Origin of the sequence: Bartonella sp. TT119HLJHH (assembly GCF_042193385.1) — a bacterium.
Taxonomy (GTDB): domain Bacteria; phylum Pseudomonadota; class Alphaproteobacteria; order Rhizobiales; family Rhizobiaceae; genus Bartonella.
This window is the reverse complement of the sequence record NZ_JBHILS010000012.1, coordinates 1-42,208: the sequence shown is the minus strand read 5'-3', so window position 1 is coordinate 42,208 and position 42,208 is coordinate 1. Positions and strand designations below refer to the sequence as shown.

29 protein-coding genes, 1 tRNA gene and 7 pseudogenes are annotated in these 42,208 nt (G+C 35.7%); 28 read left to right on the top strand and 9 right to left on the bottom strand.

Translation table 11 applies throughout. The annotated features are described in order from the left end of the window. The 3 genes and pseudogenes from ACFIJL_RS07095 to ACFIJL_RS07085 form a co-directional block, all read left to right on the top strand. A pseudogene (locus tag ACFIJL_RS07095) lies at positions 1 to 329 on the top strand (hypothetical protein); the annotation flags it as partial. Next, entirely contained in the window at positions 326 to 733 is a 408-nt protein-coding gene (locus ACFIJL_RS07090; RefSeq protein ID WP_375623805.1) for a hypothetical protein, read from the top strand. The pseudogene ACFIJL_RS07095 and the gene ACFIJL_RS07090, both read left to right, overlap by 4 nt. A 176-nt stretch (positions 734 to 909) precedes the next feature. Next, the gene (locus ACFIJL_RS07085) at positions 910 to 1,269 is read left to right on the top strand and encodes a hypothetical protein (RefSeq protein WP_375608402.1); all 360 of its coding nucleotides are present in this window, start codon (positions 910 to 912) and stop codon (positions 1,267 to 1,269) included. Between the two features lie 99 nt (positions 1,270 to 1,368). Here the strand turns inward: ACFIJL_RS07085 and ACFIJL_RS07080 are convergent. Beyond that, positions 1,369 to 1,570: pseudogene (locus ACFIJL_RS07080) on the bottom strand (helix-turn-helix transcriptional regulator). Positions 1,571 to 1,777: 207 nt separating this feature from the next. Next, positions 1,778 to 2,945, bottom strand: a pseudogene (locus ACFIJL_RS07075) (tyrosine-type recombinase/integrase). A gap of 667 nt (positions 2,946 to 3,612) precedes the next feature. Here ACFIJL_RS07075 and ACFIJL_RS07070 point away from each other — a divergent pair. The 3 genes from ACFIJL_RS07070 to ACFIJL_RS07060 all read left to right on the top strand — a co-directional run bounded on the left by ACFIJL_RS07070 (position 3,613) and on the right by ACFIJL_RS07060 (position 9,276). Then, on the top strand, positions 3,613 to 5,448 hold the full coding sequence (locus tag ACFIJL_RS07070) for a porin (RefSeq protein ID WP_375623803.1): 1,836 nt from the start codon (positions 3,613 to 3,615) through the stop codon (positions 5,446 to 5,448). 248 nt (positions 5,449 to 5,696) lie between these two features. Then, positions 5,697 to 8,612: an isoleucine--tRNA ligase gene (gene ileS, locus ACFIJL_RS07065; protein ID WP_375623801.1), complete on the top strand. Its 2,916-nt coding sequence runs from the start codon at positions 5,697 to 5,699 to the stop codon at positions 8,610 to 8,612. A gap of 178 nt (positions 8,613 to 8,790) precedes the next feature. Further along, positions 8,791 to 9,276, top strand: a complete 486-nt coding sequence (locus ACFIJL_RS07060) for a hypothetical protein (protein WP_375623799.1) — start codon at positions 8,791 to 8,793, stop codon at positions 9,274 to 9,276. Between the two features lie 651 nt (positions 9,277 to 9,927). On the opposite strand, the gene ACFIJL_RS07055 is transcribed toward ACFIJL_RS07060, so the two are convergent. Continuing rightward, positions 9,928 to 10,374 (bottom strand): nucleoside deaminase, encoded by a 447-nt coding sequence (locus ACFIJL_RS07055; RefSeq protein WP_375623797.1) that lies wholly within the window; start codon positions 10,372 to 10,374, stop codon positions 9,928 to 9,930. Between the two features lie 266 nt (positions 10,375 to 10,640). Here ACFIJL_RS07055 and ACFIJL_RS07050 point away from each other — a divergent pair, with 266 nt between their 5' ends. The 9 genes and pseudogenes from ACFIJL_RS07050 to lpxK all read left to right on the top strand — a co-directional run bounded on the left by ACFIJL_RS07050 (position 10,641) and on the right by lpxK (position 20,639). Next, the gene (locus ACFIJL_RS07050) at positions 10,641 to 12,041 is read left to right on the top strand and encodes a pseudouridine synthase (RefSeq protein WP_375623795.1); all 1,401 of its coding nucleotides are present in this window, start codon (positions 10,641 to 10,643) and stop codon (positions 12,039 to 12,041) included. Beyond that, positions 12,022 to 12,588 carry a 16S rRNA (guanine(966)-N(2))-methyltransferase RsmD gene (gene rsmD, locus ACFIJL_RS07045; protein ID WP_375623793.1) on the top strand — a complete coding sequence of 189 codons (567 nt, stop codon included), beginning with the start codon at positions 12,022 to 12,024 and terminating at the stop codon, positions 12,586 to 12,588. The genes ACFIJL_RS07050 and rsmD overlap by 20 nt, the downstream gene beginning before the upstream one ends. A gap of 427 nt (positions 12,589 to 13,015) precedes the next feature. After that, entirely contained in the window at positions 13,016 to 13,465 is a 450-nt protein-coding gene (locus tag ACFIJL_RS07040) for a hypothetical protein (RefSeq protein WP_375623791.1), read from the top strand. 997 nt (positions 13,466 to 14,462) lie between these two features. Further along, positions 14,463 to 15,794, top strand: coding sequence for a TldD/PmbA family protein (locus ACFIJL_RS07035; protein ID WP_375623789.1), 1,332 nt, complete (start codon positions 14,463 to 14,465; stop codon positions 15,792 to 15,794). Further along, positions 15,781 to 16,587, top strand: coding sequence for a 3'(2'),5'-bisphosphate nucleotidase CysQ (locus ACFIJL_RS07030; protein WP_375623787.1), 807 nt, complete (start codon positions 15,781 to 15,783; stop codon positions 16,585 to 16,587). The genes ACFIJL_RS07035 and ACFIJL_RS07030 overlap by 14 nt, the downstream gene beginning before the upstream one ends. 46 nt (positions 16,588 to 16,633) lie before the next feature. After that, positions 16,634 to 16,879, top strand: coding sequence for a DUF4170 domain-containing protein (locus ACFIJL_RS07025; RefSeq protein ID WP_375623785.1), 246 nt, complete (start codon positions 16,634 to 16,636; stop codon positions 16,877 to 16,879). A gap of 260 nt (positions 16,880 to 17,139) precedes the next feature. Next, positions 17,140 to 17,416: pseudogene (locus ACFIJL_RS07020) on the top strand (hypothetical protein); the annotation flags it as partial. Positions 17,417 to 18,286: 870 nt separating this feature from the next. Further along, positions 18,287 to 19,609 (top strand): lipid IV(A) 3-deoxy-D-manno-octulosonic acid transferase, encoded by a 1,323-nt coding sequence (gene waaA, locus ACFIJL_RS07015; RefSeq protein ID WP_375623783.1) that lies wholly within the window; start codon positions 18,287 to 18,289, stop codon positions 19,607 to 19,609. Beyond that, positions 19,599 to 20,639 carry a tetraacyldisaccharide 4'-kinase gene (gene lpxK / locus ACFIJL_RS07010; protein ID WP_375623781.1) on the top strand — a complete coding sequence of 347 codons (1,041 nt, stop codon included), beginning with the start codon at positions 19,599 to 19,601 and terminating at the stop codon, positions 20,637 to 20,639. Before waaA ends, lpxK begins: the two co-directional genes overlap by 11 nt. 19 nt (positions 20,640 to 20,658) lie before the next feature. Here lpxK and ACFIJL_RS07005 read toward each other — a convergent pair whose 3' ends face one another. Together ACFIJL_RS07005 and mutL are read right to left on the bottom strand one after the other, a co-directional pair. After that, a complete protein-coding gene (locus tag ACFIJL_RS07005) occupies positions 20,659 to 20,895 on the bottom strand; it encodes a DUF2093 domain-containing protein (RefSeq protein ID WP_273787833.1) in 237 nt (78 codons plus the stop codon). A gap of 109 nt (positions 20,896 to 21,004) precedes the next feature. Next, positions 21,005 to 22,858, bottom strand: coding sequence for a DNA mismatch repair endonuclease MutL (gene mutL / locus ACFIJL_RS07000; RefSeq protein WP_375623779.1), 1,854 nt, complete (start codon positions 22,856 to 22,858; stop codon positions 21,005 to 21,007). Positions 22,859 to 23,106: 248 nt separating this feature from the next. Here mutL and ACFIJL_RS06995 point away from each other — a divergent pair, with 248 nt between their 5' ends. The 3 genes and pseudogenes from ACFIJL_RS06995 to ACFIJL_RS06985 all read left to right on the top strand — a co-directional run. After that, entirely contained in the window at positions 23,107 to 24,195 is a 1,089-nt protein-coding gene (locus ACFIJL_RS06995) for a 2'-deoxycytidine 5'-triphosphate deaminase (protein ID WP_375623777.1), read from the top strand. Between the two features lie 1,152 nt (positions 24,196 to 25,347). Then, positions 25,348 to 26,499 carry an FMN-dependent L-lactate dehydrogenase LldD gene (lldD, locus tag ACFIJL_RS06990; protein ID WP_375623775.1) on the top strand — a complete coding sequence of 384 codons (1,152 nt, stop codon included), beginning with the start codon at positions 25,348 to 25,350 and terminating at the stop codon, positions 26,497 to 26,499. A 2,735-nt stretch (positions 26,500 to 29,234) separates the two neighbouring features. Beyond that, positions 29,235 to 29,587 (top strand): annotated as a pseudogene (locus ACFIJL_RS06985) (integrase); the annotation flags it as partial. 862 nt (positions 29,588 to 30,449) lie between these two features. Here ACFIJL_RS06985 and ACFIJL_RS06980 read toward each other — a convergent pair. Continuing rightward, complete coding sequence (locus tag ACFIJL_RS06980; protein ID WP_375623773.1) at positions 30,450 to 31,112, bottom strand: lysozyme; 663 nt, start codon at positions 31,110 to 31,112, stop codon at positions 30,450 to 30,452. A gap of 1,052 nt (positions 31,113 to 32,164) precedes the next feature. Here ACFIJL_RS06980 and ACFIJL_RS06975 point away from each other — a divergent pair. Continuing rightward, positions 32,165 to 32,368, top strand: a pseudogene (locus ACFIJL_RS06975) (helix-turn-helix transcriptional regulator). Between the two features lie 98 nt (positions 32,369 to 32,466). Here ACFIJL_RS06975 and ACFIJL_RS06970 read toward each other — a convergent pair. Then, positions 32,467 to 32,542: transfer RNA gene (locus ACFIJL_RS06970), tRNA-Thr, on the bottom strand. A gap of 462 nt (positions 32,543 to 33,004) precedes the next feature. Here ACFIJL_RS06970 and ACFIJL_RS06965 point away from each other — a divergent pair. The 6 genes from ACFIJL_RS06965 to ACFIJL_RS06940 all read left to right on the top strand — a co-directional run bounded on the left by ACFIJL_RS06965 (position 33,005) and on the right by ACFIJL_RS06940 (position 38,390). Further along, positions 33,005 to 33,208, top strand: coding sequence for a SlyX family protein (locus ACFIJL_RS06965; RefSeq protein WP_375623771.1), 204 nt, complete (start codon positions 33,005 to 33,007; stop codon positions 33,206 to 33,208). Between the two features lie 1,002 nt (positions 33,209 to 34,210). After that, positions 34,211 to 35,638 carry an amino acid permease gene (locus tag ACFIJL_RS06960; RefSeq protein WP_375623807.1) on the top strand — a complete coding sequence of 476 codons (1,428 nt, stop codon included), beginning with the start codon at positions 34,211 to 34,213 and terminating at the stop codon, positions 35,636 to 35,638. Positions 35,639 to 35,678: 40 nt separating this feature from the next. Beyond that, positions 35,679 to 36,359 carry an energy-coupling factor ABC transporter ATP-binding protein gene (locus ACFIJL_RS06955; RefSeq protein WP_273790432.1) on the top strand — a complete coding sequence of 227 codons (681 nt, stop codon included), beginning with the start codon at positions 35,679 to 35,681 and terminating at the stop codon, positions 36,357 to 36,359. Further along, positions 36,356 to 37,012, top strand: coding sequence for an energy-coupling factor transporter transmembrane component T family protein (locus tag ACFIJL_RS06950; RefSeq protein WP_375623769.1), 657 nt, complete (start codon positions 36,356 to 36,358; stop codon positions 37,010 to 37,012). The genes ACFIJL_RS06955 and ACFIJL_RS06950 overlap by 4 nt, the downstream gene beginning before the upstream one ends. After that, the gene (locus ACFIJL_RS06945; RefSeq protein ID WP_375623767.1) at positions 37,009 to 37,566 is read left to right on the top strand and encodes a biotin transporter BioY; all 558 of its coding nucleotides are present in this window, start codon (positions 37,009 to 37,011) and stop codon (positions 37,564 to 37,566) included. Before ACFIJL_RS06950 ends, ACFIJL_RS06945 begins: the two co-directional genes overlap by 4 nt. A gap of 257 nt (positions 37,567 to 37,823) precedes the next feature. After that, positions 37,824 to 38,390: a biotin transporter BioY gene (locus ACFIJL_RS06940; RefSeq protein ID WP_375623765.1), complete on the top strand. Its 567-nt coding sequence runs from the start codon at positions 37,824 to 37,826 to the stop codon at positions 38,388 to 38,390. 21 nt (positions 38,391 to 38,411) lie between these two features. Here ACFIJL_RS06940 and ACFIJL_RS06935 read toward each other — a convergent pair. Further along, positions 38,412 to 38,590, bottom strand: a pseudogene (locus ACFIJL_RS06935) (single-stranded DNA-binding protein); the annotation flags it as partial. Positions 38,591 to 38,951: 361 nt separating this feature from the next. Here ACFIJL_RS06935 and ACFIJL_RS06930 point away from each other — a divergent pair. The 3 genes from ACFIJL_RS06930 (at position 38,952) to ACFIJL_RS06920 (ending at position 40,477) form a co-directional block, all read left to right on the top strand. Continuing rightward, on the top strand, positions 38,952 to 39,089 hold the full coding sequence (locus ACFIJL_RS06930) for a hypothetical protein (protein ID WP_375623763.1): 138 nt from the start codon (positions 38,952 to 38,954) through the stop codon (positions 39,087 to 39,089). 25 nt (positions 39,090 to 39,114) lie between these two features. Continuing rightward, positions 39,115 to 39,294: a hypothetical protein gene (locus tag ACFIJL_RS06925; RefSeq protein ID WP_273790436.1), complete on the top strand. Its 180-nt coding sequence runs from the start codon at positions 39,115 to 39,117 to the stop codon at positions 39,292 to 39,294. A 325-nt stretch (positions 39,295 to 39,619) separates the two neighbouring features. Beyond that, complete coding sequence (locus ACFIJL_RS06920; RefSeq protein WP_375623761.1) at positions 39,620 to 40,477, top strand: hypothetical protein; 858 nt, start codon at positions 39,620 to 39,622, stop codon at positions 40,475 to 40,477. Here ACFIJL_RS06920 and ACFIJL_RS06915 read toward each other — a convergent pair. Beyond that, the gene (locus tag ACFIJL_RS06915; protein WP_375623759.1) at positions 40,461 to 41,000 is read right to left on the bottom strand and encodes a hypothetical protein; all 540 of its coding nucleotides are present in this window, start codon (positions 40,998 to 41,000) and stop codon (positions 40,461 to 40,463) included. The genes ACFIJL_RS06920 and ACFIJL_RS06915 overlap by 17 nt on opposite strands. Positions 41,001 to 42,208: the final 1,208 nt, after the last annotated feature.

The window sequence follows — 42,208 nt, the reverse complement described above, 5'->3', positions numbered from 1 at the left end:
AAAATTATATCTACATACAAGGTCATATGTTAGACCCCATTAGTACAGTGATTGGTTACAATTGGCCTACGGCTTATAAGGCACCTTTAAATCTAGATTTTTCACTTTTGGAGAAAGGTATAAAAAATCCTTTTTATATGACGATATTTGCAGCAAACAGTTTATTTACTATAGCAACTAATCCAATCAGAGAGATGGGGAGAGCGGTCTTGGGCCTTAATCCGAGCCCCCATAATTGTTATGCTGATGCGAGTCGTGAGTGTCAAATTAATTATGGTTCATTTGATTTTAACAAACTTTATTCAACGAGAACAGGGAACAAAAAATGAAAATGTTGTTTAATTTATTAAGCCTGCTCATTTTGTTAACGGTTGCTGGATGTGACATTGAAAACATTGATAAACCTCCTCGAGGAGAGACGGCTGTGTGGGAGAAGCTAGGAGCAGATTCTACGGAGGTAGGAAAAGCATTGCTAGAATGTGGTTTGCCACACCTTAATTATCTTGAGGATGAAGTTCAAAAGTTAAGCAACAATGAGAATGCAACGATTGATGCTTGCATGATCCAAGCAGGATTCCATTATAAAGGGAGAGCTAGCTGGTGCTCTCCTTTTAACGGTAGAGACCTTCCCATTTGTCAGCCTGGTGCTGTCATCCCGAAGAGAAGTGTCGAAAAGCGCTTAAACAGCCCTTTTTGTAAAAGAAGTCCAGTACAACCTGAATGCAAACCTTAAGTTTTGTTTGTGATGACCGACAATCCCCCCACTCACGTTTTTACATGCCTGTGCGGGATTGTTTCCTCAAGCAACCATTTCAATATTGTTCACCGTTGTTTAAACAGCGGTGACAAAAAATATCAACAAGCTTATGAGCTGTTTATTGTAAATAAATCCATTGAAAGAGGGGAATAATGAAGAAAATCTTAAAACTATTGAGTTGTATAGCTCTGTTAAGTATCACTGGATGTGTTAATTCAATTCCCTCACTTTCTCCAGCATTATGGAGAAATAAAATACTTTTAGAATGTGGAGTACCGGACCTTAATAAGGTTGTGGCGCTAGATTTGAATCAATTTGCCAGTATTGAAATGTGTATGGCGCAATCAGGTTTTCGCCCTAGCTTTACAATACAAGATTGGTGTGAGAACCATAAATCAGACAACCTTCCCATATGTCGTCCTGGTGCTGTCATGCCTCAGCGAAGTGTTGAGAGACGCTTAAATAGCCCTTATTGTAAAAAGCATTCAGAACAACTTGAATGCAAACCTTAGGTCTTGCTTCAGCAGAGAAAGCTTTGAATTTACACCAAATAAAGCTCTAGGTTGATGAGTTTGAGAAAGCCTTGTCCGTCCTTACGTGACAAGGTTTTTTTATGCCGCGTCGTTATAACGTTGCTGTTTTGCTTGCTCGATGACATTCAAAAGATCCGATTGTAACCAACGCGATAAAAAAACCAAATTTTAAAGGTTTTGGGAGAGAGCCATTGGTAACATGACGCCGGAATGTTGAGACACTCATATGAAGCAATTTTGCACTTTCACGGTCTGTCAAAAGAATATCATTTTCTGTCATACTAAAATCCTTTCACTATAAAAATGGTAACAAATCATAACCATTTATTAACCACATTTTGGTTCATTTTTGAAGGCATTTTATTTATAGAAAACAATATTTTATCATATAATTTCTGATGTAATACGTGATGAATCTTATTGAGAAAGAATGAGAGAGAAGAGAGCTAAAGTTATCCACAGATAATGGGGTTATTCACCCCATATTTTAGGTTTGACCCGTGACATAAGCCGCCCATTTATCCATATAAACGCGGCGCTGTTCTAGATAGTCAGTACGACGATAGGAGCGCTCTACTTGCCCTCCTACTGTATGACTTAGAATGGTTTCAGCGACCTCATAAGGGGCATCGGTTGTTTCAGCAAGCCAATCGCGTAAGCTAGAGCGAAAACCATGGGGGCAGGCTTCAAGCTTATTGTCTCTCATATATTGAGCCATACACTTCTCAGCGAGGGGACCGCGACCTTTAGCAGAAAAAAAGAAATCATTACGAGAAAGCAATCGTGCTTGTTTTAAAATGTCTAATGCTTCAGTTGATAAAGGCACGCGAAATTCTTTTGTTGTATCACGCTTGCCTTTCATATTTTCAGCAGGTATGGTCCATATATCCCCATCAATTTGATCTTTATGAATATGACGTAAAGGATTGGTACGAACACCTGTCAGAATAAGCAAACGCAAAGCCAGTTGTGTTATGGTTGATGCTTCACAGAGTGTTTTATAAAAAGCCGGAACCTCTCTCCAATCCATGGCTGGTCTATTAGTGACCTTATGGCGTTGTTTTCCTAAGAGAGCGCGTGCTTTTTCTGTTTCTTGTAAATCAACATTCAATCCTAAGGCAGCCGCATGTTTGAGACAAAGATTGAGACGAATAAGAGCTCTATTAGCTGTTCCAGCTTTTGTATGCCAAATAGGGGCAAGGGTATCGCGTATCTCTGTTTGGGTAATCTCTGAAACGGGCAGACAGCCTAATTTAGGGAGAATATGGAGGCGTAAATGTAAAAACCAATTACAAGACTCACCATCATTTTTTAATTCAGCTTTACGGCTTTCAAAAGCATCTAGAGCAATATCTTTTAAATAATGGAGATTGCGCATTGCCTCACGCTTTTGTTTGTTGCGTTCTTTAATAGGGTCACGCCCCTCACGTAAAACAGAGCGCCACCCAGTTGCCAATTCACGGGCTTGTTTTAAAGAAACATCTCGCAAGGCACCCAAGCCCATTTCACAGCGCCGACCATGAATGGTATAACGATAAAGCCATTGAGCACTACCATCTTTACGCTTATGAAGAAGCAAGCCGGTACCATCACTATATTTACCAGCTCGTGGGTGTTGCGACAGCCCTTGCATTAAGACGATTCATAAGAACCATTTTTACTCCTTTCTTGTACAATTTTTATCCACACACTCATCCCGCTTGTTATGTACAAGCGAGTGGTTTTGATTGATTCAAGATAAATGGATTTGAAATGATAGAATCCTACAGTATTAGTTTTTTCATTCAATATGAAAACAATAAGTTATCATTATAAATCAAAGTGATGCATGATGAAGATGTTTATGCAAAGAATCTAAAAGTTTTTTTGCGAGAGTTTGAATAAGTCCTTTGTTTTTCTTAATTTTAGATACAAAATATTATTGCTAAAGCACAAAAGGTAGATCAGCTGGTAAATAGATGAAACTTTGATGGGGACTGGTTTTTAAAAAGGTAATATTTGATTTCACTGTTTGCGCTGACATTGATTTTGCAATAACAGATAATAGTTTATTGCATGCAGAATGCTGTTATTCAGATTTCGGTAAAAAGAAATTTATAAAGAATATTATCATTAACAGTTATGCGAAAATTTAATGAAAATGAATCCAACTTTATTTTAGTGTAATTTAGTTTACAAATTCTCATTGAATGTAGAATTAAAAGTTTAAGAAGCCTTATTTTCAAAAATTCTTTATTTTTTTGTGAGTGTGTCATTTTTGCTACAGATCTTTCAAAAAAGATACTCTATATACATTTCATTTTGGATATTTGGAGAGACTTTATGAATACAAAACGTTTAATAACGGCTTCTATTTTTTCTTTAATTTCAGCGTCTACAGCGCTAGCTGCTGATGTTATGATTCCTCATCAGCCAGCATCATCGACTTCTTCTACCATTGTCGCGCCTACTTTTTCATGGACAGGTCTTTATTTAGGTGTCCAAGTGGGTGGTTTTTCGAGCAAAGCTGATATGGCTCTTGTCGGTCAAGAAAAGAGTTTACCACTGGATAAAGAGTTCTCTCCTAAACTTTCAGGTTTTGCAGGTGGTTTTTATGCAGGTTCTAATATTGATCTCGGTGATAACTTTATTTTTGGTATCGATACGGATTTAATGATATCTGGAAAAAAACACACAAAGACAATCACCATAGGTGCAGCTGATAACACTACAGTAGAAAATGCAGTCGTAAGATCCCGCAGATCCGCAAGCCTACAAACACCTCAAGCACCACAAGCAGCAATAGGAACACAAGCACAAACACAAGCACCAAAAGCCGCTTCAGGAGCACCTGTAGGTACAGGAACTATAACAGGAGGGAATCAAACAGCAGGATCCGCGTCAGAACAATCGGCTGCAACGCAATCTAGTCAAGCACCAGCTAAACCAGTAACTGCAGTTCAACCGTCACGAGCAGGAGCAGCACAATCAAATCAAGCAGCAACAACTGGAAATTCTAGCAATGTTAATGCAACACAAACAGTGGCTGTGGAGGTAAAAAATCCAGTAGTTCCAACATCACCATCAAAAACGCCATCTGAATCGCCGGTAGCACAATCAGCCTCCTCTAGACAGACGGTTAGATTAGTGCAATTGCCATCGTCTTCATTGGGAAGATCAAATACAGGAGGGACATCGGTAGGTGTGGTAAGTCGATCACAGCCAGTTGCATCTAAATCCTCCTCCCCCGACGCAGGGGGTAGAACACCAGAGCGGTCAGCATCGCTCTCATTGGCAAGATCAGCTATAGGAGGTCAGTTATCAGGGGGAAGGGCAAGTGAAGGGACAGTGTCTGAAAAACCAGTTGCTATAAAAACCGCGTCTTCTACCTCATCAACAGTATCAGGCGCAAGTCAGCCAGCAGCAAAAGCACCCACATCGGAACAATCATCAAAAGAAAAAACAGTACCGAGCGCACCACTTGTACTCGCGAGATCAGGATCATCCTCTGGTTCAGAGACAAAAGTTTCTAATGGAACAAGCGGAGCCCAACAGGGAGGTCATCATAGTTCTTCCCATGGTAGCGGAAATGCTAATTCGTATGGTGCATCTCATGCAGGTGGGCATGGTTCTGGCGCTCATGCGCATGGTGCTAATCCACATGCTTCTCGTTCTCATGGTGGACAGAATATGGCTGGACACGGTGCACAAAGTACACAAGCGGTGGATAAGAACGATTCCAGTGTATATGGTATAGAACAAATAAAAAAGATGGCTTCTGAACTTGGTCTTGATCAAGAGGATGCAGTTGAAACTTTAAGTCATACTTTCAAGCAAAATTGGGGTGGTGCTACACGGGTCCGTATTGGTTTTGCTGCTGATCGCTTTATGCCTTATCTTGCTGGTGGTATTGCTTATGGGCAATTCCAAGACACTATATCAGTATCCGTTAAGGATGAGGATGGAAGAGTCGTTTCTTCTAAGAACTTAGCTGATGAAACAAAAACCATGATTGGTTACACACTTGGTGGTGGCGTTGATTTCTCGCTTCTGGATAATGTGATTGTACGTGCAGAATATCGTTACTCTGATTTTGGTAAAAAGAAATTTGTAAAGGAAAAACTTGAAATTAACTACAAAACCAATGATTTCCGTGTTGGTGTAGCTTATAAATTCTAATTTTTTAAAGAGTAAATTTCTAAAAGGCTCCACTGTCAGTGGAGCCTTTATTTTTTTAAAGATCACTTTTTGGTTTCTTTTCTTGTGAATTTCGTGATAAAGCCCATAAAGTGTGATGATATATTTTCTTGATCGCTGCTTAATACGAATGATAAGCTCGGCTTTCCCTATAGATAAAAACCAGAGTTGCAGGGTTCAGGGAAGTTATGCAAAAGTAAACTCGTAAAAGTGGACAGGAATATTTCACAATGACTGTGAAAAATGAAACAATAGATTATTCAAAAACTCTTTATCTCCCACAGACAAATTTTCCCATGCGTGCAGGTCTTCCGCAAAAAGAACTTGAATTGATGGCGCATTGGGAAAATATAGGGCTTTATGCGCAATTGCGCCAACAAGCAAAAGATCGTCCATTTTATATTCTTCATGATGGTCCACCTTATGCAAATGGCCATATTCATATCGGGCATGCTTTAAATAAAGTTCTAAAAGATGTGGTTGTTCGTTCATTTCAAATGCGCGGTTTTAATGCAAATTATGTTCCTGGTTGGGATTGCCATGGGCTTCCAATTGAATGGAAAATTGAAGAAAAATATCGCGCACAAGGAAAAAATAAGGACGAGGTACTTCTTAACGAGTTTCGTCAAGAATGCCGTGAATTTGCACAACATTGGGTAACCGTTCAAAGCGAAGAATTTAAACGCCTTGGTGTTGTGGGAGATTTTAACACGCCTTACACTACAATGGCTTTTCATGCAGAAGCACGTATTGCTAGTGAATTGATAAAATTTGCTATGTCAGATCAGATTTATCGTGGTTCCAAGCCGGTGATGTGGTCTGTTGTGGAACGTACGGCTTTGGCAGAGGCTGAGATTGAATATCATGATCATGAATCAGAGGTGCTTTGGGTTAAGTTTCCTGTTTTTGAAGCAAATTCTGATGATTTATATGGTGCTCATGTCGTCATTTGGACAACAACACCGTGGACAATTCCAAGCAATCGTGCAGTGAGTTATTCTTCGCAAATTTCTTATAGTATTTACGAAGTTGAAAGTGCTGAAAATGATTTTGGTCCTCAAGTGGGAGAAAAGCTTCTCTTTGCAGACGCTTTAGCGATGAGTTGTGCAGAAAAAGCCAAACTTGTTTTGAAGCATTTGCGTGTTATTTCTTCTGAAGAATTGAAAGCTCTTGTTCTTTCTCATCCACTCAAAGGTTTAGCTGGAGGGTATAATTATAAAATTCCATTGCTTGATGGTTCGCATGTAACAGAGAGTGCTGGTACGGGTTTTGTCCATACAGCACCAAGCCATGGGCGTGAGGACTTTGAAATTTGGAATGATTATAAGTCTTTACTGGAGCAGGCGGGGATTGATTCATCTATACCGTTTCCTGTTGATGATGCAGGGTTCTATACGAAAGATGTTCCAGGCTTAGGACCAGATCGTGAAGGAGGACCTGCACGTGTTATTGATGATAATGGAAAAATGGGTGATGCCAATAAAGAGGTCATTAACGCTTTAATTAAAGCAGATCGATTGTTTGCACGGGGGCGTTTAAAGCATTCCTATCCCCATAGTTGGCGTTCGAAAAAACCCGTTATTTTTCGCAATACACCGCAATGGTTTATTTCAATGGATAAAGATCTTGGGGATGGTTCAACTTTACGCAGTCGGGCTTTGGAGGCTGTTTCAAAAACGCGTTTTGTACCACCTTCTGGGCAAAACCGCCTAGCCTCTATGATAGAAGATCGTCCTGATTGGGTTCTTTCTCGTCAGCGTTCTTGGGGAGTTCCTATTTGTATTTTTGCGAATGAGGATGGTGTTATTCTAAAAGATGAAGGTGTGAACGAGCGTATTTTACGGGCTTTTGAAGCAGAAGGGGCAGATGCATGGTTTGCTGAAGGAGCACGTGAACGTTTTTTAGGTGAGCGTGCACATGAGCCTTGGATACAGGTTTATGATATTTTGGATGTTTGGTTTGATTCTGGAGCAAGCCATAGCTTTGTGTTAGAAGATCGGGCTGATTTGAAATGGCCTGCTGATGTTTATTTTGAAGGTTCAGATCAACATCGCGGATGGTTCCAATCTTCTCTTTTGGAAAGCTGTGGTACGCGTGCTTGTTCTCCCTATAAAGCCGTGATCACACACGGTTTTACTTTGGATGAGAATGGTAAGAAAATGTCTAAATCTTTAGGCAATACGGTTGTTCCGCAAGAGATCATTAAAACATCTGGAGCTGATATTTTTCGTCTCTGGGTTATGACAACTGATTATTGGGAAGATCAGCGTTTAGGCAAAAAAATACTTCAAACAAATGTGGATTCATATCGTAAACTACGCAATGCAATTCGTTGGATGCTTGGAACTTTAGCACATGATGATGGAGAAGAAATATCTTATGGTGCACTGCCGGATCTTGAAAGATTTATATTGCATAGGCTTTTTGAACTTGATCAGTTAATTAATCGCGCTTATGATGAATTTGATTTTAAAAAGATTATGCGTGCATTATTGGATTTTTCAATCATTGAGTTATCGGCATTTTATTTTGATATCCGCAAGGATTCTCTTTATTGTGATGCGCCTTCATCAAAAAAACGCAAGGCCTCCTTGCAGGTTGTCCGTGAGATTTTTGAGCGTATGGTAACATGGCTTGCTCCAATGTTGCCTTTTACAATGGAGGAAGCTTGGTTAGAGCGTTATCCAGAAAGCCAATCGGTGCATTTGGAACAATTTCGCTCTGTACCAGAAGAATGGCAAAACCAATCTTTGGCTGAGCGTTGGAAAAAAATTCGGCAGGTCCGTAAAGTTGTGACAGGTGCTTTAGAGCTTGAACGTGCTAATAAGCGTATTGGATCCTCTTTGGAAGCAGCGCCTATTGTTTTTATTTCCAATCCGGTTTTACGAGAGGCATTAGAAAATGTGGATATGGCGGAGATCTGTATTACCAGTGCTCTAACAATTACGCAAGATACAATGCCTTCCGATGCTTTTACTTTGAGTGATGTTGAAGGTGTTGGTGTATATCCAAAGAAGGCGTTGGGAAAAAAATGTGCTCGATCATGGCGTTATACACAAGATGTTGGGAGTGATCTAGCTTATCCCGATGTATCTGCCCGTGATGCTGCTGCTTTGAGGGAACTACTGATTCTTGGTAAGATTTAAAACTTTAAATCAAGGGAAAGAAATGCAAGTATATTTCTCGTATTGATGAATATAGTTTTTTGTGGTACGAAATAAATTCCGTTGTTTTATCTGCAGGGGGGGAAATTTGTATATGGACCGTTCTCTCATAAATAACGGGAATATTAATCAGCCATATACTTAGGAAATGGGATAAGCAGTGAGAAAATGTGAAGTAAAAATATTTCCAATAGGAATTTTGGGTATATGCTTTGTTTTAACGGGATGTAATGCGCCTACCTATGGTACCAATAAACCAGTTTCGATACAGTTTTTTGAAGATGTTGCTAATATTACTTCATTAACACCAACAAATAATAGCAGCCAGATTGTTATGAAACCTCATCCAAAACTTATAATACCAAGCCCTAGTTCACGCAGATTTTTGCCGGTACCACAACAGGATAGATCTGTCAATGAAATGGCAGCATCGAAGAAGCATCAAGGAAATACTCCTTTTCCTCACAAAGGATCGTCAGTTAATGGCGTTGGTTCAGAAAACTCTTCACAGTTGAATGCGAAGCAACGACAGGAATATTTACGTCGTCAGAGAGCACAAGTTGGAAGTTCAAAATACCGTCGTTATCTCACTGAACCACCTTTAAGTTATCGCCAACCAGCAAAAACCGCACCTATTGGTCGATAGGGGAAAGACAAAATATTTAAAGTAAAGTATTTTTCCGATTACTTATGATACCAAGCTCTCATTCGCGCACAGTTATAATGCTGCTGTAGGAGGGGTGTTATTCTCATGAAATAGTAATATGACAACAACATCGAGAGAGTCCTTATGCGTTTCCTAACAAGAAACATTTCTTAAGCTTATTTTACAACATTGCTCATGTAGATAGTATAACGTAGAATCGATAGTGCTCTAACCATCTTTATTCTTATAAAGAAATAAGCCTTATATTTTCCAGCTCGTGGGTGTTGCTACAGCCTTTGGCACTTGAACGGTTCAGAAGAGGCATTTTTATTCCTTTTTTATGCAATTTTTTCCTACACATAAGCCTCGCTTGTGACACGTGTGAGCAAATGATTCTCACTTGAATCAATATGAGATGATTTATGATGAGAAAATCTTACGATATTCGGGGTTATGATTCAAGTTGAAAAATGATAATTTATCATTATAAATCAATGTATTGTGTAATAGATGCAATATGCAGTATTAAAAGAGTGTGAGAGAAAAAGTGTTTCAAAATAGCTTTTGCTATATATATCAGAAGAATTAATAGTCTTTTTTGAGAAGTAGGATAATTTTTAAAGAGTGAAAGTTATGGAAGAAGAATTGTTTTTAGTATCGCTTTTGTACAAAAAAATCTTTAAGTAATTGAGCAGCTTCTTTTTCTTTAAAACCAGAATAAATCTCCGGTTTGTGATGACAGGTTGGTTGCTGATAAAAGCGTGGACCATTTTCTATAGCTCCCCCTTTGGGATCATTTGTTGCGTAATAGAGACGTCGTATGCGTGCAAATGAAATGGCAGCGGCACACATAGCACAAGGCTCAAGTGTTACATAAAGATCGCAATCTGGAAGCCTTTCGCTTTGCAATCTTTCGCAAGCCATACGGATTGCGCGTATTTCTGCGTGTCCTGTAGGGTCATATGCAGATTTGATAAAGTTACCAGCGCGTGCAATGATAGCCTTTCCGCGTGTAATGACAGCACCTACGGGAATTTCATCTTTTTTTGCAGCCTCTTGTGCTTCTAAAAGGGCTATTTCCATGGGCGTCAAAGTCATAATATTCTTTCTACTGAAGGTATAGAAAATCTAAAGGTTTTTCGATAGGGAATGCTATGGAGTAAATAATTTATTACGCTTTTATAATGAAAAGAATACCTCTATTTTTTAAGTGTTTAAAAAAACTTGCAAGTCGGCAGATACATTATTGTCGTTAAAGGATAGAAAATGATAAATGATTATGCTACTTCCTCTTTCAGAATAAGCGGTATGGTGCATGTGAATAGTTTTCTGAACATACTTGCAAAGATTGGTTTGAAACGCAAATGAATGAAAATAATGAGAGTGAACGGATTGCTAAAAGGTTAGCGCGTGCTGGTGTTGCTTCGCGTCGAGATGCAGAAATGATGATTGTTGCAGGTCGTGTTTCTGTGAATGGTGCAGTTGTGACAACGCCTGCTTTTAATGTTAGTCGCTCTGATGTTATTAAAGTTGACGGCAAACCTTTACCTCCTATAGAACGAACGCGTTTATGGCTTTACCATAAGCCAGCAGGCCTTGTTACCACGAACCGTGATCCTGAAGGTAGACCTACAGTCTTTAGTAATTTACCAAAAGGAATGCCGCGAGTTCTTTCTGTTGGAAGGCTTGACATTAACACGGAAGGCCTTTTGCTTTTAACCAATGATGGTGGCTTAGCGCGCGTATTAGAGCTTCCTGTAACGGGGTGGGTCCGCAAATATCGTGTCCGTGCTCATGGAAGAGTAAAGCAGAGCGCGTTGGATAACCTTAAAAATGGTATTGCGATTAATGGTATTTTCTATGGTTCAATTGAAGCATCAATTGAACGCGAACAAGGGTCGAATATATGGCTTTCTGTTGCTTTGCGAGAAGGAAAAAATCGTGAAATAAAGAATGTTTTAGGGGCATTGGGATTATCAGTTAATCGATTAATACGTGTATCTTATGGTCCATTTCATCTCTCTGATTTAGAAGAAGGAGCCGTGCAAGAGTTAAAAGGGCGGATGTTACGAGATCAGTTGGGGGAGCGTTTGATTATGCAAGCCAATGCAGATTTTGATGCTCCTATTCTTAAACCATTTTCAAATTCTGCAGTTGTTGCAGAAAAGCAAAGCCAGAAAGATCTTTCTGTTGCAAATGATGGTTGGGTTTTCTCAAGTGAAAGGGCGATACGACGCCGACCAAGAGATGGTTCTGTTGAACATAGTCGCGCACGATTAAGTACAAAGTCTCATGAGAATGTAAAGAAGGAGAAAAGTGAAGAAGGAAAAGCAGAGCGTTTTCTACCGCGTTCTCGCCGAGCTAATGTTTGGATGGCTCCTGGTGCACGTCCGCAAAGTGCACGTAGAAAGCCTTCCTATAGTGAGGAGAAATCGCATGATCATAAGAGCGATTTGGATGGTAGAAAGTCCTTTCATCGAGGCAAGGAAAAGCTAAAAGAAAGTCCATCACACAAAGAGAAGAGGGAAAGTTTTGTTCAAAAGCGTGGCAAAATATCTTATGACGAGACGCCTCTCTTTGGTAAGAAAGATCGCTTTTTAAAGGATAAAGAGAAAATGATAAAAGGTGGTCATGATGAGCATTCTTTTGAGAGAAAGAAAAAGGTAAAGTCGTTTGGTGGTGCTATGAAGAAATCTAAACCACATAGGGACGGTGCAAAAACTTCGAAGAGATTTGGAGGTTTCCGTGCGGATCATAGGCGGTAAATTTGCTGGGCGTGTTTTGTTTTCGCCTGTTAATCAGTCGATTCGCCCAACGAGTGATCGTACACGTGAAAGCCTTTTTAATATTCTTTCTAGCCGTGAAGAACAATTTTGGACCAATAAACGCATTCTTGATCTTTTTGCTGGTACGGGTGCTTTAGGCATCGAAGCACTTTCACGTGGAGCAAAGGCTGCTGTTTTTGTTGAAAACTCGGTTGAGGGGCGTGGGGTGCTTCAAAAAAATATAGAAGCCCTTGAATTACAGTCGATAGGGCGGATTTTGCGTCGAGATGCAACCAAACTTGGTAATATTGGAACAATGCTTCCATTTGATGTTATCTGCGCTGATCCTCCTTATAGCCGTTGTTTAGGTGAACGCGCTTTTGTAGAAGCTTTGCGAGGAGGGTGGGCAAAAGCTGATACACTCTTCATACTTGAAGAAAAGAAAGATAAAATGATTCATTTACCTGACGTCTTTTATCTAGACGATGAGCGCTTTTATGGTGAGACAGCAATACGTCTCTATAAATTACGATCGCTTACATCTTGAGAAAGTTCTTGTTTTTATCGGGTAGAATGAAAAAATGCTTTTTCTCCAATAGGATATATATTCCTCGATAATAGTTATGATCTTTTTTGTCTAATTTCTTTCTGCTATACCTTAATCATCACATTTCATCAGCCGTTGAAAGCTTTAAGCTATGCGGTCTGCATTGATATCTTATATGGTGCGTAACTTCTATTTTTTGTTATTGTCTAAACTTAAAAAAGATATTTTGTTTAGTATTGAAAATATTGTTCATTTATCCTGAATATTTGTGTGTTTAGTTTAGTAATATCGCTTGTTGATTTAATCATTACATATTAAGTAAATCTGAGAGTATTAAGTATCTTATCGTTGTGCAGCTTTAAGGATACTTTTTTATATTATTCTTTATCACTAAAGATAAGTAATTTGTAAAAAGGGGGAGATTATCATGTTTAATTGGATATATAGTGAAGAGATTAGTACAGAAGCAAGTGCTGAGCAAATTTGGGCTATATGGGAAGATGTGGCATCATGGCCTTGCTGGGATAGTGAACTTGAGTGGGTAGAACTTTCTGGTGCTTTTAAAGTAGGAGCTGTAGGGCAAATGAAACCTAAAAAAGGACCTACAGTAACTTTTACACTTGATAAAGTTATAAAAAATGTTTGTTTTTCTGATTATGCTAAACTTCCTTTTACACGTATGAGTTTTAATCATGAATATATTTGTTCAACAAAAACTGGTTCTTCAAATAACAAAATTCGTCATACTGTAACCATGTCTGGTTTACTTGCTCCTTTATTTGGAATGATTATTGGATCAAAAATTAAGTTACATCTTCGGGATGCAATGATTGAAATGAGTAGACGTGCTCTTACTGAAAACAAAAGCATTTTGTAAGGGGGTGCATTTATAAAGAAGTTAATACCTTAAAAAAAGGTGCAGAAATTATAACTTATTATTAGAATGGAATCAGTTATGAGTATACGGCAAACCAATGAGCTACGGAGCATTTTTTAGTTAGCTGTTGAAATCGAGTCAAATCATCTGAGAAAATTAATTTTGCACCAAAGATCTTATGAAATTCATTGAATTTTTTTATATATAAAAGCTTATAAGATGCTCTCTTCATTGAAAATGAGAAAGTTTCAGAAGTTTATTACTTCTCTTATGATGTAGGCCGATATTGTCATGATATTTGCCTGTTTCTAATGTTGCAATATTTTTTGCATTTGAAAGCTTACAAGATAATTTCTTTGATTACTTTTAAATATAAAAATGAGTTCTTTATGATATTACGTCCATTAGGGTAAAGAAGTTTATGACTGCTCATTTTGTTGAAACCATAATGGAAGGAAATATTTTTTACTCTGTTTAAGTTTTGTTTCATTTACAAGAGTGCCGTCTCATTATGAGAGAGTTTATAGAAGCAAAGAAGTGTATACAAATATAAGGCATTTTCTTGATTCTTGCTTGGAAATTAAAGAATGCTATAGGAAAGATATGAGGTAAGTTTTTTACTACCCAGAGGAAGAAAAACCTGTGATTTAGATCATTTTATGCTTTTTGAATTTTTGAGGATCTTGACTGAAATTCAAGTGTTATTGCTAGGTCTTTTGTTGATTGCCAAGTTTTCGGTTGTTTTGATTGTCAGTATAGATTTGGCTTCTAAAATGATAAGATCCTATGAGAAATCTTGAAACGAAAGAGATTTTATGGCATATTACATCTTTTCATAAAGAAGCTAAAAGGAAAATGATTTAATGCATTAAGAGAAAAAGAATGCATGAAATGTGCATAATCTTATGAATAAACACACAAGAGTTATATTCTGATTTGTATAAATTTGTCAGAATGCTTATCAATGTAAATAATAAAATATTTTAGGGAGTCTATAATGACTGACAAAAACCAGATTGAGAAAGCTGTTTCGTTGGTTGAAGCAGCAAGGCGTTCTGGGGCAGATGCTGCTGATGCTGTTATTGTTCATACTCATTCTACCAGTGTATCAGTTCGTTTTGGGAAAGTCGAATCGACAGAAGCAGCAGAGAGCAATGATTTTACTCTAAGGGTTTTTGTTGGAAAAAAAGTAGCAAGTGTTTCTGCTAATTTAGGATCTTATCCGCAAGAACTTGCGGAACGTGCTGTTGCGATGGCTAAAGCTTCTCCCGATAGTTTATTTGAAGGTTTGGCAGATAAAGAGTGTTTGGTTAAGTATCCTAAAGATCTTGATCTTTTTGATGATTTTGTACCCAGCAGTCATTTTTTAACAGAAGATGCTTTAAAAACGGAGGCAGCAGCTCTTGATGTTAAAGGTGTAAGCAATTCTGGTGGCGCTGCAACAGCTTATGGCCGTAGTGGGTTTGTTCTTGTGACCAGCGATGGTTTTTGTGAAGCCTATCGCTCAAGTTGTTTTTCACGTTCTTGTAGTGCTCTTGCCGGAGAAGGAACACAGATGGAGCGAGATTATGATTATACAACAGCCTTACATTTTTCTGATTTAGAGGCAGCAGAAACTGTGGGAAAGAATGCAGGGCTTGGTGCTGTTCGACGTTTGGGTGCAGTTCGTGCGGCAACTGGGGGCGTTGATGTTATTTTTAATCCGCGTACGGCTCGTGGAATTGCAGGGCATATCGCATCTATGGTCAATGGAGCTTCTGTGGCTCGTAAAACGAGTCTTTTACAGAATTTTCTAGGCAAGGAAGTGATGAAGCCTAATGTTAATGTAACCGATCAACCTTTGCGATTACGTGGAAATGCTTCTCATCCTTTTGATGGAGAAGGGGTAGAGGGGCAAACACTCAATATTATTGAAAATGGTATTTTAAAAAATTGGCTTCTTTCATCATCTACAGCACGAGAATTGGGACTTAAAACAAATGGACACGGTGTGCGTTCGGCATCATTGGTGCAGCCGACCAGTACAAATTTTGCTATTGAACCGGGTTTAGTATCGCCTTGCGATATGATAAAAGATTTGCAAAATGGATTTTATGTGACCGAATTATTCGGTCATGGCATTGATTTTATTACTGGTCAGTATAGTCGTGGGGCTTCCGGTTTTTGGATTGAAAATGGTGAAATTGCTTATCCGGTGAGTGAAGTAACGCTAGGTTCTAATTTGCTCCATATGTTAGCGCATTTAACACCTGCCAATGATATTGATCGGCGTTATAGTACCGCTGCTCCAACATTGTTAGTTGAAGGGATGACACTTGCAGGAAAATAATACGCATCATTCTTCTGATTTAAATCTTTTGCGTGAGGTTTGTCGAGAAGCAGGAGATTTAGCAATGCGGTATTTTGGATGCACGTTGGATGTCTGGATTAAAGAAGGTAATTCCCCGGTCAGTGAAGCAGATTTTGCTGTTGATCATTTCTTGAAAGAGAAGCTTCTAGGGGCACGTCCAAATTATGGATGGATTTCAGAAGAAACAAAAGATAATCGAGAAAAACAAGATTATTATGAGCGCTCTTTTGTTGTTGATCCTATTGATGGAACGCGTGGTTTTCTTTCTGGCAGTCCTTATTGGTGTATTTCGGTTGCCATTATTGAGAATGGGCGTCCTATTGTGGGTGTTCTACAATGTCCGGCTCAAGGGGATGTTTATGCAGCTGTAACGGGTGGAGGGGCAACATTAAATGGGATAAAACTTCCTCGTTTAGCCTTTCAGGTTCATAGAAAATATAAAATTTCACTTGATAAATCGCTCGCACAAAAATTACCAGATGATTTTCTCAATCAAGTCAGTCTTTACCATTATCTTCCTTCTCTTGCTTATCGTATTGTTCTTGTTGCTCAAGATGAAATTGATATCGTATTAGTTCGTCCAAATTGTCATGAATGGGATATTGCCGCTGCTGATCTTATTTTGCAGGAGTGTGGAGGGTGTTTTTTATCGCTTGATGCCTCTTTACTATCTTATGGAATTGAACCTTACCAATATGGACTTTTAATTGCTGGTAAAAATAATTGCTGTCAAGATATGATAGATGTTGTTCGTCAAACAAAGTTAGTTTAATCACGTAAAAGCACGCTAAAATAATCTAAATAATATAGAGGCACATATGACTGAAACCAACGAAAAAAAACAATATTTACATCTTGTATTTGGTGGGGAATTAAAAAATCTTAATAGTAATCAATTCAAGAATCCCGATGATTTAGATGTGGTTGGTATTTTCTCAGATTATAAATCCGCTCAAGAAGCATGGCAGGCAAAAGCGCAAAGCAGTGTAGATAATGCATTACAACGTTATTATATTGTAGATTTGCATCAGTTTCTTGATGCTGAGGTAGGCGATGCAGAATAAAGCTTGATATTTGGTTATTATAGCCAGTAGATTGCTGCATGCTTTTGTTTAGTTATCCTTTTCATAGGTACTTTCTTCGGGTAAAATAGAACGTTGTAAAAAAGAATATGCTTGTTGTTTAAAATTCATATGTTTTCTTAATAAAACATCTCTCAAAGCACCCAAACCCATTTCATAATAGTGTTCGTGCAAGGTGTAAAATCCATTGTTGCACCACCATCTTTGCGCTTAATAAAAATGCAAGATAGTGCTATCAACCTATTTACAACAGCAATATTATCATGACAGCGATCACTCGAAGTGTATGATTATATTGTGAATAGTCACTTTGCTCTTGAATAGGGTCTGAGACACTAATGCGTTAAGATTAACAAAAAGAGTAGCATTATTAATGATACTAATTACTACTCTATTGAGATTATTAGCACTCCCTACTTAATCTATTGGAATTTTTTCAACGAGTTATTTCTGTAAGCTTAGAAACCATAAAAGTCGTTAGAAACTTACCAAAATTAGAAACTTAGAGAAACTGAATAGATTTATAAAGTTAACTTACCTCATAAGGGCTTCTTAGGTACTCGTTTAAAACTACAATCTATAAGTTAATCATTTTGTGTTGATTATATACAATCTTAAAAGGAATAAGATATCATGCAACCTCCTGAAAAGAGAGGATTTAAAATTTTGAAAACTCTTATTTAAATTGCTGTAAGACTTTTAAGAAATTCTCTATTAAACAAGATTAGATTTTTCTGGATTACCTTTAAGAGATGATATCACAATTTAAAATGAGAACGCTATACCATTCAAAAGTTTTTTTTAAAGATTTGTTTGACATATTCATTTTATTGAAATGAAATAATAGAGATTGAGCTTCCTTTTAAACATATTTTATTTATATTAGGTTGTAATGTCTATATGGATTATTTTTTGAAAAATTGACAATACCTAACATATGTAAAAATAAGTTTTTTCTCTAAAATACCAACGTGTACAATTCAAAGCCTCACTAAAATTATAAGAAGTATTTATTCAGTGAGCTGAAAAAATATGTCATAGGTTGTATGGTATTTATCATTTATATTTTCAAAATTATAATTGATTGAAAAATAGTTTTGTTATTTTTGAGTAAGATTTTTATAAGGTGCAGAATGAAGTGATAAAATTTCATTAAAAGAGATTTAAATAATGTGTATATGTTATTTTTATAGGAAAGTTTTAAAAAAAATATGGTGATAAAATTGCATTTTTTGTCCTTTATGTATTGAATTTTCTCATAGGTTAAGCGTTTTTTATTTAAGATATGGATGATATTAAAAAAATACGAAAGCAACCACTAGTGTTGATGAATTTTTTAACAAAATAAGCATATAGATATCTTAAAATAGCTGGATGAGGTGATTTTAAATGGTAGAATTAAAGGCACATACGGCTCTTTTAAGCTATCGGATAATTGGTTTTTGCTTATGTCCTGTTATTCCTTTTTATTTGTTCTTTCGTGCTATTCGTGGAAAAGAAGAGTGGTGTCGCAAAAAAGAGCGTTTAGGTAAAAGTTCTTATGTACGCCCCCAAGGTTCATTAGTTTGGTTGCATGCAGCAAGTGTTGGAGAAACACTTGCACTTTTTCCACTTGTAAATTATATTTTATCATTGAAAATCAATGTGTTAATGACAACAGGGACTGTGACATCTTCTACTCTTGTGAAAAAACATTTTGGTAATAGGTTGATTCATCAATATGCTCCTTTGGATTTAGATTTTGCAGTGCGCCGTTTTATTAGTCATTGGAAGCCTGATCTCGTCTTGATTTGTGAATCAGAAATTTGGCCCCTTCGTATTAAAGAACTTGCAAAAATGCGTATTCCGCAGATTTTGGTTAATGCCCATATGTCTGAACGTTCTTTTAAAGCTTGGCAAAAACGACGCGTTCTTGCCAAACATATTTTTAAGGATATTGATTTGGCGATTGGTCAAAACGAAAGAGATGTAGCTTATTACCATAAACTTGGCGTAAAATCTGTTACGTTTTCTGGTAATCTCAAGGCTGATGTTTTTCTGGTTGAAAATCAAGCATTGCTTGCACGTTATCGTAATGCTATCGGCAATCGTCCAGTTTGGGCAGCTGTTTCAACGCATGAAGGGGAAGAGGAGATTGCTTTTGAGGTCCATAAGATTGTTAAAAATTATTTGCCAGATTTATTGACAATTATTGTGCCTCGTCATCCTGAACGTTCAGAAGATCTTATCAGAAAATGCGATAATAAGGGGTTAAGTTTTATTCGTAGGAGTAGAGATGCTGTTCCAAACATGAATACCGACATTTTATGGGGAGATACCATTGGAGAAATGGCACTTTTTCTTCGCTTATCACAAGTTTCTTTTGTTGGTAAGTCGTTGTGTGGAAACGGTGGACATAATCCCTTGGAATTGGCTTTGCTTGGCTCTGCTATTTTGACAGGGCCCCATGTTTCAAATTTTCAAGAGATGTTCAAACAATTTCTAACGCATGATGCAGCATATATGGTTCAAGATACAAAACAGCTTGCTATTCAGGTGTATAAGCTTTTAACAAATGAAACATTGCGACAAGAAATGGTTGATAAGGCTCATGAAGTGGCGACAGGTATGGCAGGTGCACTTGAGCGCACATTAAAAATTTTAGATCCATTTTTACACCCCCTTGTAATACAAACAGGTTTACGTCAACGTCAGGGTAGATATGCATATTAGCGCCCCCCATTTTTGGTGGAAAAATAAAAGCTTTTTGCGTTTTGTATTAGCCCCAGTTTCATGGGGGTATGGTTATTTTTCAAGTCGTTTTATGGCAAGACAGCCTCCCGTGATTAATCTGCCTGTTTTGTGTATTGGAAATTTTACATGTGGTGGTGCGGGTAAAACGCCGGTTGTTATTGCTTTTACCAAGGTGGCTAAAGAACTTGGTTTTGTACCTGGTATTGTATCTCGTGGTTATGGTGGATCAGTTAAAGGGGTACATCTTGTAAATGAGAAATATGACAATGCACGCGATGTTGGAGATGAGGCACTTTTACTTGCACGGCATGCTTTTGTAGCTGTATCACCTAATCGTTATGCAGCGGCGCAACGGCTTAAGCAAGAGGGATGTAATCTTATTTTAATGGATGATGGATTTCAAAGTCGCCGTCTTTATATGGATTATGCGTTACTCGTTGTTGATGCGATGCGCGGTTTTGGTAATGGAGCTGTCTTTCCAGCAGGACCTTTGCGCGTACCATTAAAAACGCAGTTTTCTTTTATGGATAGTGTTTTATTGATTGGTCACTCCGATGTACCTGATAATGTTGCTTTTCTTGTTTCGCGTACTGGAAAGCCTTTATATCGTGCTCATCTTAAAGCCAGTGCTTCTGATGAGGTTTCAGGAAAATCATTTTTGGCATTTGCCGGTATTGGAAATCCAGATAAATTTTTTAAATCTATTAAAGAATTGTCTGGTCATGTGGTGCAAACTTACATATATCCAGACCACTATTTTTTCACCGATAAAAATTTAAAAAGCCTTATACAAAAGGCTAAAATGCACAATTTATGGCTCGCAACAACAGCTAAAGATTATACCCGTATACAGACAATTCACACGCAAAAAGATTTGAAAGATCTTATTGTCTTTGATGTGAATGTCGATTTTGTTCAAAAAGACTTCTGTCGCATGGTTCTTGAGGAGGTCATGACCCGCTTTAGAAAACGTTCCCTTGAGTTTTCTTGTCTAAAAGGCAAAGGCTAAATTTATAGCTTTCAAAGGGTTATTTTTCTTTTGTTTTTAACAATTGCTTGAGATATGGGTTGCATTCAAGTTCGCGCTGATAGGAGATTTCACAACTAGCATATGCTTCTTGGCGGTGATGATTCCAATATTTTAAATCATCTATAGGGATTTTTTGCCCGCTAACAGCACAAATGGTATAGGTACCATATTCTATAATGTCATATCCGTTATTAGAATAATGAATTTTTGCTTCGCGTTCACTATCGGAAAACATTATAACTCCTTTTTGCTTGATACAAGAGACTCAAGAAAAGTGCCATAAAATATATTATAAAGTCGAGAGTTAATTTAAAAATATTTTTCTTGTCAAAATGATTAAGAGTTTATTTTCTGCCAAAAAGCCGTTCTATATCTGCCAATTTGAGTTCAATATAAGTAGGGCGTCCATGATTACATGTACTTGTATTAGGTGTTGCCTCCATTTGTCGTAATAGTGTGTTCATTTCTTCAGGGTGTAAAAGGCGCCCTGACCGTATTGAGCCGTGGCAGGCCATCGTTGCTGCAACATAATCAAGCATTGCTTTTAAATTATTTGTTGTATCATACTCAGCGGCCTCATCTGCGAGATCTTTAATAAGGGCTTGGACGTTGATCTCTCCTAACATGGAAGGTGTTTCACGCACAACAATTGCTCCTGGTCCAAATGGTTCTATTCCTAATCCAAATTTTTGCAAAGCATCTTTATGCGTTAAAAGACATGTTGCATCCTCTTCAGAGAGTTCTACAATTTCAGGAATAAGTAATAACTGTGAAGGAAGCGGTTTGGAATAAAGTGCATTTTTGAGTGCTTCATAAACCAATCGTTCGTGAGCTGCATGCTGATCGACAATGATCAAACTATCTTGTGTTTGGGCGATAATATAGTTTTTATGGATTTGTGCTCTGGCCGCTCCTAATGGATAAGATAGCTCTTCTGATGAAGATGTAGTGTTTGGAATGTATGCATCTCCACTTGGTGTATTTAAGCCCTCCATAATAGGAGCAGCATCTTCTTTTAAATCAAAAGAGCGAGTACTATCCAATGGTTTGTGAACCATTGAAGCGCTGGTAAAATGATGAGGCTGTGAACTGTAAGAAGAGAACTGGTGAGTGTTCTTAAAATTGCCTAATGGTTGTTGTGCCAATGGTTGTTGTGTTTGAAATGCAGCAAGCATTGCTTCAGAACGGGTTGAAGTCGGACGAATACCAGATTGCTGCAATGCTTCACGAATAGCTCCAACAATTAAACCACGAATTAATCCTGGATCACGGAATCGTACATCAGCTTTAGCTGGGTGAACATTAACATCTACTTCAGCAGGTGGGAGATCAATAAAAAGAATAGCGACAGGATAACGATCTCGTGTCATGACATCAGCATAAGCACCTCGGAGTGCACTCCATAGAAACTTGTCACGCACGGGACGCCCATTAACATAAGCAAATTGATGAAGGCTGTTATTTCGGTTGAAAGATGGTAAACAGGCAAAACCCGTTAAGCGCACCGCTTCGCGTTCAGCATTCAGCGCGATGCTATTAGGGGCAAATTCTTTTCCCATAATTTGTGTAATGCGTTGTAATTGTCCTTGAGTATTATTTTCTGTAGCAGATAGTTCCATAGATGTTCTGTCTAATCCAGAAAGAGAAAAGCGGATATGTGGAAATGCGATAGCAATTCGCTTAATCATATCGCTAATAGCATTTGTTTCAGCCCGATCAGTTTTCATAAATTTTAATCGTGCCGGCGTGACAAAGAAAAGATCACGAACTTCAACAATTGTTCCAAGGTTTGCAGCAGCTGGTTTTGGTCCTACAATTTTTCCTGCAGTAACGGAAATTTCAGCAGCGCTCTCAGCATCTTTTGTTCGTGAAATGAGTTTAAGTTTAGCAACAGAACCAATAGAGGGGAGGGCTTCTCCTCTAAACCCAAGGAAGCAGATATTGTGTACGTCATCGGTAATCTTTGAGGTGCAATGGCGAGAAACCGCTAAAGTTAATTGATCGGCAGGAATCCCACAACCATTATCACTGACTTTGATAAAATTTTTTCCACCATTTGCCGTAATAATTTCAATGCGCGTTGCACCAGCATCAATAGCGTTTTCAACAAGTTCTTTGACAACATTTGCTGGTCGTTCAATAACTTCACCAGCGGCGATTTGATTAATAATATTTTCGCTAAGATGGCGTATAATCATAATAAATTCTAACAGGAATCTTAAGGGTTCTATAAAAAATTATGATAACATCATTTGCGCTACATTCAAGAATAAGAGAGGATGAGAGATATTATTTTTACAATACCTCCTGTTTATTTTTAAAGAGAAGCAAAATGTTTTTCAGTTGGGTAAAACAGAAAAAAATCGTTTTTATCACCTTAAAATAACTTGCACCAATTTATCATCTAGGTCAAAAAAGAAACAATGTAAAAGGGAAGGCGATATATATGACGCGTATAAGCGGTATTTTAGCAGATAGTGATATACAGGCTTTGATTGATAATAATTTTCTCAAGGCTTGCTATCCATTTGATAGATCTCAAATACAACCAGCAAGCCTTGATCTTCGTTTAGGGGAGAAAGCTTATCGTATACGTGCTTCTTTTATGCCGGGTTCTGATGCAAAAGTTTTGGATAAGCTTGAACGGTTAAAGTTGCATGAGTTTGATTTACGAGACGGAGCGGTTTTGGAAACGGGGTGTGTTTATATTGTTCCTCTTTTGGAAAGTTTAGCTTTACCAGAATTTTTATCTGCTGTTGCCAATCCCAAAAGTTCTACGGGGCGATTAGATATTTTTACACGCGTCATTACGGATAATGCGCAGGAGTTTGATAAAATTTGTGCTGGTTATCACGGCCCACTTTATTTGGAAGTTAGTCCACGAACATTTCCAATTTTAGTACGTACAGGCTCGCATTTATCACAGCTTCGGTTTAGAAAAGGGCACAGCTATTTAAATGAAATTGAGCTGCATGCTTTGCATAGGCAAGAAACGCTGATATCGGATGATCTTCCTAATATTAGTGCTGATGGTATTGGACTTTCCATTAATTTAAAAGGAGATGAAAACGGGCTTATAGGTTATCGCGGTAAACATCATACAAGTGTTATTGATATTGATAAACGTGCTGTTGCTCACATTTTAGATTTTTGGGAACCTCTTTTTGATCGAGGTCAAAGGGAGCTCGTTCTTGATCCTGATGAGTTTTACATTTTAGTTTCACGAGAGTCTGTTCATGTGCCTCCACTTTATGCTGCAGAAATGCCTCCTTTTGATCCCTTAGTTGGTGAGTTTAGGGTGCATTATGCAGGTTTTTTTGATCCAGGGTTTGGGCATAAGGAGGCAGGTGGTAAAGGGGCAAGGGCAGTTTTAGAAGTACGTAGCCATGAAGTTCCCTTTATCTTAGAGCATGGTCAAATTATTGGCCGTTTGGTCTATGAACATATGCTTAATCGACCATCAACCCTTTATGGATATGATGTTGGATCACATTATCAAGCACAGGGTTTAAAGTTATCCAAGCATTTTAAATGAATTGAGAACTACGAATTTTGATAACATGTATGCAGAAAGCGTATTTTAGATAAAAGAAAATTTTGTGCTTCGCAAAACCGGCATTATGCATTCTATTTTTAATTTCCAAGGTTATCTCATCCCTTGCATTTGAGAAGATATGAGAGGCATTTTTGCTTCTTTTTTCAAGAGGTTGTATCTATACAAACTCTACTTATGATGTGCAAAAGAATAGTTTTGATTATTTCATCATGACAAAATCTAAAATGAAAGAATCTGACTATATTCAATATGTCATACATATATATTATTATAATAAATCAATAGGTTAATAAAATTCAATATAACAGTAGCGTATTCACTTTTCAAATTAAATATGCGAGATTGGATACTGCACTTGACTCCATTTTTCTAGAGTTTAATGACCAGTATATTTCATTTTGTATAAAAAATATCTTTAAAGAGTTAATAAATAAGTTTTTCACTAAATTTTAGTAACATAATAAACATTGTTCTAATTTTAGTAACTCATTTATAGCCTCAAGATATAATATTGCTAGAAAATTATTCAATTAAATATGAAGATTTTCTATTAGTATGAACATTAAAAGTTTTTTATGTTGTATGTGAATTAGGCACTGTATATTTTTATAAACTTTCATGAATAAGTAACAGGTCTCAGTTTTGAATATTGATATAAGAAGATTTCTGGATGTATGCGACAGCTTTATTTCCAGTATTAATAAAGGATTTTTTCATCTTTTGAAGGAGATTATGGTTTATACTTAATGATGCTCTATATTCTTAATAACTGATAATGTAAGAGCCTTTGGAGGGAGAAACGACTTTAAATTATAACTAATTAAGCTACGGAGCAATCGCTTTCGAAGAGGTATTGGTTTAAAGGGAGTATAACAATTTCAATTGCACATGAAAAATATATGAGTAGACACGTTATTAATGATACTTCATACTGTGAAATTTTAAATTTGGATAAGAGAAATAAAGACGTTGTTTTTATCAATTAGTTTTTTTTTAGAAAGTTGCAATCTCTGTTGCTTCTATCTATTCAATAGAGCATTTGGGGAGAATATCGAATAGGTAGATACACGGATTCGCTTTTATGCGTTTTAGGATGTCTTCTCTTTTTATTTAGGAACAATGGTGCCATCAATGATTATTTCTTCAACACTTGATTATCGTAAGGCAGCAAAGCGTCGTCTTCCTCCCTTTCTTTTTCACTATATTGATGGTGGGGCTTATGCTGAAGAAACGATGCGACGTAATTATACAGATCTTCAAGCACTTGCACTGCGTCAAAGGATTCTAAGGCAAGTTGGTGAAGTTGATCTTTCAATCAAGCTTTTTGATCAGACACTTGATCTACCGATTGTGCTCGCACCTGTTGGGCTAACGGGCATGTATGCACGTCGTGGTGAGGTGAAAGCAGCGCGCGCCGCAGCGGAAAAAGGGATCCCTTTTACGCTATCCACGGTTTCAGTTTGTCCCATTGCAGAAGTGCAGGAAGCGGTTGGAGGTGCATTTTGGTTTCAACTTTATGTTCTCAAAGATCGCGGTTTCATGCGTGATGCACTAGAGCGGGCTTGGTTAGCTGGTGTACGCACGTTGGTTTTTACAGTTGATATGCCCGTTCCTGGTGCACGTTATCGTGATGCGCATTCGGGAATGTCTGGTCCTTATGCTGGATTACGTCGTTTTTTACAAGCTTTAACTCATCCATATTGGGCTTGGAACGTTGGTGTTATGGGGCACCCTCACGATCTTGGAAATGTTTCCACTTATCTCAAAAAGAAGATTGCATTAGATGATTATGTAGGTTGGCTTGGTGCAAATTTTGATCCATCAATTGGTTGGCATGATCTACAATGGATTCGCGATTTTTGGAAAGGAAAAATGGTTTTGAAAGGTATTCTTGATACAGAAGATGCGCGAGAAGCAGTAAAATTTGGTGCGGATGGCATTGTTGTTTCTAATCACGGTGGACGTCAGCTTGATGGTGTATTATCAACAACACGGGCGTTGCCTGAAATTGCGGATGCTGTAAAGGATCATTTGACTATTTTAGCGGACTCAGGTGTTCGTTCTGGTCTTGATGTTGTACGCATGATAGCACAAGGAGCGGATGCTGTTATGATTGGTCGTGCTTTTGTTTATGCGCTTGCGGCAGCAGGTAAGAAAGGTGTTATGCATCTCCTTGATCTTTTTGCCAATGAAATGCGGGTAGCTATGACACTGACAGGTGCTCAGACAATCAAAGATATTACCCGCAAGAGTTTGGTGAATACAGATATTTTTAAGCAATGAAAGCAATATGTTATACCACTTTAAAAAAAAGAAAGTCTTTTTTATAGAGGAGCATAATTATATATTTTACAAATATGTTGACAGTTAAAGTTAAATAGAAAAGATCAAAAAACTTTTCTATAAAATCACAGAAAATACTCAATAACTATAATAGTATTAAAGAAAAAACGTTAATAATAATAAAAACAAAAAAAATAATAATAACATTGCATACATCTTTTATTTATTTTATTAAAAACTTATTCTATGGATAAAAAGGAATAAGCGCTGCTATTAAAGGTACAACAACTGTTGATATAGAAAAAATAAATATATATAATGCTGTGAACATTTTCCCTCCTATGTATAAAAACATTAAAATATAAAATTCATTTAGTTTCATTCCAATATGAAATAATATTAATTATAATATATAAATAACATTATTAAAATGTCAATATGTATTTATTGTAATATTTAATTATAATAAAATCGGATCAATATAAATAATGTTTCTATAATCTATATATTATTTATATTAATTTTATTGAATAATATATTATATGGATATGATATTGTTTTTATGGAGTACGTTTTTAAGCAATGAAAAAATATCCGTACTATCTTTAAAAAAAGCTGGTTTACTGAGAGCAAAACTGCGTGAATTAATGTGCTTTTCTTTCTTATTTTCTTGCATCCTCAATGATTTATGATGTTTTTGAACTGGTGAGCATATTAGGAAGCAGTTGAATATTTTTTATATAGTATGTCATTTCTAACACTATTTATACGTTCTCGATTGATTTCATAACTTGTTAAATGTCCAGCTCGTTTTTATTGCAGATGGGGACGTTTGGTGTTCCTAATGATACAAAATGGCATAGAATGTTTTGTTCCATAAGCGATTTAACAATTGCATCTCCAAGCTTCTCCTTTGATACTATGCTCTTCACAGACAACAAAAGATTGGTGAGATTGCATAACTCTAGCACTGATCTATTATCTCAAAGTTGAATTGTTGGCACACTTGTAAGCGTTGGAATAACTTCATGTTTTTTGAAGCTCTTCAGCAACATCAAGACAAATTTGAACAGTTTCTTCAGTAGCAAGTAAGATAACATCTTTTCCTTTTTTAAACAGAAGTTTTACTGATATTAATTTTTAAAGTATTTTTATGAATATTTATAACAGCGCGCTTTCCTAAATCTATATAAACGGGGACAAGATTACTCAGAGTAGAAAGGATTACAGTTTCTATTTGATTGAATTATTACTCATAAGTAATTGGATAGTATTTACTTTATCGCTGAGTAAAAAAGAAAAGTTTTTCTCTCTTTAAAGAGAGGATGGATTGTCATTTCGCCAATAGGAATAGTTTGCGAGCAATTTGTTTTATGCAAGATAACTTAACATTGCAGTTACTTTTTATCACTTGAAGCTGTGAAAAGAAAGCTAAGATAGATGAAAGAATGTAAAAAATGATGGATACATTTTAAGATAAAAAATTATAATTTTGTTAATTCCACGCCAGTTGCTGCTGATATTGGTGACAAAAGAAATTTGATCAAAAAAATATCAAAATTATTTGAGGACATTCCTCATGGCATGTAGAGTAAACCTTTTTGTTGGTATGGGTGAGATTTTCTTTGAGCAGAAATTGATTCTATCCCCTGAAATCAGCAATAATCTCTCAGGTTATGTCGTAAACTTTTTAAGGATGTTACAACACCACTATCGTCCTTTTATGAAAAAGGTTAGCATTTCAGATGAGCAGTTGTGAGGAATTTCAACGTTTAATACAGCAAGATCCAGAAACTCTCACGGATTTAGAACGGGCTTCAAGATTTTTATATTTACAGCGATTAAGTTTTTGAGAGAAGGTAAATCGTACGATGAGAGTTGAAATCCATCGTAGCGCGGGGGCTTAAGCCCTTTCAATTTGAATGCGTGCTAAAACTTATTTTCCTCTGTTTAGCAGGTGTTAGCATTGAACATTTAGACTAGTCTATTTTTATTGTGCGTTATGATCGTCTAAAAATTTTGTTCTATCTTTTACCACTTTAATTATGGTTTTGAGGGTTATTAAAGAAAGGATTTTTATAAGCGGGAGGATTATCAGCCGATGTCTAAGCTGTTTGCATAAATAAAGGGGAGTTTTTTGTCTTTAAACAATATGCTAGAAATTCAAAAAACTTTAGTTAACTTCATAAAAGAGGTTACACCATCTTATACAGATTGCTCTGCAAATAACACAATTGCTGGTAAGGAATGGGGCATCACCAATTTTGATTTCTAAAAAAGAAACAATACGTATTAAATAGTCTTTAACTTTACAGACTTTTAAAGAATCCTTTCAGAACCTTTTGAAAAAAGTGAATTGATAGAAGATTTTCTATCAAAATATAGCAACTTTTCTAACAAGTTACGAATAAATCTAAAAATATATATTAAATATAAAAACAGTGCGATATGCAGGCTGTCTGGGCTTTAGAAATAAGAATCAAAGCGTATAAAGATGCATAGAGGTGAGATTGAGATATACCATTTTTATGATTCAATAAAAAAAATTAAAGAAAAAATTCTATATCAAAAATTTAAGGTAGTTTAAAAGGTGGACGAGCAATGCATGGAAGGATGAGCGAGAAGGTGAATTAGGTGAGGGCGATTTATGGATTATCAGTATCTTTGTAAAAGTACCTTCTTAAGATAAATATTGTGATAAAGTAAGACAGTGGTTGAATGTTCAAAAAGATAATATGCGCTCTTAATTTTTCCGTTATACACATCACAATAAACGCCGTGAAAGGCACGGTTCTGTTACAAACTTTCTCTAAAAGCAGCATATGAGTTTGCAAGATATTAGAGTGATGTTTTAAAAGAAGGTAATGGTCCCATTTTATTTCAGGAACAAGTTATCTTAAAACAGCAAAGCAATATTTTTCAAGAAACTGCAAAAGCGACTTTTGAAAGCAAAAAAGCAGAGTTAAAAAATGAAGGTAAAAACGGTTTCTGGTTTTCTCTACTGGAGTTGCATGTTATTTCCCACATAGGAAATTTACCTATAGAAAAATTGACAGCCCAGATCATTCATAATGTGTTCCCGCCACTTTAGCATGAAAAAGCAGATATAGTGCAAAAGTATTTGCCTTATCGTCAACATCATTATTATAATTAGGAAGCTGAAGCAACGTTATTTACAAATCACATAGAGCCTATACCATTATTCATTATATAGTTCCGTAGATTGCTTTTCTTCAAGCATGCCGGCTCCTAGATATTATTTTTGTTGAAAACAGAACCTTTGTGTATGATCAGTTCTTTGAACGACGATAGTAGTGTAATCCATAAAATCCTTTCTCATCCTCTTTTGATAAGATAACAAAGATGCCCTTAGAATACATCAATAGACTTAATCATTTTACACAAATATAACCTGTTGAATCCTTTAGTTTCAACTCAGACATCTCAGTCACTCTAATTAAATCTAATCGACCACCAGAGTGTTTTAATCCTTTAAGTGCTTTTACTTTCTAATCTGAATGTATACACCTCTTTCAAATCTTTTCATTGATTGATGTTTCAGAGGAATTATATTTTTATCACTTTATTTTCCGTATATCTCTCCAACCACATAAACGTTCACCTTGTTCGTTATGTTTTAAAATATCTCTTGCCAAATTTGGACTAATGACATTGATATCTTGTCTATTCAAATAAATTGGCAGCCATCCAATACAAGAAGTTCATTCATTCGTCGCGCAGCCAGTTAGAAAGCTTAGTACGCATAGCAGCATCAGTTTTCTTATTAATCTTCATTTTCTACCTTAAGCCGTGTTGTCCTATTTTGAAAGCTTCCTTTGTTTGCTTTTGCTTCTCAACTTGTTTCCCAAGAAAAAAGGCTTTCACTAAAGCTATAAGAAAAGCTGCTATGGTCACTGATGTCATTGTTAGATATTTTTTTATCCATAAGATCATAGGCGGTGTTCTTGAAAGCGTTTAGCAATGTATACCATAGCTGTACAAGCAGCTAAAACCATAATGCCTGCTAAAACCCATTGAACAGGACCATTTCCTGAAAAAAGCCCTCCAAGCCCTGAAAAAGAACCTATGATTGGTGCAAGAGCTTCTACTTTGCAAATACCTGTTACACCTTCTGATTCTACTACATGATAATTTGGAGCAACATGAGATCCTTTCGCCCATAATCCTGCTTCGGCTGCTCGGCGATTGACAAGACCTTGGATACGTTTTCCTCCTACTCTTGTCCATTTTTGTAATTCAGTTGGTACCACTTCATATGCACCTTTATTGAGCTTTTTTAAAAGTGTAGAATTGCAAAAGGCTGTTATTCCTACGTTATAGCAAAATGATACTAATGCCGCGAATTGTTCATTGTTTAAAGGAACGGTAACGGCTTTTTCAACAACGAGTTCACACTCTCTCAAATCCTGACAAAGGATTTTTTCAGCTTCTTTTTCCGTAATTTGCATGTCTTTGTGGACGCTTGGAGCACCAGCAGCATTTGTATGTCCATAACCAATTGTCCATAGACCACCAGAATATTCATAAGCCGATAAACGTAAGCCTTCCAATTGCTTAATCAATGCAAGCCCTTCTTTTGATATTTTTCGCATTATTCTTACCTATAAAAAAACCTACACAAAGCAGGATATGAATCGAAAACTTACATCTACTCATTTTTAAGAACAGAACAGCGAAAGGGCATAATAAATTCAAAGTCTCCATAGTGAGTTATGTTAAAATCCATATCGTTTTTTGAACAAATATTATGCTAAACACCATTCATTTTGCAGCAATTGATCTCCATCTCAAGATAATAACTTTATAATAGATCCATTTATAATCAGATAGATTTTACTCATAAATTCTTACAGTTGATCCAGAATGATTTAGAAGAACTTTACTTAAAAAACTTCAATAATCCTGATGAAAAAAAGCATTTTTTAACAAAAAAATAAGAGATATAATAAGTAATGAAATAATAGGTATTGATTTTCAAGTAATTGCATAACCCATAAATTACACCATAGAATTATTTTTATAAAAACAAAAAAACATTACAGTTGAATATTATAGATCTACAAATTATCTTAGAATCAACACGATATACACGTAACGTATTATACATATTTAATAAAAAAATCTATAGTGAATTTAACTATTATTTATTTTTTCCTCTAATTGCTTAATTTTCTTAAAAAATATCTTTATGAAGGATTTTAAATAAAATGTTATATAAAACATAATCGATATTTTCTCCCTCTCTAGTAGTCTGTTTCCAACTAAAACAATATAGTAGTGGAGCATATTCAATATATGGACCAATGATATTGGATAGTGTTGTAAAGAATATTGTATTGTAATAAACTTGAACGATGATTTCGGTTTCATATATTTTTTCCATATGAATAACGCTTTCGTCTTTTTCATATGAAGCGTTTTATGGGGCATTTGAGGCCAATGGTATCATCTTTGTCTAGTGATGTATTGGCTACGTTTCCAGAAGCGTCTTAAACAAATCAATCAAGCTATTGAAATCTTTTTAGAGGCAATAATACAAGAGATACAAAAGATTTTAACAAAAAGCCGCTTGAAGATATGGGAGGTTCTCTCCTCCTAGCATCTCCGCCCATTTACATAACATAAAAAAGAGAAAGGTAATGAGATGATATTTGATGATGGCGATAGATATGTAACAACCCGTGAATGTGTACAGCTTTTTAGTGTATCCACAACAACGATTCGCCATTAGATGCTTCAAGGTGTATTTCCAAAGCCATGCAAGCTAGGGAGAGCAGTAAGGTGAAGGAAAAAAGAGATTTTAGCACTCACTCCAACGAAAAATAAGGAGCAAATAAGAACAAATTAGATAAAATTATATAAACCGTAGAAGATGGTCTAAAAGGTGGTCTGAAAATTACTGTTTAAATAAAAAGTCTATATATCTTAATGTGTTAAAGATAAAAATGGTGCCGCATGCCGGATTCGAACCAGCGACCCCATCATTACGAATGATGTGCTCTACCAACTGAGCTAATGCGGCATAGGTTTGTAAGTCAATGAAACAAAACTAATTTGAGGGTAATAGCTAAAAGTGCATATAAAAGCAAGAATGCATTTTTTCAATAGTTTATAAATATGATAATAATTTGAAGGAGAAGTATGTAAAAGTCAGAGGAAAGTATTCTTTGACCTTAGTGCTATAAAATGCTTTCCAATTTACGATAACACTTAAATTAAGAAGCTGGGAATGTAGATCTTTAGGATGAAAAATGGAGTCAAGATAACTTAGTAAAGATAAAAACATTTTCTGTTTCTTGAGAAAGAATTTTTTTGCATAAGTGATTGGGAAAATAAAAATCATCATAAACCTTTTATAAGGTGCAAATAACAAATAAGATGAGTAGAATTAGTTGAAAAGTTACTTCTCATTTTTATGGGAAGAAAAAGGGAGGAGGATTAATAAAATTAATCACGTTTTTTTATTTAAGAGGGAGTAAAAATCATGTCGGATGAAGATCGGCTGATAGAACTAGAAATGAAGCTAGCTTACCAAGAAAAATTCATTGAAGAACTTTCTCGAGAGGTAACTAATCAATGGAAAAGTTTGGATGAGATATCTAAAAAAGTTGATATTTTAGCGAGACGATTTTCAGATTTAAAAGAACAGAGTGTTACTGAAGCTGTTATCTTACCATTTTCTCAATAGGGAGGAAGGTGCGAAATATTTTTTATCACAATTGCAATTATTTACAAATTAGTTTTTATTTCACGCATTTTGTTAGACTTGTAGAATAATTTTTATAAGCTTCTTCATTAATTTTAATAAGTTCTAATCTTATAAGGAGTGCTGATATTAGAAGACGTTTTTTATATGGGGTTTCTAGTACGAAAATTAAGAAAAGTTTTTGTAGAGTATAAAGGAGCAGCTATAGAAAAATATATGAACTGCAATATTTAAAGTTTTTCTGTACAGAGTTTTCTTATAGGTGGGAGGTAGATTTATTCGCTAATTTTTTTTAAATTGATACAAATGAAGTAATGTTATCGTTATCTATAGAAATCATAAGTGAGCGCCTATATTTATAATAAAGCGTTTTAATTCTTTCTGATGATCAAGTGATTTTCAGTTGTTTTAATAAAGTGAGGGGTTTTAAGCGACATCGATTATGTTATAGTACAGAAAGCTCTAGAAGTTTTTTTCAAGATTAAATGTACTCTTTGTTATATGTATATGATATTTTGTGAAAGGGCTTTTGTTTTTCGTAATTTAAGATACAAAATACTATTGCGAAAGCACCAAAGATAGACCATGCAGGTAAATAAGTGAGAGTAATGCAAATTGAGGACAGAAAATCAGGCATTACCTTGCATAGAGATTGATTAAGGTGATAGATATCTGTTTGCAGAAGGTTTATTAAAATTTTATTAAGGGGGGTTGTTGTCCAATGTGATGTGATTACAGAGTGTGCGTTATCAATGACCAATGCTATAATGGTTAGTGTAACGAAAATGAAGGACATTAATTTAAATAAAGGGTGGAGCATATTTTTTCTTAAAACTTTAACGGGACATACGTATAATGCACAAAAAAATGAGGAGTTGCATTATGATGAGAAAATAAGTTTACGTTTGTTTTGTGTTTTTTGAAAGAGGTGCCTAATTTTTCAATAAAAGTTGAGGTTAAGTTCAACAAAAGTAGTGAGGCATGATGTCTGAAAAAAAGCACGAGGAATTGAAGCGTAGCCTTCAAAATCGCCATATTCAAATGATTGCTTTGGGTGGCGTTATTGGGACGGGACTTTTTTATGGGTCAACCGAGGCAATTCAATTAGCTGGTCCCTCAGTTATTTTATCTTATCTTGTCGGCGGGTTTATTATGTATTTCATTATGCGAATGCTTGGTGAAATGTCAGTAGAAGAACCGTCTTCAGGAGCATTTAGTTTTTTTGCTTATAAATATTGGGGGAGATTAGCTGGTTTCATAACAGGTTGGAATTATTGGTTTCTTTATATTCTTGTGAGCATGGCTGAACTTACAGTGATAGGGTTTTACCTTGATCATTGGATTTTGATTGATCATTGGAAGACATCTTTCATTGTTCTATTATTTGTTACATTTGTTAATTTGTTTAATGTTCGTTTTTATGGAGAATTTGAATTTGTTTGCGCTTTGATCAAAGTGGCTGCTGTTATTGGTATGATTATTTTGGGAATTTTTCTCATTGTCACTGGATTAGGGGAAAATCAAGCGAATATTCATTATCTTTGGGACCATGGCGGTTTTTTCCCTTATGGAGCAGTAGGGGTCGTTTTAGCAACTTCTGTAGTAATGTTTTCTTTTGGAGGAACGGAGCTTATTGGTATTGCTGCTGGAGAAGCATCTAATCCACAAAAAACAATTCCAGCGGCTATTCGTCAAGTTATGTGGAGGATTATAATTTTTTATATTGGTTCTATCAGCGTTATTATGATAATCAGCCCTTGGAATATGATTGGAAAAAATGGTAGTCCTTTTGTCACAATTTTCGAGACTATAGGAATTCCTGCTGCTGGTCATATTTTGAATTTTGTGGTGATTATGGCTGCTATTTCTGTTTACAATAGTGGCATTTATTCTAATGGCCGTATGCTTTATAGTTTAGCTGTACAAAAAAATGCACCACATATTTTTAGTAAACTGAGTGCTGCTCGTGTTCCTTATATTGCTATCCTTTTTTCATCATTATGTACGGCGTTGATTGTCGTTGTTAATGCTCTTGTTCCTGATAATAGTTTCATGCGGATCATGGCTCTTGCAACTGCAGCAGCAGTGATTACTTGGGCTATTATTGTTATTGTTCATTTGAAATTTCGCAATGCATATAAGAACAGAAAGGGCGATTTTATTTATGCATTTGGTTTATATCCTTACGCTAACTATCTTTGCCTCAGCTTTCTTGCTTTATTGTTTTGCATTATGTTTGTCAGTGGTTTTGGGAAAAATGGATTGATGACTCGACTTTTTGATATGATAGGAATAAGCGTGCCTTTTCTTGAAACATATATTCCTGTACAGATGCCTGATATGAGTTTGGCAGTCATTATTATTCCTCTATGGTGCTTGTTATTACTTTTAGGTTATAAACTGAAGCGATAGAGAAAGAAGAGCTAATAAAAGGGATTGATTGGAATAAACCTTGGGGATTATAAAATTTGATGAGGTAACACAAGTTTTTGGTGATTTGTGTGTTTTAAGAAATATTACTGTACAGCTTACCGAAAGACGAATTGCTATTATAGGTGCGAATGGTTCTGGAAAAAGTACATTTGTTCGTCTTATTAATGGGCTCCAATTACCATCTCATGGTTTTGTAAGCGTTGATGGGCTTGATACAAAACGCGATGCAAAAGCAGTAAAGCGTAAAGTTGGATTTGTTTTTCAAAATCCAGATAATCAGATTGTTTTACCATTAGTTGAAGAGGACTTATCCTTTGGTCTCAAAAATTTAAAGCTTAATAAAGATGAAATTAAGGAGCGTGTAGATGAAATTTTACAGCGCTATGAACTTCAAGATTTCAGAAATCACGCTGTCCATTTATTAAGTGGTGGGCAAAAACAACTCGTTGCTATTTCCGGTGTAGTTGCAATGAAACCAGACTACATTATTTTTGATGAGCCGACGACATTACTTGATTTGCGAAATAAGCATCGCGTTACGCAAGTGATAGAAGAATTACCACAAACTGCAATAGTTGTATCGCATGATTTAGAGTTTTTGAAAAAGTTTGATAGAGTGCTGGTTTTTGATAAAGGGGAGATAGCAATTGATGATGTACCTTTTGTTGCTATAAAGGAGTATATAAGAAGAATGTCATGATCGGTTTATATATTCCGAGGGATACATTTATTCATAGGTTAAGGCCTGGAGTTAAGTTATTATTTCTTACGGCGTGTGGAACTTTTATAATAATGGTTTCTTCCATGGCGCTTCTTGGTTTATTTTTGTTGTTTGTCATCTTATTCTATAGAGTCGCCAAGATCCCTTTCAAAACTGTGATAAAGCAATTTAAATCGATGGGATTGCTTTTAGTTCTTCTATTTGTATTTCAAACTATTTTTAGCGGTTGGCTTACGGGGGTTGAGGTCATATTACGTCTTGTTATCCTCTTTTCTTTATCATCAGTTATTTCATTCACAACAAAAGTGTCAGATATGGTGGATGCAATTGAAGCAGGCCTCCAGCCCTTTCGTTGTTTTGGTATAAATCCATCAAAAGTGAGTATGGTTATCTCTATGGCGATCAGGTTTATTCCTCTTTTGAGTGAAAAGTTTAATGAGGTACATGAAGCACAGCAAGCACGGGGACTTAATACTAACATTGTTGCTCTTGCGATACCTTTAATTATACGGACCATAAGAATGGCGTCAGAAGTGGCTGAAGCATTGGAAGCGCGTTCTTATGATGCTGATACTATTGATACAGCATCTCGTAATAATCAGAGTTTTTATAGTAAAAGAAGAATTAAATGAATACAAAAGATTTAGTTTATATTGCTTTATTTGCCGCTATTTATGCTATTTTGGGCCTTTTCCCTTCTATTTATCTTCCTTTTCTTCTAGGGGTACCTGTTACAGCTCAATCGATGGGACCGATGCTAGCAGGGTCTATACTTGGGGCAAAAAGGGGTGCTTTAGCGTCACTCCTTTTTCTTGTTCTTGTTGCGATTGGATTACCTCTGTTGTCTGGTGGTCGTGGTGGAATCAGTGTTTTTTCAGGGATTGCAAGTGGTTATTTAATAGGTTTTCCATTTGCCGCATTTTTTATTGGTTTAATGGTAGAGTTGTTTTGGCAGCGGTTAAATTTTATAATATTATTTATGATAAATACTTTTGGTGGCATTGGGATAGTTTATTCTTTTGGGGTTCCATGGACAGCGTATATGACCAAAGTTTCTTTACTGAATGTTTTAATGGCTTCATCAGTTTTTTTGATAGGCGATTGTTTAAAAGCGTTGATTGCATCCTTTATTGCACTCGCGATTAAAAGATCTGTTCCTCTCATGCATTCAAAGCATAATAACTAAAATAAATGCATTATTTTGTTATGCTGTTGTTATATAATATTCGTATATCACTATTATTGAATTTAACTATAGCAATTTATGATGTAATTAAACATTGTAGAATCTAATATGATTCATATAAGTAATATTATTAAAATAAATTATTATAATATTTTTCTCTATATCTAAGGCATTTAAAGTGTACTTTTATAAATCTGATACTTTTTATTAATTGTACAACAATAACGAAAGCTTTTCCCTAGTGAAGGAATAATTCAGTGAATACAAAAGATTTGGTTTATATTGCTTTATTTGCCGCTATTTACGCTATTTTGAGTCTTTTTCCTCCTATTTATCTTCCTTTTTTGCTGGGTGTCCCTATTACAGCTCAGTCTATGGCTCCGATGTTAGCAGGCTCTATACTTGGAGCAAAAAGGGGAGCGTTAGCATCACTTCTTTTCCTTGTTCTTATTGCAATTGGGTTACCTCTATTGCCTAGTGGTCGTGGTGGAATTAGTGTTTTTTCAGGAGTTACAAGTGGTTATCTGATTAGTTTTCCATTTGCTGCATTTTTTATTGGCTTTATGGTAGAATTGTTTTGGCAGCGGTTAAATTTTATAATATTATTTGTGATAAATACTGTGGGTGGCATTGGGATAGTCTATTCTTTTGGAATACCATGGGTAGCGTATATGACACAGGTTCCTTTGCTGACAGTTTTAATAAGTTCATTAGGTTTTTTTGTTAGTGGTTTCTTGAAAGTGCTGATTGCATCCTTTGTAGCGTTGACCATTAAAAAAACCGTTCCTCTCATTCATTCGGAAAAAGGGGCAATTTTGTACTGAAGAACAAGTTTTGCCAAATGTATGTAGATTAAAAAGCATCACGGAATACCATTTTGTTTTGTCTACTTTTTATTGGTATTTTTATCTGTATAGCTCTCAAAGGTAGCCATACGAAAGTTGAATATTTCGGCACCAAAATTCATTTTTTTGCTTTCAGGAGCAGCCCCTAAATAGCCAATTAATATCATTTTATTCAACAGGCTTGTAAGTTTTATTCGATTTGCATATTATATGCATAAAGCCTTAGAATAATTTATTATTTTTTTAATATTTTTAGTTAATTAATCACTAATTTTAAAAGTATTAAATTATATTAATTGTACAAAAACATGGATAATTCAGTGTTCATCTAAAACTCTTGATGTATATAATGCCCTTATAAATGTGTTAATATAAGGTATAAAAATAAGATTTGAATGGAATGAAGCTAAAACAAAAAATAATCTTAGAAAGCACCGTGTAAGTTTTGAAATAGTCGCATGTGTTTTTTCGGACCCATTCTCCATAGCTAAACAAGAACGTATTGAAAACGGAGAGTATGGTTAGCAAGCTTTATGGCTCATGGATGGTTTTTTATTATTATTCGTAGCGCATACTGTCTATGACGATAAAGATGGCATAGAGGTAATCCGTATTATTTCAGCACGGCGAGCCAATTTGAAAGAGAGGAAACGTTATAAAGAAGAAAGTTCATTATGAAATTGAGGTAGGTAACTTATCAGCTTTGACAGATGAACAGAGAGTTGAAATTGATAAATTGGCTGTAATGTCAGATAGTGCAATTGATCATAGAGATATTCCGTCACTCAATGATGTGTTCTGGAAAAATGCCGTTCGCAATCCATTCTATAAACCACCCAAAACTGTCACAACAGTGCGTGTGGATTCAGACGTTCCAGCGTGACTTTAAAAGTCAAGGGAAAGGATATCAAATGCGGATTAACGCCATTTTACGTGATGTCATGCTTCGTTCAATGCACTGATTTCTCCTCCACTTAAAAGCCGAGAAGGGGGAGCCCATATTCTAAAAATCTAAGCAGTTTTCACTGCAGAGTTCTCTAAAATTTGTATTGCTTTTGCAATTAAAATTTTATAACTTCGATCTTTAACTAATTGATTCTAAACAATACAATATATTTTGGATACACCACCTTCTCGTGGTCACTAAGATAACTTGGGCAACATCTACCACCCGATAAGACTATAGACATTGTAATTATGTTAACTTTATGAATACCCTTAACTTTCTTTCTTATAAATATAAAATAGATCCAGCCTCAGAATTAGTTAATATCAATGATGCTGATAAATTTTTAGAGGAAGGAAGATATGATTTTAACCGTGATAATCAATGTGTTACCTTAATAATTGAAAAGTTTTCTGTGAACTCGAAGATCTGCTATTGGATTTATGTTTTAACGGGAGAAAATAGTCCTTATAACCCCGAAGTGATTGATTCTGAAAATGACTTTCAGAATATTCCTAACCCACGTCCTAGAAAATATGTTGAACAGAATAAGCAATATTTTGGAATTTTGATTCCTATAGAGTTTACTCTTTTTTCTTCAAATAAAGAGTTAAACAAATTCTTGCAGCTACACTACAAAAAATCTTTTCCCCCGAAAACGATTGATATCTCACCTGATATTGTTGGTAAGGAAGAGTTCGAAAAAAAATTGCTTTTAATTAAAGAAATAAAACTGAAATATACACAACCAAAACAACTAGATTTTTTTGCAATGCAATCAGAAGACAACTTGCTAAAGATGGCTAAACTTTTGTTGGGTGAATTTCCCACGGATGGTTATTCTGAAATGGAACTTGACTTGGGTATCAAATTTAAAGAAAAAAATAATTTAAAGAATTATTTTTTGAATCTTTTAAAAAAATATAAATTAAATCCAGCATTTAAAAACATAAGTTTTGTTGGAAAGACACATAATAATTTTGATATAATCTTTAATACTGAAACTTTTCAACATAAATTTTCTATTAAAACAAGTAAAAATGATAATGGTATGTATAATGAAGGTCATATAAAAGAAAAATTAAAGCATGAAATCGTAAGTTTTACTGTATCTCTTTAATAGAGCACTGTAGCGCGTAAATAGATATATTTATTAAACTGCGTGTACGCAACATAAGAAAGAACACACAGACTAAAAAAAAGTACCAAATTATAATATTTGAATATCCAAGAGCAATATCTAAGTACCAAAGTATGGTATCCAATGAAAAAGAAAACTTGTGCTCCACGTACTTAGAAATGACAGGAAAAGAAACAGTTTCTTTATAACTACTTGGGAAAATTAAAACGACAAGCGCTAAAATTATTAACTTTAGGAGACTGTGCATATACTGTTGTAAATCACATGTTAATCTCTTCCAACCTGTTGTATTGCCGCATTTATATTGTGGGTTGTTTTGCAACTCAGAAGGGATATTAGAATTGCATAAAATTGCAAAAACAGTTGTTACGATCACCAAAGAAATAGACGCGAATGTCAAAATACCCTGAATAAAGTCAAGATTTTTTCTTATTCCTAAAAAACATACAAATATAAAAATTATAACGCCAAACAAGGCTTTTCTCTTCTTATCTGTAAACATATTTATTTCCTGTGAAAAAATTATGATCTCAATTTCTTAAATTATTTTCTGATATAAAAACACAAACTACCTTTTAGTCTTTTTAGCATTTGCTTTTCTTTTAATAGCAATATCTTCTATTGCATCCAGTTGCTTTTAATATTTTAGTTAACCTCGTTTATGATTTATCTATAGTTGATGATAGCTTTAAACACAGAGCTCCATAATAATCCCAAACTCTTGCTTGCATTTTGATACCCAAATCCACCTTTCAAAAAAGCCCACCGCACTGGCAATCAGTTCATAAAGATTAAAGAAAAGCTCTGTTATTTCAAAAATACACGAAAGGGAATCATACCTGCCGCAACATTTTTTGCGCTGATGCTGGCTACTCATGTTTTAAAAAACAAATATTTTGAAATTCACGTATCCTAAAATCCTTAATTTGTATTAATGGATTTATTTACTTTATAAATTTGATACTATAGAGCCATTTTGGCTTCTAGAAATATATTGTACATTAAAAAAACTTTTTAATCACTCTTTAAATGCATATCCAATCCAAAAATGATCAGCATTTTTCACTATTTTGCTATTTTTTAGAAGTCTATTTTAAACTCTCCTATCATTGATTCATGAAGAGTTTTGGCTCGTGAAAGAAGATCTTTTTCAATCTCTTCACAATACTTAGAAAAGTCTGTTGCTCTTGGAATGATTTTTTAGACATGACTTCTACGTTGCTCTGCAAAATGCGTTTTAAGGACTCTTTCAAAATCAATAAGAAAATACCTTTGAGTTCAGTTTGATAAGCTTGAGAAGAGGCGTCATCGTCCATATATTTTCGCATGTGGAAACTACCACAAGAGAACAAGCGAAAAGTATTAGAGATATCATCATTTGAAGCTTTTACAGCAATAAACCTGTGAAGCCATATGCAAGTCTCAAGTGCATTTTCTTCATTCGGTTTTTGTTTTTAATTTTCCATACGACACACTGCTATTTCAGGTTATTACTTTGTGTTGATTAAGATTTGTAAGGAAAATTGATTGGCAAGCAGTTAAGGCTGAATTTAAAGACTGGGATTATAAAGCCCAAGGGCTGACAGAAGCCGGTGCGGCTCTCGTGGCCTTGGCTGTCACGGCGGTTACGGGTGGAGCAGCCTCGGGCGCTGCCAGTGCCATTACCGGTGCTTTGGGGCTTGGCTCGAGCACCGCCATGAATGCGGCGAT

Bases quoted from the DNA above. Each gene is read 5' to 3' on its own strand.
- ACFIJL_RS07090 (WP_375623805.1), top strand. From the start codon at position 326: ATGAAAATGTTGTTTAATTTATTAAGCCTGCTCATTTTGTTAACGGTT.
- ACFIJL_RS07085 (WP_375608402.1), top strand. From the start codon at position 910: ATGAAGAAAATCTTAAAACTATTGAGTTGTATAGCTCTGTTAAGTATC.
- ACFIJL_RS07070 (WP_375623803.1), top strand. From the start codon at position 3,613: ATGAATACAAAACGTTTAATAACGGCTTCTATTTTTTCTTTAATTTCA.
- ileS (WP_375623801.1), top strand. From the start codon at position 5,697: ATGACTGTGAAAAATGAAACAATAGATTATTCAAAAACTCTTTATCTC.
- ACFIJL_RS07055 (WP_375623797.1), bottom strand. From the start codon at position 10,374: ATGACTTTGACGCCCATGGAAATAGCCCTTTTAGAAGCACAAGAGGCT.
- ACFIJL_RS07050 (WP_375623795.1), top strand. From the start codon at position 10,641: ATGAATGAAAATAATGAGAGTGAACGGATTGCTAAAAGGTTAGCGCGT.
- ACFIJL_RS07040 (WP_375623791.1), top strand. From the start codon at position 13,016: ATGTTTAATTGGATATATAGTGAAGAGATTAGTACAGAAGCAAGTGCT.
- ACFIJL_RS07035 (WP_375623789.1), top strand. From the start codon at position 14,463: ATGACTGACAAAAACCAGATTGAGAAAGCTGTTTCGTTGGTTGAAGCA.
- ACFIJL_RS07025 (WP_375623785.1), top strand. From the start codon at position 16,634: ATGACTGAAACCAACGAAAAAAAACAATATTTACATCTTGTATTTGGT.
- waaA (WP_375623783.1), top strand. From the start codon at position 18,287: ATGGTAGAATTAAAGGCACATACGGCTCTTTTAAGCTATCGGATAATT.
- lpxK (WP_375623781.1), top strand. From the start codon at position 19,599: ATGCATATTAGCGCCCCCCATTTTTGGTGGAAAAATAAAAGCTTTTTG.
- ACFIJL_RS07005 (WP_273787833.1), bottom strand. From the start codon at position 20,895: ATGTTTTCCGATAGTGAACGCGAAGCAAAAATTCATTATTCTAATAAC.
- mutL (WP_375623779.1), bottom strand. From the start codon at position 22,858: ATGATTATACGCCATCTTAGCGAAAATATTATTAATCAAATCGCCGCT.
- ACFIJL_RS06995 (WP_375623777.1), top strand. From the start codon at position 23,107: ATGACGCGTATAAGCGGTATTTTAGCAGATAGTGATATACAGGCTTTG.
- lldD (WP_375623775.1), top strand. From the start codon at position 25,348: ATGATTATTTCTTCAACACTTGATTATCGTAAGGCAGCAAAGCGTCGT.
- ACFIJL_RS06980 (WP_375623773.1), bottom strand. From the start codon at position 31,112: ATGCGAAAAATATCAAAAGAAGGGCTTGCATTGATTAAGCAATTGGAA.
- ACFIJL_RS06965 (WP_375623771.1), top strand. From the start codon at position 33,005: ATGTCGGATGAAGATCGGCTGATAGAACTAGAAATGAAGCTAGCTTAC.
- ACFIJL_RS06960 (WP_375623807.1), top strand. From the start codon at position 34,211: ATGTCTGAAAAAAAGCACGAGGAATTGAAGCGTAGCCTTCAAAATCGC.
- ACFIJL_RS06950 (WP_375623769.1), top strand. From the start codon at position 36,356: ATGATCGGTTTATATATTCCGAGGGATACATTTATTCATAGGTTAAGG.
- ACFIJL_RS06945 (WP_375623767.1), top strand. From the start codon at position 37,009: ATGAATACAAAAGATTTAGTTTATATTGCTTTATTTGCCGCTATTTAT.
- ACFIJL_RS06930 (WP_375623763.1), top strand. From the start codon at position 38,952: ATGGATGGTTTTTTATTATTATTCGTAGCGCATACTGTCTATGACGAT.
- ACFIJL_RS06920 (WP_375623761.1), top strand. From the start codon at position 39,620: ATGAATACCCTTAACTTTCTTTCTTATAAATATAAAATAGATCCAGCC.
- ACFIJL_RS06915 (WP_375623759.1), bottom strand. From the start codon at position 41,000: ATGTTTACAGATAAGAAGAGAAAAGCCTTGTTTGGCGTTATAATTTTT.